General features: G+C 41.9%; 52 protein-coding genes, 1 pseudogene and 3 riboswitches. Of the genes and pseudogenes, 41 read left to right on the forward strand and 12 right to left on the reverse strand.

Annotated features, from left to right (window positions below):
* The first annotated feature begins 171 nt into the window (after positions 1-171).
* The 3 genes and pseudogenes from BTO28_RS13375 to BTO28_RS17575 all read left to right on the forward strand — a co-directional run.
* Positions 172-1,335, forward strand: coding sequence for a Gfo/Idh/MocA family protein (locus BTO28_RS13375; protein WP_076767096.1), 1,164 nt, complete (start codon positions 172-174; stop codon positions 1,333-1,335).
* 149 nt (positions 1,336-1,484) lie between these two features.
* On the forward strand, positions 1,485-2,756 hold the full coding sequence (locus tag BTO28_RS13380; RefSeq protein ID WP_076767098.1) for an MFS transporter: 1,272 nt from the start codon (positions 1,485-1,487) through the stop codon (positions 2,754-2,756).
* A gap of 110 nt (positions 2,757-2,866) precedes the next feature.
* Positions 2,867-3,222 (forward strand): annotated as a pseudogene (locus BTO28_RS17575) (IS3 family transposase); the annotation flags it as partial.
* A 93-nt stretch (positions 3,223-3,315) separates the two neighbouring features.
* On the opposite strand, the gene BTO28_RS13390 reads toward BTO28_RS17575, so the two are convergent.
* Entirely contained in the window at positions 3,316-5,013 is a 1,698-nt protein-coding gene (locus BTO28_RS13390) for an AAA family ATPase (protein WP_076767102.1), read from the reverse strand.
* A 149-nt stretch (positions 5,014-5,162) separates the two neighbouring features.
* On the opposite strand from BTO28_RS13390, the gene BTO28_RS13395 reads away from it, so the two are divergent.
* The 6 genes from BTO28_RS13395 (at position 5,163) to BTO28_RS13420 (ending at position 9,450) form a co-directional block, all read left to right on the forward strand.
* A complete protein-coding gene (locus BTO28_RS13395; RefSeq protein WP_076767104.1) occupies positions 5,163-5,600 on the forward strand; it encodes a peptidylprolyl isomerase in 438 nt (145 codons plus the stop codon).
* 68 nt (positions 5,601-5,668) lie between these two features.
* Entirely contained in the window at positions 5,669-5,980 is a 312-nt protein-coding gene (locus BTO28_RS13400; protein WP_076767106.1) for a metal-sensitive transcriptional regulator, read from the forward strand.
* 1 nt (position 5,981) lies between these two features.
* A riboswitch (TPP riboswitch) is annotated at positions 5,982-6,083 on the forward strand.
* A 112-nt stretch (positions 6,084-6,195) separates the two neighbouring features.
* Entirely contained in the window at positions 6,196-7,002 is an 807-nt protein-coding gene (gene thiM, locus BTO28_RS13405) for a hydroxyethylthiazole kinase (RefSeq protein ID WP_076767108.1), read from the forward strand.
* The gene (thiD, locus tag BTO28_RS13410; protein ID WP_076767109.1) at positions 6,999-7,802 is read left to right on the forward strand and encodes a bifunctional hydroxymethylpyrimidine kinase/phosphomethylpyrimidine kinase; all 804 of its coding nucleotides are present in this window, start codon (positions 6,999-7,001) and stop codon (positions 7,800-7,802) included. Before thiM ends, thiD begins: the two co-directional genes overlap by 4 nt.
* Positions 7,802-8,440, forward strand: a complete 639-nt coding sequence (thiE, locus tag BTO28_RS13415) for a thiamine phosphate synthase (RefSeq protein WP_076767194.1) — start codon at positions 7,802-7,804, stop codon at positions 8,438-8,440. Before thiD ends, thiE begins: the two co-directional genes overlap by 1 nt.
* 104 nt (positions 8,441-8,544) lie before the next feature.
* Positions 8,545-9,450, forward strand: a complete 906-nt coding sequence (locus BTO28_RS13420) for a diacylglycerol/lipid kinase family protein (protein WP_083711612.1) — start codon at positions 8,545-8,547, stop codon at positions 9,448-9,450.
* A 32-nt stretch (positions 9,451-9,482) separates the two neighbouring features.
* On the opposite strand, the gene BTO28_RS13425 is transcribed toward BTO28_RS13420, so the two are convergent.
* Positions 9,483-9,758 (reverse strand): hypothetical protein, encoded by a 276-nt coding sequence (locus BTO28_RS13425; RefSeq protein ID WP_076767113.1) that lies wholly within the window; start codon positions 9,756-9,758, stop codon positions 9,483-9,485.
* 301 nt (positions 9,759-10,059) lie between these two features.
* A riboswitch (SAM riboswitch) is annotated at positions 10,060-10,165 on the forward strand.
* Positions 10,166-10,338: 173 nt separating this feature from the next.
* Between BTO28_RS13425 and BTO28_RS13430 the strand changes: the two genes are divergently transcribed.
* Together BTO28_RS13430 and metC are read left to right on the forward strand one after the other, a co-directional pair.
* The gene (locus BTO28_RS13430) at positions 10,339-11,439 is read left to right on the forward strand and encodes a methionine biosynthesis PLP-dependent protein (RefSeq protein WP_076767115.1); all 1,101 of its coding nucleotides are present in this window, start codon (positions 10,339-10,341) and stop codon (positions 11,437-11,439) included.
* 4 nt (positions 11,440-11,443) lie between these two features.
* Positions 11,444-12,595 carry a cystathionine beta-lyase gene (gene metC, locus BTO28_RS13435; RefSeq protein ID WP_076767117.1) on the forward strand — a complete coding sequence of 384 codons (1,152 nt, stop codon included), beginning with the start codon at positions 11,444-11,446 and terminating at the stop codon, positions 12,593-12,595.
* Between the two features lie 43 nt (positions 12,596-12,638).
* Here the strand turns inward: metC and BTO28_RS13440 are convergent, their stop codons facing one another.
* The 3 genes from BTO28_RS13440 to BTO28_RS13445 all read right to left on the reverse strand — a co-directional run bounded on the left by BTO28_RS13440 (position 12,639) and on the right by BTO28_RS13445 (position 14,463).
* Positions 12,639-12,890: a GlsB/YeaQ/YmgE family stress response membrane protein gene (locus BTO28_RS13440; RefSeq protein ID WP_076767119.1), complete on the reverse strand. Its 252-nt coding sequence runs from the start codon at positions 12,888-12,890 to the stop codon at positions 12,639-12,641.
* Positions 12,891-13,014: 124 nt separating this feature from the next.
* Positions 13,015-13,146: a hypothetical protein gene (locus BTO28_RS17720; RefSeq protein ID WP_269843874.1), complete on the reverse strand. Its 132-nt coding sequence runs from the start codon at positions 13,144-13,146 to the stop codon at positions 13,015-13,017.
* Between the two features lie 99 nt (positions 13,147-13,245).
* Positions 13,246-14,463: a NupC/NupG family nucleoside CNT transporter gene (locus tag BTO28_RS13445; RefSeq protein WP_076767121.1), complete on the reverse strand. Its 1,218-nt coding sequence runs from the start codon at positions 14,461-14,463 to the stop codon at positions 13,246-13,248.
* Between the two features lie 171 nt (positions 14,464-14,634).
* Between BTO28_RS13445 and BTO28_RS13450 the strand changes: the two genes are divergently transcribed.
* The 3 genes from BTO28_RS13450 to BTO28_RS17185 all read left to right on the forward strand — a co-directional run bounded on the left by BTO28_RS13450 (position 14,635) and on the right by BTO28_RS17185 (position 17,594).
* On the forward strand, positions 14,635-16,206 hold the full coding sequence (locus BTO28_RS13450) for a peptide chain release factor 3 (RefSeq protein WP_076767122.1): 1,572 nt from the start codon (positions 14,635-14,637) through the stop codon (positions 16,204-16,206).
* Between the two features lie 126 nt (positions 16,207-16,332).
* Positions 16,333-16,495, forward strand: a riboswitch (yybP-ykoY riboswitch).
* Between the two features lie 51 nt (positions 16,496-16,546).
* Positions 16,547-17,335 carry a TerC family protein gene (locus tag BTO28_RS13455; protein WP_076767124.1) on the forward strand — a complete coding sequence of 263 codons (789 nt, stop codon included), beginning with the start codon at positions 16,547-16,549 and terminating at the stop codon, positions 17,333-17,335.
* A gap of 97 nt (positions 17,336-17,432) precedes the next feature.
* Positions 17,433-17,594, forward strand: coding sequence for a hypothetical protein (locus tag BTO28_RS17185; RefSeq protein ID WP_158068827.1), 162 nt, complete (start codon positions 17,433-17,435; stop codon positions 17,592-17,594).
* Between the two features lie 138 nt (positions 17,595-17,732).
* Here the strand turns inward: BTO28_RS17185 and BTO28_RS13460 are convergent, their stop codons facing one another.
* Both BTO28_RS13460 and BTO28_RS13465 read right to left on the reverse strand, forming a co-directional pair.
* Positions 17,733-19,493: a B12-binding domain-containing radical SAM protein gene (locus BTO28_RS13460; protein ID WP_076767126.1), complete on the reverse strand. Its 1,761-nt coding sequence runs from the start codon at positions 19,491-19,493 to the stop codon at positions 17,733-17,735.
* Positions 19,490-20,491: an acyltransferase family protein gene (locus tag BTO28_RS13465; protein ID WP_076767128.1), complete on the reverse strand. Its 1,002-nt coding sequence runs from the start codon at positions 20,489-20,491 to the stop codon at positions 19,490-19,492. The genes BTO28_RS13460 and BTO28_RS13465 overlap by 4 nt, the downstream gene beginning before the upstream one ends.
* 67 nt (positions 20,492-20,558) lie before the next feature.
* On the opposite strand from BTO28_RS13465, the gene BTO28_RS13470 reads away from it, so the two are divergent.
* The gene (locus tag BTO28_RS13470) at positions 20,559-21,026 is read left to right on the forward strand and encodes a methylated-DNA--[protein]-cysteine S-methyltransferase (protein ID WP_076767130.1); all 468 of its coding nucleotides are present in this window, start codon (positions 20,559-20,561) and stop codon (positions 21,024-21,026) included.
* On the opposite strand, the gene BTO28_RS13475 is transcribed toward BTO28_RS13470, so the two are convergent.
* On the reverse strand, positions 21,005-22,519 hold the full coding sequence (locus BTO28_RS13475) for an ATP-binding protein (RefSeq protein WP_076767196.1): 1,515 nt from the start codon (positions 22,517-22,519) through the stop codon (positions 21,005-21,007). The two genes, BTO28_RS13470 and BTO28_RS13475, sit on opposite strands and share 22 nt — an antisense overlap.
* Positions 22,520-22,676: 157 nt before the next feature.
* Between BTO28_RS13475 and BTO28_RS13480 the strand changes: the two genes are divergently transcribed.
* The 3 genes from BTO28_RS13480 (at position 22,677) to BTO28_RS13490 (ending at position 26,043) form a co-directional block, all read left to right on the forward strand.
* Positions 22,677-23,114 carry a MarR family winged helix-turn-helix transcriptional regulator gene (locus BTO28_RS13480; protein WP_076767132.1) on the forward strand — a complete coding sequence of 146 codons (438 nt, stop codon included), beginning with the start codon at positions 22,677-22,679 and terminating at the stop codon, positions 23,112-23,114.
* A 68-nt stretch (positions 23,115-23,182) separates the two neighbouring features.
* A complete protein-coding gene (locus tag BTO28_RS13485) occupies positions 23,183-23,791 on the forward strand; it encodes a CPBP family intramembrane glutamic endopeptidase (RefSeq protein WP_076767134.1) in 609 nt (202 codons plus the stop codon).
* Between the two features lie 116 nt (positions 23,792-23,907).
* Positions 23,908-26,043: an ATP-dependent Clp protease ATP-binding subunit gene (locus BTO28_RS13490; RefSeq protein ID WP_076767136.1), complete on the forward strand. Its 2,136-nt coding sequence runs from the start codon at positions 23,908-23,910 to the stop codon at positions 26,041-26,043.
* A gap of 36 nt (positions 26,044-26,079) precedes the next feature.
* On the opposite strand, the gene BTO28_RS13495 is transcribed toward BTO28_RS13490, so the two are convergent.
* Positions 26,080-26,259 carry a YkvS family protein gene (locus BTO28_RS13495; RefSeq protein WP_076767138.1) on the reverse strand — a complete coding sequence of 60 codons (180 nt, stop codon included), beginning with the start codon at positions 26,257-26,259 and terminating at the stop codon, positions 26,080-26,082.
* Between the two features lie 172 nt (positions 26,260-26,431).
* On the opposite strand from BTO28_RS13495, the gene BTO28_RS13500 reads away from it, so the two are divergent.
* The gene (locus BTO28_RS13500) at positions 26,432-26,626 is read left to right on the forward strand and encodes a hypothetical protein (protein WP_076767140.1); all 195 of its coding nucleotides are present in this window, start codon (positions 26,432-26,434) and stop codon (positions 26,624-26,626) included.
* A 14-nt stretch (positions 26,627-26,640) separates the two neighbouring features.
* Entirely contained in the window at positions 26,641-27,378 is a 738-nt protein-coding gene (locus BTO28_RS13505; protein WP_076767142.1) for an SDR family oxidoreductase, read from the forward strand.
* Here BTO28_RS13505 and BTO28_RS13510 read toward each other — a convergent pair.
* Positions 27,375-27,752, reverse strand: coding sequence for a PilZ domain-containing protein (locus BTO28_RS13510; protein ID WP_076767144.1), 378 nt, complete (start codon positions 27,750-27,752; stop codon positions 27,375-27,377). The genes BTO28_RS13505 and BTO28_RS13510 overlap by 4 nt on opposite strands.
* 143 nt (positions 27,753-27,895) lie before the next feature.
* Between BTO28_RS13510 and BTO28_RS13515 the strand changes: the two genes are divergently transcribed.
* From BTO28_RS13515 to BTO28_RS13525, 3 genes are all read left to right on the forward strand, one after another.
* Positions 27,896-28,162 (forward strand): phosphocarrier protein HPr, encoded by a 267-nt coding sequence (locus BTO28_RS13515; protein WP_076767146.1) that lies wholly within the window; start codon positions 27,896-27,898, stop codon positions 28,160-28,162.
* Positions 28,162-29,883: a phosphoenolpyruvate--protein phosphotransferase gene (ptsP, locus tag BTO28_RS13520; RefSeq protein ID WP_076767149.1), complete on the forward strand. Its 1,722-nt coding sequence runs from the start codon at positions 28,162-28,164 to the stop codon at positions 29,881-29,883. Before BTO28_RS13515 ends, ptsP begins: the two co-directional genes overlap by 1 nt.
* A 182-nt stretch (positions 29,884-30,065) precedes the next feature.
* Positions 30,066-30,944 (forward strand): NAD(P)-dependent oxidoreductase, encoded by an 879-nt coding sequence (locus BTO28_RS13525; protein WP_076767198.1) that lies wholly within the window; start codon positions 30,066-30,068, stop codon positions 30,942-30,944.
* A gap of 17 nt (positions 30,945-30,961) precedes the next feature.
* Here the strand turns inward: BTO28_RS13525 and BTO28_RS13530 are convergent, their stop codons facing one another.
* Positions 30,962-32,119: an aminotransferase A gene (locus BTO28_RS13530; RefSeq protein ID WP_076767152.1), complete on the reverse strand. Its 1,158-nt coding sequence runs from the start codon at positions 32,117-32,119 to the stop codon at positions 30,962-30,964.
* A gap of 145 nt (positions 32,120-32,264) precedes the next feature.
* Here BTO28_RS13530 and BTO28_RS13535 point away from each other — a divergent pair, with 145 nt between their 5' ends.
* Entirely contained in the window at positions 32,265-33,167 is a 903-nt protein-coding gene (locus tag BTO28_RS13535) for a chemotaxis protein (RefSeq protein WP_076767154.1), read from the forward strand.
* Between the two features lie 42 nt (positions 33,168-33,209).
* On the opposite strand, the gene BTO28_RS13540 is transcribed toward BTO28_RS13535, so the two are convergent.
* Complete coding sequence (locus BTO28_RS13540; protein ID WP_076767156.1) at positions 33,210-33,698, reverse strand: YkyB family protein; 489 nt, start codon at positions 33,696-33,698, stop codon at positions 33,210-33,212.
* 106 nt (positions 33,699-33,804) lie between these two features.
* On the opposite strand from BTO28_RS13540, the gene BTO28_RS13545 reads away from it, so the two are divergent.
* From BTO28_RS13545 to BTO28_RS13625, 17 genes are all read left to right on the forward strand, one after another.
* Positions 33,805-35,331, forward strand: coding sequence for a Ppx/GppA family phosphatase (locus BTO28_RS13545; RefSeq protein ID WP_076767158.1), 1,527 nt, complete (start codon positions 33,805-33,807; stop codon positions 35,329-35,331).
* 22 nt (positions 35,332-35,353) lie between these two features.
* Entirely contained in the window at positions 35,354-37,456 is a 2,103-nt protein-coding gene (locus BTO28_RS13550; RefSeq protein ID WP_076767161.1) for an RNA degradosome polyphosphate kinase, read from the forward strand.
* Positions 37,457-37,552: 96 nt separating this feature from the next.
* Positions 37,553-38,317, forward strand: coding sequence for a 2,4-dienoyl-CoA reductase (gene fadH, locus BTO28_RS13555; RefSeq protein ID WP_076767162.1), 765 nt, complete (start codon positions 37,553-37,555; stop codon positions 38,315-38,317).
* Positions 38,318-38,438: 121 nt separating this feature from the next.
* Positions 38,439-39,848 (forward strand): PTS system trehalose-specific EIIBC component, encoded by a 1,410-nt coding sequence (gene treP, locus BTO28_RS13560; protein WP_076767164.1) that lies wholly within the window; start codon positions 38,439-38,441, stop codon positions 39,846-39,848.
* Positions 39,849-39,887: 39 nt separating this feature from the next.
* Positions 39,888-41,549, forward strand: coding sequence for an alpha,alpha-phosphotrehalase (gene treC / locus BTO28_RS13565; RefSeq protein ID WP_076767166.1), 1,662 nt, complete (start codon positions 39,888-39,890; stop codon positions 41,547-41,549).
* A 48-nt stretch (positions 41,550-41,597) separates the two neighbouring features.
* Complete coding sequence (gene treR / locus BTO28_RS13570) at positions 41,598-42,317, forward strand: trehalose operon repressor (RefSeq protein ID WP_076767168.1); 720 nt, start codon at positions 41,598-41,600, stop codon at positions 42,315-42,317.
* Positions 42,318-42,417: 100 nt separating this feature from the next.
* Positions 42,418-43,623 carry an EAL domain-containing protein gene (locus tag BTO28_RS13575; protein ID WP_076767170.1) on the forward strand — a complete coding sequence of 402 codons (1,206 nt, stop codon included), beginning with the start codon at positions 42,418-42,420 and terminating at the stop codon, positions 43,621-43,623.
* A 55-nt stretch (positions 43,624-43,678) separates the two neighbouring features.
* Positions 43,679-43,906, forward strand: coding sequence for a hypothetical protein (locus tag BTO28_RS13580; protein WP_076767172.1), 228 nt, complete (start codon positions 43,679-43,681; stop codon positions 43,904-43,906).
* 128 nt (positions 43,907-44,034) lie between these two features.
* Entirely contained in the window at positions 44,035-44,295 is a 261-nt protein-coding gene (locus BTO28_RS13585) for a YkuJ family protein (protein ID WP_076767174.1), read from the forward strand.
* Between the two features lie 132 nt (positions 44,296-44,427).
* The gene (cbpB, locus tag BTO28_RS13590) at positions 44,428-44,868 is read left to right on the forward strand and encodes a cyclic-di-AMP-binding protein CbpB (protein ID WP_076767176.1); all 441 of its coding nucleotides are present in this window, start codon (positions 44,428-44,430) and stop codon (positions 44,866-44,868) included.
* Between the two features lie 52 nt (positions 44,869-44,920).
* Positions 44,921-46,372: an MDR family MFS transporter gene (locus BTO28_RS13595; protein ID WP_076767179.1), complete on the forward strand. Its 1,452-nt coding sequence runs from the start codon at positions 44,921-44,923 to the stop codon at positions 46,370-46,372.
* A 4-nt stretch (positions 46,373-46,376) separates the two neighbouring features.
* Positions 46,377-47,270, forward strand: coding sequence for a LysR family transcriptional regulator (locus tag BTO28_RS13600; RefSeq protein ID WP_076767181.1), 894 nt, complete (start codon positions 46,377-46,379; stop codon positions 47,268-47,270).
* Positions 47,271-47,339: 69 nt separating this feature from the next.
* Positions 47,340-48,050 carry a 2,3,4,5-tetrahydropyridine-2,6-dicarboxylate N-acetyltransferase gene (gene dapD / locus BTO28_RS13605; RefSeq protein WP_076767183.1) on the forward strand — a complete coding sequence of 237 codons (711 nt, stop codon included), beginning with the start codon at positions 47,340-47,342 and terminating at the stop codon, positions 48,048-48,050.
* A 66-nt stretch (positions 48,051-48,116) separates the two neighbouring features.
* Positions 48,117-49,235, forward strand: a complete 1,119-nt coding sequence (locus BTO28_RS13610; RefSeq protein ID WP_076767185.1) for an N-acetyldiaminopimelate deacetylase — start codon at positions 48,117-48,119, stop codon at positions 49,233-49,235.
* Positions 49,236-49,585: 350 nt separating this feature from the next.
* Positions 49,586-50,920, forward strand: coding sequence for a cytochrome ubiquinol oxidase subunit I (locus tag BTO28_RS13615; RefSeq protein WP_076767187.1), 1,335 nt, complete (start codon positions 49,586-49,588; stop codon positions 50,918-50,920).
* Positions 50,921-50,932: 12 nt separating this feature from the next.
* The gene (locus BTO28_RS13620; RefSeq protein ID WP_076767189.1) at positions 50,933-51,952 is read left to right on the forward strand and encodes a cytochrome d ubiquinol oxidase subunit II; all 1,020 of its coding nucleotides are present in this window, start codon (positions 50,933-50,935) and stop codon (positions 51,950-51,952) included.
* Positions 51,953-52,026: 74 nt separating this feature from the next.
* Positions 52,027-52,686 carry a potassium channel family protein gene (locus BTO28_RS13625; protein ID WP_076767191.1) on the forward strand — a complete coding sequence of 220 codons (660 nt, stop codon included), beginning with the start codon at positions 52,027-52,029 and terminating at the stop codon, positions 52,684-52,686.
* Positions 52,687-52,821 lie beyond the last annotated feature (135 nt).

Below are 52,821 nucleotides of genomic sequence, written 5' to 3' on the forward strand. Positions count from 1 at the left end.
GGATATCAAATTGCGGTCATTTCTGACGCGATTCTTGAATCTGCCGAAAAAGGCGAATGGATTAGCCTTTCAAAGATTTTAACGGAAGCAAAATAAACAAAAAATATGGATAGAGGCCGTGGAAAGCGGCCTCTATAAAATAACGAGATGGTTTGATTGGAGGGATAAAGAATGGAAAAAATAAAAGTAGGAATTATCGGTACTGGTTTTATTGGCCCTACACACATTGAAGCCATTAGAAGACTTGGGTTTGTGGAAGTGGTTGCCTTGGCGCAAAGCAATCAGGAGGCAGCTGAACAAAAAGCGGCTGAGCTAGGCATTCCAAAAGCTTATGGTGATTATCGTGATATGCTGCAAGACAGTGATATCCAGGTTGTACATAACTGTACCCCAAATCACCTTCACTTCGAAATGAATAAAGAAATTATTGCAGCAGGAAAGCATGTGTTATCAGAAAAACCATTAGCGACGTCCAGAGAAGAGTCTGCAGAATTATTGGCATTAGCAAGAGAACATAAGGTTGTGCATGGTGTTAATTTTAATTATCGTCAATTTCCAATTGTGAAACAGTTAGAGACGATGATTAAAAGCGGAGAGCTCGGGAAAATTAACTTAGTTCATGGTAGTTATTTGCAAGATTGGTTATTATTTGATACAGATTTTAATTGGAGATTAGCTCCTGAAGCTGGAGGGAAATCCCGAGCTGTAGCAGACATTGGCTCTCATTGGTGTGATACCGTTCAGTATGTAACTGGGAAGAGAATTGTCGAAGTTTTCGCTGATTTAGCAACCGTTATTCCTGTAAGAAAAAAATCGGCTTCGAACGCATCTACCTTTACTGAACAAAAAGGGCAGGAAGAGGCTTATGAATCTGTCCCAATTAACACGGAAGACTATGCTTCTGTACTTGTACGTTTTGAAGATGGAACTAAAGGTGTATTTACCGTTTCTCAAGTAAGTGCCGGCCGGAAAAATAGACTGAGTTTTGAAATTAATGGAAGTGAGCGCTCTGCGTTTTGGAATCAAGAAGAACCTGAGAAATTGTGGATTGGGCATCGAGATCGGCCGAATGAAATTCTTTTAGCGGATCCTGCTCTGTTTTCTTCAGAAGCAAGGTTATCGATCCATCATCCTGGCGGTCACAATGAAGGATGGCCAGATGGTCTGAAAAACGGCATGTTGCATTTCTATACATTTATACGAGACGGAAAAGATCCTTTACGAGATCAAGTCAATTTTGCTACTTTTTTGGATGGACATATATCCATGTGCATTACGGATGCCATTTTAGAAAGCCATGAACAACAAAAATGGGTGAAGGTAAATGTAAAGTAGAAGCATGGATGTACATAGTTCTTTTGAGTAGTGAAACAAATGTGGTGAGCATAACAAGTCATATATGTTTATGGAGTCGAGTGCACGTGCATCTTCAGATCATTGACATCGGTTATAGATACCATAAAACAAAATATGAGGTGATATAAATGAATGCGATTTCAGGAAAAGGACGGACAGGTCTTCCGGCTGCCGTTATTTGGGGATATGTCGCAACATTGATCTTTATGGTTGGTGACGGTCTCGAACATGGCTGGCTTTCTCCATATCTTATTGAACATGGACTAACCATTCAACAATCGGCTACACTATTTACTGCATATGGAGCAGTGCTAGCCATCGCCTCTTACTTTTCTGGCGTACTTACGGAAGCTTTCGGACCAAGAAAAGTAATGTTAGCGGGGCTGCTGCTCTGGTTAGTTGGTCAAGTTTTATTCATTGAATTCGGATTAAAAGATCAAAACTATGCATGGATGCTGCCGACTTATGCTCTTCGAGGCTTCGGATATCCATTGTTCTGTTATTCATTTCTAGTGTGGGTGACGTACCGCAGCCCGGAACGCATAATGGCTACAGCAGTAGGATTGTTTTGGGCAGCCTGGAGTGGTGGGCTCTACGTTGTCGGAAGTTACTTTCCGGCATACATGATTCCGAAAATCGGCTACGTTGGTTTGATGTGGAGCGCTGTTGTCTGGGTGGTTGTCGGTGGATTAGTTGGAATTTTGGTTGTCAAAGATGATGGAATTAAACGTCAAGGAAATTCTAAGGAAAAACTTAAAAGCTTATTGAGTGGTCTGACCATTTGTGTTGAAAAGCCGAAAGTTGCCATAGGAGGAATCGTCCGTATTATCAATTCAACCGGGATTGGTGCTCTGCCTATCTTTTTCCCTCTGTATTTGTCATCTGAATATGGGTTTACTACAGAACAATGGCTGCAAGTTTGGGGGACGATGTGGGTTGCGAATATCATATTTAATCTAATCATCCCATACATCAGTGACAGATGGCTAGGCTGGCGCAATACGGTTATGTGGGTTGGCAGTTTCGGTTGTGGGGTCATGACATTAGTAATGCTTTACACTCCCCAGTTCTTCGGTAATAACTTCTGGGCGATGATCACAGTGGGAATCTTTTTCGGTATCATTTTATGTGGTTTTGTGCCGCTGACAGCTCTTGTAACGTCAATGGCTCCCGATCAGAAAGGCTCTGCCATGGCTGTCGTAAGCTTTGGTGCCGGTATGTCTTACTTTATTGCACCGGCCATCGTAGGAGCATTCATCGGAATTATTGGAGTTCACGGCGTCATGTGGGTTTTTGCTGGCTTGTATTTCCTTGGAGCGGTATTAATGAAATTCATGACATTGCCGGATGAAGAAAAACAAAATGAAAGCAGTTACTTGATGGAAAAGCAAACAAGTTAAAAGCTGACTTCGTTAAGAAAACTAGATTTAAAGACAGACCTTGCAGTTTTGCTGCAAGGTCTTATTTTTAATTATACATTCAACTGGTTTACTGGGCTGTCATGTAAGGCTGGCAATGCCGGGTGAAAGTAAAGAAACGCAAACAGACGGGGCAGTCTGACATTATTGCCATTTCAATCGGGGACTGCCAGAATACTGATTTTGTTTTAGATACCCTGGCAAAGCCCCCAGTCTGCCCAAAGGATGTACCAGGGATCCGTTTATACATCCTATGATTACCAGAGGGAAGTCAAAAGAAAAAGGCATGATCATGAGCATGTCCCGTAAAGGAACGCCCGCTGATAATGCCCCCATCGAATCGTTTCATGCCTCGCTAAAGTCTGAAATGTTCTCCTTCGACAACACTACGACAGCCATCGTAGAGCAAATTGTCGAGGCGTATTCAAACGAAATAAACAGCCTGTAGCCGGTACAATATCGGCAACAGGCTATTTAAAAGGTGTTTTGATCCCTGTCTCAAAGACGGGGTAAATCCTAGGATCTTCCGTTTTTTTCTTTCTTACAATTGGTGAATAATTGCTTCAACTTCGATACCTTCCAATGTTTCCTGAGTCATTAACGCCTCCACGAGACGGTCAAAAGCGTCTCGATGCTCCTCGATAAGGGTTTCTGACCGTTTTAATGCCAGTTCGAACAAATCAATCATTTTTGTTTCTTTGTCCGCTTGTCGGAATGTAAGGGAGAAACGGTCCTGGAAAATACCAGTATCGACCATCCGTTCAAGTATTTGTTTCGCCTGCTGTACATCTCCGCTGACGCCGATTGAATGTTCACCGAGATAAAGGCGTTCGGCGACACCGCCTGATAAAATCATGGCCACTTGATCAATTAGTTCACTCGCTGTTGATAAATGTAATTCTTTCGGAACAGGGGCAACATAACCAAGTGCTTGACCACGCGGGATGATTGTTGCCTTCCGAACAGAACCAGGCTTTGTGAGCGCGGCGACGAGAGCATGTCCCGCTTCGTGAATCGCTACACGACGCTTTGTTAAAGGATCGGCGAGAGGGCGTGTCATCGTACCGAGAATCGTCCGGTCTAACGCGTAATCAAAATCTTTCTTTTCAATGGTGTCGCGGCCGCTTCGGATCGCACTTCGGCTTGCGGTTTCAAATAAAGCGGAAAGTTCGGCTCCTGAAAACCCGACTGTTGCTTCAGCTAAATCATGCAGCATCGCAGCGGCATTGTCCGTCAAATTTTTCCCGCGGGCATGAATGTCAATAATTTCTTTACGCCCTTTCGCATCCGGCAGCGTCACATGGAACGAAAAATCAATACGGCCGGGACGCAGGAATGCTTCGTCAAGCATATCTTTTCGATTGGTTGCGGCAATAAAGAGGAGCCCATCATTATCGTGGCCGCCGTCGAGCTGAACGAGTAATTCCGTCAGCGTTTTTTCCCCCTCTTCTCCACCATGCGTTTTTCGTCGACCAGCAAGTGCATCGACCTCATCTATAAAAATGACCGCTGGCTTTTGCTTTCGTGCTTCTTTAAACAAGCTGCGCACGCGTGATGCACCGACGCCGACAAATAATTCCGTAAAAGATGATCCGCTCGACGAGAAAAATGAAGCCCCAATTTCTCGTGCAATGGCCTGTGCCAGCAATGTTTTGCCGGTACCCGGCGGTCCATATAATAAAATACCACGCGGCGGTTCAATACCGAGACGTGTAGATAAGTCTTTTTCTTTTAAAATCGAAAGGGTCTGCAGGATATCTTCCTTCATTTCATCCGACAAGCCACCGACATCCTGAAGGGTGATGTCAGGAAGAGGACGGGCATGTGATAGGCTGTTCTTCATCGAATGGGCAACACCAATACCGCCTTTTTTTCGGTAAAAGTAAAAGCCCAAACCAACGAGAAGAGCAATTAATCCAATCGCAATCCAGTTCTCATAAGGTTCCGCTTTTTTATACTCATAGCGGATATTGTACGTCTCATTTAACCTGTCTACGACCATGCTGCCCGGTGATATATAAGAAGTAAATTCTCCATTTTGTGTGTAAATTTGAAGCGTGCCATCAGGGAATTCGATAAGCCTGACTTCATGGCCGTCTTCTTTTTGTATAATATCTTCCACAGAAGAAAAAGGTATAACCGTTGATTCATTTCCTTTCTGCACATACCAGAATACGCCAGCTGCCATCAATAAAAACACAGCAGCAGATTTCCAAAGTAATCCGGGACGTGTCAACATTTTTATCACACTCCCTTTCTAGAATACTTCTATTATATGAAAAAAAAAGCGAACTTGAAAGCGGAAAACATTTCTTCAAATCCCGCCAGTTTGAAAATGTGAGTCTGCATGGTATTATAGTAAAGATTATAAATAAAGGAGCGATAATTGTGGCAAAAAAAGGTTATATTCAAATGAAAGATGGCGCGAAAATTGAATTTGACTTGTTCCCAGAAGCGGCACCGGGCACAGTTGAAAATTTCGAAAAATTAGCAAACGAAGGCTTTTACAATGGTGTTGTGTTTCACCGCGTTATTCCAGGTTTCGTAAGTCAGGGCGGTGACCCAACAGGTACTGGAATGGGTGGTCCTGGTTACACAATTAAATGTGAGACAGAAGGGAATCCTCATACACACCAAGAAGGTTCTCTTTCAATGGCGCATGCCGGCAAAGACACAGGCGGAAGCCAGTTCTTTATTGTTCATGAGCCGCAGCCGCATTTAAACGGCGTTCATACTGTTTTCGGCCAGGTAACATCCGGAATCGAAGCGGTAAAATCAATGCAAAACGGCGACGTGATGGAGAAAGTGGAAGTGTTTGAAGCGTAAAGTGTTTGGACCGGCCACCCGCCGGTCTTTTTTGTGCTATAGTATGCATAAGGAGCGTGACGGTCTTGATGGAAGAACATGCGGCATGTGAAACCAATGAGCGGAAAAGTCATCATTCCGATGCTGTGAAAAAGAATCTAGTCACAAGATTGAATCGGATTGAAGGACAAATTCGCGGCATTAAAGGCATGATTGAAAAAGATGCGTACTGTGACGATGTGATTACGCAAATTGCCGCGACGCAGTCTGCTTTAAACAGCGTAGCCAAACTCCTTCTCGAAGGACATGTCAAAACGTGTGTCACCGAGCGCATTCAAGAAGGCGATGTTGAAGTCATTGATGAATTGATTGTTACCATCCAGAAACTCATGAAAAAATAAACAGGACTACTGGGGGTGCCCTGCGGCTGAGAGGGGACGTTGTTCCTAACCCTAAACACCTGATCTGGTTAATGCCGGCGTAGGGAAGTAGCAATCACTGATGATAACCCGGATCAGGCGTATTGCTGTTCCGGGTTTTTGTATGGAGGGAAATATCGTTTTAGCGATCCGTTTAAAAAAACAAATATATTAAAAAATCGAAGGGAAGATATAAGATGAACAATGAATTCGCAGCAGAGCTGCTTGAGCGCGTTCGAATTACGAAACCACTCGTACATAATTTAACGAATACTGTTGTCACAAACTTTACGGCAAATGGGCTGCTTGCACTTGGAGCTTCACCAGTAATGGCGGATGCTGTGGAGGAAGCGGAAGATATGGTCAAAATCGCTGGTGCGGTTTTATTAAATATTGGTACGTTAACTGCTCCAACCGTGGAAGCGATGATTTTAGCCGGCAAAGCAGCGAATAAGGCAGGAGTTCCAGTCATATTCGATCCAGTTGGCGCTGGTGCAACACCTTTTAGGACGGAAAGTGCAAAACGAATTTTATCGGAAGTACAAGTCGATGTTTTGCGCGGGAATGCTGGTGAAATTGCTGTTTTATGCGGACAGTCGATTCAAGTAAAAGGAGTGGACGGCGGAGGGAATGCCGATGTGCGGACGCTGGCGAAAGAAGCTGGGGAGATACTAGGTGTCACGTGTGTTATTACAGGCGCGGAAGATGTCGTGTATGGAGAGGAATCTCTTTCCATTCAAAATGGCGATCCGATTTTAACGACTGTAACAGGAACTGGCTGTCTGCTCGGTTCGGTCATTGCGGCATTTTGTGCAGTTGAAAAAAACTATGCTCTGGCAGCAGCAGCTGCACTCGCTTTTTACGGTACCGCAGCAGAACGTGCGGCTCATAAATCAGGATCAAACCGTCCGGGTACATTTGCGGTTGAATTCCTGAATGAACTGGCTCTTACAGGTAAAAATGAAGTGAGACAAAACGCGAGAATAGAGGTGCTGGAAAGATGACAGCGAAAAAAGCAATGACCATTGCCGGCTCCGACAGCGGTGGAGGAGCGGGCATTCAAGCAGATTTAAAAACATTCCAGGAACTCGGGGTGTTTGGGACATCGGCCATTACAGCTGTAACGGCACAAAATACTCTCGGTGTTCATGGCGTATACCCAATGAGCGCGGACGCTGTGGAAAAACAAATTGATGCAGTCATACAAGACATCGGTCTGGATGCACTAAAAACAGGAATGCTTTTTTCGACAGAAATTATTGAAGCGGTAGCATCAAAAATTAAAGAACATAATATTACAAACGTCATCGTCGATCCGGTCATGATCGCAAAAGGGGGAGCGCCTCTTCTCCAGGAGGAAGCAATGGGCGCATTAAAAACATCATTGCTGCCACTTGCACTAGTCGTAACTCCAAACATCCCGGAAGCGGAAGCTATATCCGGCGTGACGATAAAATCGGTAGAAGATAAAGAAAAGGCTGCAAAGGTGATTGCGTCATTCGGCGTAAAAAATGTGTTGATAAAAGGCGGTCATGATGAAGGGAATAAAACGATTGATCTACTGTATGACGGTGAGTCATTCTATACATTTACAGGTCAACGTATTGATACAAAGGATACGCACGGTACAGGTTGTACATTCTCTGCTGCCATGACGGCGGCAATCGCAAAAGGTGGTTCTGTTCGCGTTGCAGCTGAAACAGCAAAACAGTTTATTCAGGCGGCAATTGAAGATGGAATCAATATTGGAAATGGACACGGTCCGACCAATCATTGGGCCTACAAGAAGCGGGGAAAATGCTGATGAAAAAAGAACAGCTGGCCGTTTATTTCATTGCAGGTACGCCTAACTGCCGTACGTCAATAGATGAAACACTTCAAGCGGCGATTCATGGCGGAATTACGATGTTTCAATTTCGTGAAAAAGGCGAAGGCGCTTTGACCGGAGAAACGAAAAAACATCAGGCCCTTCGTTTGCAGTCAATGTGTAAACAGGCTGGTATCCCATTTATCGTTAATGATGACATTGATCTCGCCATTGAAATTGGTGCAGATGGTGTCCATATTGGTCAGGAAGACGAGCCGGCATCAGTCGTCCGTAAAAAAATCAAAGGAGGCATCGTGGGTGTATCGGTTCATACGATGGATGAATTTGAGAAAGCGATTATAGACGGGGCAGATTATGTCGGAACGGGACCGATATATTCGACAGCGACGAAAACCGATGCACGCCCGGTTGCCGGTACAACGCTCATAGCGAAAATGAAAGAGAAATATCCTCATTTCCCGATCGTAGGCATTGGCGGCATTACCATAGAAAATGCAGTGGACGTAATGAAAGCTGGTGCAGACGGAGTATCGGTCATTACAGCGATTAGTCATGCAAATAAACCAGATCAGGCTGCATCAAAATTAAAAAACGTTTTTTCAAAAACAAAATAAACTAGAAGCCGGTGTTTAACCTTATGCTCCGGCTTCTATTTTTTTGTGATAATATGGAGGAAAAGACATAGGACAAAGTGAACGGTACTGCCGAGAAATGAGTGATGAATATGTATCTCTTTATTGTCAATCCAGCCTCTGGGGATGGACGTGCAAAGTCTTTATGGCTGAAGGTGGAACAGCATCTGCAAAAGAAAAACGTAAAGTATGAAGTCCTTTTTGGTGGATCAGAAGCGTCAGCACGTGAATTTGTTTGGGGAAAGATGAAAGAAGAAAAAGTTAAAGCTGTGGCTGTTATTGGCGGTGATGGGACAGCAAATGCTATTTTGCAGGACCTCGTTCATTGTGAAACGGCATTAGCTATCCTGCCTGCTGGTTCAGGCAACGACATTGCCCGTATTTTTGGGCTTACTAATCATCCTGGTCAATTTGTGGAGAAGCTCCTTTCCTCCAAAACAAAAGCGGTGGATGTTTTAAAAGCCAACACGTGTTACGGTTTAACAGTTGCAGGAACCGGGCTTGACGCAGACATTGCGCAGCGTGTAAACCAAGCATTTTATAAGAAATGGCTGAACAAAATCGGAGCTGGTTCATTTGCTTATACAGTCGGTACTGTTTTATCTGCTTTATTATTTAAACCGTTTAAAAGTATCATCACAATTGATGGAGACCAGTACATTTCAGATGAAACGTGGCTTCTTGCATTCGGCAATACATCATCCTATGGGGGTGGACTTGTTATTTGTCCGTATGCCCATCCTGTTGATGGCGTGCTTGACGTAACAATGCTTCATACTGTGAAACGAGGAAAGGTTCTCTTTCAGCTATTCCCTATGTTAATGCGTGGAGAACCGATCAAAAAGAATGGAGTAATGTATAAAAAAGGAAAAAAGGTCTCTGTGGATACGGACAGACCCATTCCGGTCATGGTCGATGGAGAGGAGATCGGCACAACGCCTGTACAAATTACGGTTCATGAAAAAGCACTCCAGCTTGTGTTAACTACATAAAAAGACGCTTTCGAAAACGAAGGCGTCTTTTATTATTTTACGACCTGGAATACAATGTGACGGTTCATGACCGGTTTCAGCTTAAAAAGAACGTGAGTAGTCACTTCTTTCTTCATTACAGCTGATACGGCCCCAGAGAGGGTCAAAGACTGGATGAAAAATGTTGCGCGGCGTTCAATATAGCGGATTATTTGATCTTTATAAAAGAGTTCGCGCTTTGCGATTTTCTCCTTAATTTCTTGAGTAAGCTGTACAGCAAATTGTGTAACAGAAAATTCGACTCCTCCGTAAAATTCAGCTACTGTCATAGCTCATTCACTCCTTCCTCCATTTCCTTATTGTCAATACTTATATTTATATCTTAACATAAAGTTTACAAAACTTTAACAAAAACTTATGGATAATTTACAATTCCTTTTATTTATATGCTTTAAACATTTTTTTATGCATAAAACACAGGTTAAGATAACTCGCCATCGCTGTATTTGTATCTCTATCTTTTGTATAAATAATCTGAGAAAATGTAACTTGATACAATTTGGTATAATAAAAAGGTTGTCATTATGCACATTTTCCTGTACATTTAAAAAATAAGTCAAACTAAACATAACCTTATCAAGAGAAGCGGAGGGACTGGCCCAATGATGCTTCAGCAACCGGCCTGCGCGGCAAAGGTGCTAAATCCAGCGGACCCACACCGTCCGGTAGATGAGAAGAAGTGTAAAAACAAGCCTTCTTCCATGAAGGCTTGTTTTTTTGTCCATATTAATGGCAGCAGGAAAACGTTAAACGGAAGATGATATGCCCGAAACCTATGAGTGAATGGTCAAATATTTAACGGGAGACCTGCTGAACTGAAGTTTCACTTTATAAAAAGGAGCGATATTCATGACAAATATTGAAACGAAATTAGCACAAATCGGCAACCGGACAAACAATCCGACAGGTACGGTCAATCCGCCTGTTTACTTTTCAACAGCTTATCGCCACGAAGGAATTGGCATGTCAACAGGCTACGACTACGTGCGGACAGGCAATCCGACTCGTGAGGTTGTTGAAAAAGCAATAGCGGATCTTGAAGGGGCAGATGCAGGTTTTGCCTTTTCATCGGGTATGGCTGCCATTCATACACTTCTCTCGTTATTTGAGCCAGGCGATGAATTCCTCGTCTCAGCAGATTTGTACGGCGGGACGTACCGCTTGTTTGAAAAAGGATGGAAAAAATTCGGATTGAATTTTACATACGATAGTTTTGAAGATCTCAATGAAACAAAAACGCGCCTATCAGACAAGACGAAAGCCATTTTCTTAGAAACACCGACTAACCCGCTGATGAAAGAAACAGATATTGCATCCGTTGCGGCTTTTGCGAAGGAAAACGGTTTGACTTTAATCGTGGATAACACGTTCTACACGCCCGTTCTCCAGCGCCCGATCGAGGAGGGAGCGGACATTGTCCTGCACAGCGCGACGAAATACCTCGGTGGTCATAATGATGTGCTTGCGGGTCTTATCGCTGTCAAGGGAGAAGAGCTATCAGCAAAAGTGTTTGAATTTCAAAATGCAATCGGCGCTGTGTTGTCTCCGTTTGATTCCTGGCTGCTAGCACGCGGGATGAAAACACTGAGCCTTCGCATGAAACAGCATACAGAAAACGCACAAAAAATCGCAGCGTTTTTAGAAACACATGAAGATATTTTAGATGTCTTATATCCGGGTCAGGGCGGGATGCTTTCATTCCGTTTAAAATCAGAAAACTGGGTAAATCCATTTTTACAAAATATGCGGTTAATTTCTTTTGCCGAAAGTCTCGGGGGAGTGGAGAGCTTTATTACGTACCCAGCAACACAGACACACATGGATATCCCGGAAGATGTACGGATTGCAAATGGTGTCTGTAACAGGCTTCTTCGTTTTTCAATCGGTATTGAGCACGCAGAAGATTTAATTGCCGACTTATCGCAGGCATTTGAAAAAATGAAAGGGTGATTTGATGAGCGACTATACTTTTCAAACCAAATTGCTTCATAACGATCATAAATTTGATGCCAATACTGGGGCAGTTAGTGTACCAATTCAGCATGCTTCCACATTCCACCAATCCGATTTCGACTCGTTTGGCCAGTATGACTACAGCCGTTCAGGAAATCCGACAAGAGAAACGCTGGAAGCTGCTATTGCGGAGCTTGAAGGAGGCGTTCGTGGTTTTGCATTTGCATCCGGTATGGCGGCCATTTCAACAGCCTTTCTTCTATTATCTAAAGGAGACCACGTTGTTGTAACAGAAGACGTATACGGAGGTACATTCCGGATGGTGACAGCTGTGCTGACCCGCTTCGGTATTGAACATACGTTTGTCGATATGACCGATTTAAATGCGGTAGCTAAAGCCATTCAGCCAAATACAAAAGTCGTTTACATGGAAACACCGTCAAATCCACTGTTAAAAGTGACAGACATTGAGGGCATTGTTAAATTGGCGAAAGCGAATGACTGCCTCACATTTTTGGATAATACATTTATGACTCCGTATCTACAGCGGCCGATCGAACTAGGAGTGGACCTTGTTCTGCATAGTGCGACGAAATTTTTATCCGGTCATAGTGATGTTCTTGCCGGTCTTGCCGTTGCGAAAGATGAGGAGCTGGCATCAAAGTTTTACGCGCTGCAAAATTCATTCGGTGCTGTTTTAGGTGTACAGGACTGCTGGCTAGTTTTGCGGGGGTTAAAAACATTATCAGTCCGGATGGAGCAATCTCAAAAAGGTGCAGCGGAAATCGCCCATTATTTAGCATCGCACCCACGTGTGAAAAATGTATACTATCCTGGTCTCGCTTCTCATCCTGGAAACTCGATCCATTTCCGCCAGGCATCCGGTGGAGGGGCTGTGCTTTCTTTTGAACTGGAAAATGAAGAAGCAGTGCGCCAATTCAGCGCTAACGTGAAAATTCCGGTATTTGCCGTCAGCCTCGGCGCCGTAGAATCCATTCTATCTTATCCTCCAAAAATGTCTCATGCCGCAATGCCGGCAGAGGAACGGAATAAGAGGGGAATTACCGATGGACTGCTGCGGCTGTCGGTTGGTCTTGAATCACCTGATGATTTAATTCGTGACTTTGAACAGGCTTTTCAACAGTTTTCATAAAAAAACGTCATCCCATTGATTGGGATGACGTTTTTTTAATTATTTATGCATGACGCATTTTTTTAAGGATAAAGCTGACAATGGCAACGAGAATAACCGCACCGATTAAGGCTGGGATAATGGCCATGCCGGCGATTTCTGGACCCATATCGCCAAGCAAAGCCCCACCGATCCATGCACCAATAATACCTGCGATAATATTGCCGATAATTCCACCTGGAATATCTTTACCTAAAATAAGACCAGCCAACCAGCCGATGATTCCTCCGATAATTAGAAACATAATAAATCCCATTGTGTAATACCTCCTAAGATAGATAATTTGTAATGCCTTGATGGTTTATGTATTCCCGTTAGGGACAATATAAAACCAAAAAAGTCAGGAAAAATTTAATTTTGAATATTTTGATAATTATCCGTTAAAAAAAAACAGCCCGCAGGCTGCTTTTTTTAATATTTACGAATGGCAAATTCACATTCACCTTCCAGTGCTTTAATAAGGCGTCAAAGCCCGCTTGCTTCATCGATTGCACGTTCATCCAGCAGTTCATGAAATCTCCCCCCCTAAAACTTTACATGGAGAAGGATGAAGCTGCTCATTGCCCCTGGAAATTTTTCCAGTATCTCCTGAAAAGAGGGGGGCAAACAACTTAGATTAACATACCTGCGATTGCGGCACTGAGGAGAGACGCAAGAGCTCCTGCCAAAACGGATTTTAATCCAAGTCTTGCTATGTCATCCCGCCGATTTGGTGCTAAGTTGCCAAGCCCGCCGAGCAAAATAGCGAGTGAAGAAATGTTCGCAAATCCGCAGAGTGCAAAGCTTAAAATAGCAACGGTTTTTTCAGATAGATTAGGGATTTCCGGTCCGAAATTCGAATATGCGACAAACTCATTAATAACGAGTTTTTGACCAATGTAGTTTCCTGCCTGAATGGCTTCTTCCCACGGAACACCAATCGCAAATGCAAGCGGAGCGAACAGATAGCCAAGAATGAGTTCAAGTGATAGGTTGTCAAATTGAAAGAGGCCGCCGATTAACCCGAGTATCCCATTTAACAGAGCGACAATCGCAATGAATGCGAGAAGCATCGCCCCGATATTTAGCGCCAGCTGCAGTCCGACAGCAGCTCCTTTGGCTGCGGCATCAATAACGTTTGCGGCATCTTCATCTGATTCCATTTTAAACTCTTCGGGCTCTGGTTCATCTGTCGTTTCTGGAACAAACAATTTTGCCATGACTAGGCCGGCAGGTGCTGCCATAAAGCTTGCCGCAATTAAGTACTCAAGCGGTACACCGAGGAGCGAATACCCGACAAGAACAGAACCGGCCACGGATGCGAGGCCGCCGGTCATAACCGCAAATAATTCTGAATCGGTCATGCGATGAATATATGGCTTAATGACGAGCGGTGCTTCTGTCTGTCCGACAAAAATGTTTGCCGCTGCGGACATCGATTCCGCTTTTCGCGTCCCGAGAAGTTTGGACAGAACACCGCCAATGATTTTAATGAAAAACTGCATGATTTTTAAATAGTACAAAACAGAAATAAGGGCTGAGAAAAAAATAACGACAGGCAAGACGTTTAAGGCAAATACAAATGTAATATTTGACTCTTCCGTGAACAGGCCGCCGAATAAAAAATTAATCCCTTCATTGGCATAGCCGATAATAGCATTTACGACTTCCGTGAATTTCAGCAGCATTTGCCGACCGAAATCCCACTTTAACACAATAAATGCAAAGGCAAGCTGGAATGCAAGCCCGCCAAGCACCGTCCGCCAATTGATTCGTTTTCGATCTGTTGAAAAAAGAAAACCAATACCGAGAACGACAGCAATGCCGAAAAGTCCCCAAACATATGTCATTTTAAACACCTCATTAATTTTATTTACACATAGGCATCTGTCTAGTTTATAATTAAGTCCGTCGGCTTCACAACTTTTTTCAAAAAGACGTAAAATTAAAAAAATACTTACTATATATGTTATCTAAATCGACAGTATATAAACGCGTAGGAATAGAAAGGAAGAATCAGTATGACATCATTTAAAGAAGACGTATTATCCAGACGTACATTCGCTATTATCTCCCATCCGGATGCCGGAAAAACAACGATGACGGAAAAACTGCTTTTGTTCGGCGGTGCCATTCGTGATGCGGGAACAGTTAAAGGGAAAAAAACAGGGAAATTTGCGACATCAGATTGGATGGAAATCGAGAAGCAGCGTGGAATTTCCGTAACATCATCCGTTATGCAATTTGCATACAATGGGTTTAACGTAAACATTCTCGACACACCTGGACATCAGGATTTCAGTGAAGATACGTACCGGACATTGATGGCGGTCGACAGTGCAGTCATGATTGTGGATGCTGCAAAAGGGATTGAAGCGCAGACGCTGAAACTTTTTAAGGTGTGCCGAATGCGGGGCATCCCGATTTTTACATTTATTAATAAACTTGACCGACAAGGGAAGCTGCCGCTCGAGTTGTTAGAAGAACTGGAAGACGTACTTGGTATTCAATCGTACCCGATGAACTGGCCGATCGGAATGGGGAAAGAATTCTTTGGAATTTACGACCGTTTTAATAAACGTGTAGAGCAGTTTCGTACGGAAGAAGCAGACCGTTTTTTACCGCTTGATGAAGATGGTCATATCGCTTCTGATCACCCGATAAAACAGTCATCTCTTTATACGGAAGCAATGGAAGATATTTTGCTCCTTGAAGAAGCTGGGAATGAATTTTCGCGTGAAAAAATTAATTCAGGTGAATTGTCTCCCGTTTTCTTTGGCAGTGCATTGACAAATTTCGGCGTGCAGACATTTTTGGAAACATATTTACAATTTGCGCCGGCACCGCAGCCGCGAACAGCTGATACGGGTGAAGTCGATCCGCTCAGCGAACAGTTCTCCGGTTTTATTTTCAAAATCCAGGCAAATATGAACCCGGCTCATCGTGACCGCATTGCATTTTTGCGTATTTGCTCCGGAAAATTTGAACGTGGGATGGCCGTTACGCTTGCCCGAACAGGAAAAACGACGAAAGTGTCCCAGTCGACGCAATTTCTCGCGGATGATCGCAGTACTGTTAATGAAGCGGTAAGCGGAGATATAATTGGGTTATATGACACAGGGAATTATCAAATCGGTGACACGCTGACGGGTGGAAAACCAGTTTTTCAATATGAAAAATTGCCGCAATTTACACCGGAGTTATTCGTAAAAGTGTCGGCAAAAAACGTCATGAAGCAGAAAAGTTTTCACAAAGGGATCGAACAGCTCGTCCAAGAAGGTGCGATTCAAATGTACAAAACGGTCCGTACGGAAGAGTACATTCTAGGGGCAGTTGGCCAGCTGCAATTTGAAGTGTTCGAGCACCGAATGATGGGCGAGTACAATTCAGAAGTACGGATGGAGCCAATCGGGTCTAAAATTGCACGATGGGTGGAAAATGAAGAAGACATTAAAGATTCTATGTCGTCATCAAGAAGTACACTTGTGCGTGACAGAGCTGGTAAACTGGTCTTTTTATTCGAAAATGATTTTGCTCTTCGCTGGTTTCAGGATAAGCATGAAAACATCCGCCTGTACAATTTGATGGGATGAATTTCGTGCAATTTTGACGGTATTCGTCATGAAATTCACTTTTTATCGGCACTTTTTTTAAAAAGGTTTTACAGGGAGAAAATAAATCGGTATAATTATGTAGTGGAAAAACTGATTATTCTTTTGACGTAAGTCGAAGGGGAGTAGCGTTAGGTGTATACCTAAAACAAAGTCGTCATTTCATGGATAATTCATTCATCGGCTTTGTTGGCATGAAGATAAGACATGCTCAGCGAGACCTTTGCCTTTATAGGCATAGGTCTCGCTTTTTTTTGTTTTCTTCGTGCTTGTTTTAGTATCAGTTGAAACAGGAATACTATTACCGGAAGGAGAGGGAAGTATGGATACGGCATTATTAATTGAATACGCCTGGGTGCTTGGCGTCCTCATTATTCTTGAGGGAATATTAGCCGCAGATAATGCGGTTGTCATGGCGGTAATGGTTAAACATTTACCGAAAGATCAGCAGAAAAAAGCATTATTTTATGGATTATTAGGAGCGTTTGTATTCCGTGTACTCGCATTGTTCCTTATATCATTTCTTGTTAAAGTTTGGCAGGTACAGGCGATTGGTGCCCTTTATTTATTCTTTATTTGCTTCAGTCATCTTTATAAGAAATGGAAAGAAAAAGATGAGAGCATTGAAGGGCATGGTCTTGAAGAACCAAAAAAAGGCTCTTCATTCTGGATGACAGTGTTAAAAGTCGAAATAGCGGATATCGCATTTGCCATTGATTCAATGCTTGCCGCGGTGGCTCTTGCGGTGACATTACCGGAAACCGGATGGGGTCAAATTGGTGGAATCGACTCAGGACAATTCTTAGTAATGTTCTTAGGAGGATTCATCGGAGTGATTATCATGCGTTTTGCTGCGACATGGTTTGTCCGTTTATTGCAAAAGTATCCAACGCTTGAAACAGCAGCCTTTTTAATCGTCGGCTGGGTGGGTGTCAAACTTGCTGTCTTTACATTATCACATCCTTCACTTGCCATTCTCGATGAGCATTTCCCGGAATCGAAACCTTGGAAGATTGTGTTCTGGGGTGTGTTAATCGCGATTGCGCTGGGCGGTTATTTAGTTGCCAAAGCGAAAGGGCCACAAGACGATATAGAGCAGCCAGGTGTTTAATGAAAAAAGCTTCGAACGTAAAGTTCGGAGCTTTTTTATGTTTTAAAAATACGTGTAGAAAGGGAATGAAATAGAATTAAGCAATGAGGGAAGGGATATGGACTTAAAATCAGGGGATTTGTATCGGCCGGATACGTTTAAAAATGCTCCTTCTTATCCGCGTGTGGAGGAAAGCAAGAAATGCATGATTAGTGGTGCAGGTTTTCAGGTGCTTGCCGCGCATTTGAATGGAAAGATAAAGGTGCAAATGTCATATTGATCCGGAACTGTATAAGCGTAAAAGCTTATTTTGTGCCAGTGCGGTAGAAGAAAAAGAAACAATAGAAATGGAGTGGGGCATTACCGGAAGCTATTTAAAAAAAGGCAATGAACCGAACGGGCTCACTGCCTTAATAATTTAAGCTTTTTCATGCAAAAGCGGTACATTTTCTTCCTTTAAGAAAAATAATGACGAACCTGTCCCAGCAGGGTCAAACCAGGCAATGAGATAGCCGTTTAACTCTTCCCATTTCCCGTCTTCTTTGATCATATTGACCGGTTCAACCATGGTATGTTTATATAACTCTTTTTCGTGAAGGCCGAGCACCGCAAAATCATTTCCGGCTATGGACGGATTTTCAATCAGAGAACGGTATACAGCAGACCGCGTTGATTTATCGAGACGATCTTCCCACCACGGCTTACGCGGGCGGTATCGCTGACTGTTTAAATAATCAAATTTCATGATGCTTTCGGTAAGATAGTACTGATTTGGATATATATCATTTAAAAAAGCGGCAAGACGTTTGAATAAATCTTCGAGCTGGTGGCCAATTCTTCCCCATCCTTTTGTTTCCCAGAAAGAACCAAAATCCTGGAAAAAGTCAAAGGGTGTGTTGACTAAATGTTCTACAATGTATTCAATCGTTTCATCTGTTCGGTGATCATTCCAGTATTTCTCAAGGACATCTTCCGTCTGCTTAATACGGATAACATCTTCGAATGGCAAAACTCGGTTTGACAACATTTCATAAGGAGACTGATCCATATATTCATATCCATATTTCTCAGCACTCAGACGCAGCCCTGTGCCCCGCAATAATTTTAAGAAACCTAGCTGCAATTCTTCTGGACGCAATGCAAATACATCATTAAATGTATTGCGGAATGAATCATAATTTTCTTCAGGCAAGCCGGCTATTAAATCGAGATGCTGATCGATTTTGCCTCCGTTTTTAACCATTGTAACTGTCCGAACGAGCTTTTCCCAGTTTTGTTTCCGCATGACAAGTTCATTGACGTCATCATTGGTTGACTGTACGCCGATTTCAAAACGGAACAGTCCTGCAGGGGCATTTTTATTTAAAAAGTCAATGACTTCCGGACGCATGATGTCGCCGGTTATTTCAAATTGAAAGACGGTTCCGGGAACATGTTCATCAATTAAGAATTGGAACATCTCCATCGCATAGCTGCGGCTGATGTTAAATGTACGGTCAACAAATTTAATCGTTTTTGCTCCGTTTTTCATTAGAAAACGAATATCCTCTTTTACTTTTTCACGGTCAAAATAACGGACACCTGTTTCGATGGAAGAAAGGCAAAACTGGCAGCGGAATGGACAGCCCCGGCTCGTTTCAATGTACGTAATCCGTTTTGAAAGATTAGGAAGATCTTCTTCGAAATGGAACGGTGACGGAAGCTTGCGTAAATCAATTTTATTTGTCTGCGGGTGAATATGGTGCTTTCCATCCTGTTTGTACCCAATGCCGGCGACTTTTGAGAAGTCACGGCCGCCGGAAAGTTCATCGAGCAATGACCGGAACGTTTCTTCTCCTTCACCGATAACGATAAAATCGACATCGGTTAAACGATCAAGCCAGAATGGTACATCATATGTTACTTCAGGTCCGCCAAATACAATGGTGCAATCAGGAAGTACTTTTTTTAGCATGCCGGCAACGCGAATCGTTTCTTCAATGTTCCAAATGTAACAGCTAAAGCCAATGACATCCGGTTTTTTGCTGTACAAGTCAGTTACAATATTCATCGCAGGATCTTTGATCGTATACTCCGCGATATCGATATTATAGGCATCCTCACAATACGATTTTAAATACCGGATCGCAAGGTTCGTATGAATATATTTAGCATTTAATGTGCAAACAGTTATGTTCAAGTTATTCTATCTCCTTTTTTCATTAAAAAGCCTGGCCGCTTTTGTTCGAGTACTGGACAGAACAAAGAGGCTGTAATAGGCGAGGACAGGATGAATGTCAATATCGAAGCAGCTGCAAAAAGAGCGAACAGCGACGGCGGCAGTTCAAGTGAATCAACATGTCTTGATGACTGGACGAAAAAGCCGTGCAGTAAATATACATAGAGTGTATTTTGCCCCCATGTTGTAAAGAAAAATCGTTTATGCGTCACAATGGACAAAATAAACGCAATCATGACTACGTTCATTATATAAATGAGTGAACGCCATACGATACCGGACAGTGGATCTGCTTGTAATTCTTCATATGAGCGTGATCCAAATAGCCACTCAATTTGTATGTTTGTATGCTGATAAAAAAATAAAAACAATCCGATAGCGGTAAATAGTAGCACAATCCGCACTGGTAAAGTGAAAAGCGGTGCGAACCATTCTTTTTTCAAATGGTAGCCAATTAAAAAGAACGGAAAAAACACAAACGTTCGCCCGATACTGAGCATGTCAATTGATTCATCGATCAAGCCGATTAATAGCCCGGCAATAATCGCAATCACAATCGCAGCAGCGGGTTTCAGCCATTTTATTGTGGCAAAAAGCAGCACATTCCAGAAAAATAAACTGAGCAGGAACCAAAGAGACCATTCGGGAATAAGCAAGCTGACCGTTATTGATTCCTTATCTTCAATCCAGAAATAAAAGAAAGAATAAATGATCTGGAAAATGATAAGCGGCAAAAGCAGCTTCCCAGCCACTTTTTTTATATAGCCCGGCCGCATAATTCCTTTCGCAAAGTACCCGGAGACAAGAATAAACGCCGGCATGTGAAACAAGTAGATGCTCATATACAGGGCATAATTAAGCGGGCTGTCTGTGATATACGGCCGCAGTAAATGACCAAATACGACCAAGAATGTGAGCACAAACCGCACATTATCAAAATAAAAATCACGTTTTTTCATTAAAAGATCACCTGTATGATAGGATAAATATATGAAATTATTATACACGACAGAGAGAGGGAGCACGATGAAATTTGTTAAATTAGACAGCCCGATCGGTCCGTTGTCGATAGTTCGCAGTGAAAAAGGGATTTGTTCTGTAAACTTTTATCATATGATAGAGTCAACAGAATTAACATTAGATGAACAGGATGCACTTTTACAAAAGGCTGCTGTTCAACTCTCTCAATATTTCAATAGGGAACGTCACGTATTTGATTTGACTCTTGATATAAAAGGGACCCTATTTCAAGAAAATGTATGGCGTGCATTATGTTCGATTCCGTTCGGTAAAACGGTAAGCTACCAAGAAATTGCTGTCATGTGCGGCAACCATAAAGCAGTGCGGGCAGTCGGACAGGCAAACAAACGAAATCCAGTCCCCATTATCATTCCATGCCACCGCGTGATCGGCAAAAACAAATCGATGACCGGCTATAGCGGAAAAGAAATCGATAAAAAAATGCGCCTTCTTCAACTTGAAGGCGCACTGTGAGGCCATTTTATCGGCAATGAAATATGAACACGAGTACCGGAGCCAAAATCACTCTCGATCCATATATTTCCGTCGAATGATTCAACAATTCTGCGGCAAACAACAAGACCAAGACCAGTGCCGTGTTTTTTTGATGTGTAAAAAGGCTTAAATAACTGATCGGCCTCTTCTTGCTTAATGCCGCGTCCCGTATCTGATACTGTTAACAGGCATCGACGGTCATCTTGGATGATTGTCACAGTCAACTGGCCGCCATCTGGCATGGCTTCGAAGGCGTTTTTTGTCAAATTTAAAATAACCTGCTTTATTTGATCGACGTTAACATCGACCGGTATTTCTGTTTCCGGAAGTGCCATCTTGTATTCCACTGAATGCAAATTGGCTTCTGAATATATAAGCGGGTTTACATCGAGAATAATATCCCGAATATCGACAATGATCGGTTTTTGAGCTGTAGGCTTTCCAAGGATGAGAAACTCACTTACAATTTGATTGATGCGTCCTATTTCTTTATCAATAACTGAAAAGTAAAGACGGTCAGATTCATCATCATATTTTTCACCAAGAAGCTGTACGAGTCCTTTAATGCCTGTCAGAGGGTTTCTTATCTCATGGGCGGTACTTGCGGCAAGCGTCCCAATTAATTCGAGCTTTTGTGTTTCCTGCTGCATATAATCAATTCTTGTCTGTCGTTTTAACATGGAGTATTTTACAAGTAAAAACACTACATGCAAAATAATGAATGTGATAATTGTAAACAGGACAATAAAAGGCGCTGAAGTACGCATAAGTGTATCTTTTTCGTGAACAGTTACAAACCAGGGCACTTGCATAAGCGGGGTACGATACGAAAGGTGTTTTTTGCTCTGTTTGTCAATAGAACTGTCATTGACAGTGAAAATTTGTATGCCGCTTACATTTTCAAATGAAATCGATTCATCTGGCGTTAAAAGGGACATAATATTCTTCATATAGTCCAATCGAATATGTGCGACCAATATGGAAGACACGTTTTCATCATCTGAAATGACGGGTGTGGCAATAGCGACGACAGGCTGATTATTTACCAGCGTTTCGGGCTCATTTGCCACAGCTGCAGATTTTGTTGCCAAAGCTTCTTTTATATATGGTTTATCACGTAAATTGTACTGCTTTAATAAGTCGTTAGTTCCGCTTTGAACGTTTGCCTGGGCATCCAGAAGATATATACCGCCGTAGCGTGGATCTCTTTCTGCTGTTTTTTCCAGCAGCTTTTTTAGCTTCGCCAGATTAAGCGGCTCTTCTTCCACACTCGCTTCTAAAATATCAAGACTCACTTTCGTTTCATTAATAAATTGATCCATTTGATTACGATGAATACTTGCCACCCATTCAAGATGTTCGTTACGTTCATTGGCTGCACGTTCTATTAGCAGGTGATAAAAGATAAATGTAAAGATGATAGCCGGTATGATGACAATGCCTATATAAATAAATCGCTCATTTTGTTTCATAGTTAGCTCGCCTTTAATTTTTTTCATGAAAATAGTATAGCAGAGTTTTGTTCATTTCTCTTAAAAAGATGAAATTAACTGTAAAACACTTTTAAAAAAAGTGAAAAATGTGTAACGTATAGAATAATGATATGAAATAGACAGGCAGGGGATTATAATGAAAGACAGTAAAAAATCATTAAAATTATTTATCGTGCTTTCACGTGCCTATAAAGTGGTAAATGAGCAAGTGAATGGCTATATCCAAAAGACTGGACTGAATCCAACCGAGTTTGCGGTATTGGAACTGCTGTATCATAAAGGTCCACAGCCGCTTCAGCAAATTGGCGGAAAAATACTGCTGGCAAGCGGCAGCATTACGTATGTCGTTGATAAATTGGAAAAGAAAGAGCTTTTAAAGAGAGTTGCCTGCCCTGAGGATCGTCGTATTACGCATGCTGCTATAACACCGGCAGGAATTGAATTAATCGAGCGTATTTTTCCAGAACATGAACAAAATATTCATAGTTTGATCGATGTGCTTTCTGAAGAAGAGATTGATTCGGCAACAAATACATTACGAAAACTCGGTTTATCTGTAAAAGATTTGTCGTAATGCCTTTTTGATCATCACTCTCAGATATGGTAAAATGACGGCGGCAAGTAGAAAGGGGCTTTACACGAATGGCTTTAATAAAGGACTGGCGGCTTATTGCCGGAATCGCGGCAGCTCACATACTATTGTTTGTGACGTTTTCGGATCAGGACATTTTCTGGTACATCTACACAGCCGCCAATTTATTTTTTATCAGCATGTCCATTATAAGTGAACCGATCGATGATCAACAAAAAACAAACAGTTTTATGTTGTATGGCGTTATATCAGGCGCCATTCTTTATGCCTTATTTGCAGCAGGATTCTGGTTATTGAGTATTATGCCGCTTTCGGCTTCATCTCACGTTTCCACTATCTATAAACTGTTTAGCCCGCAATTTATCTGGCACTACATTGTGCTTGTCCTTATTTTTATCCCGGGGGAAGAGTTATTTTGGCGTGGGTTTATTCAAAAACGATTAGGAAAGTACATGAATGAATGGGCCGCTGTTTTTATCGCTTCTTCCTTATATGCTTCCGTTTTCGTTTATTCGGGTCAATGGATATGGATTGCGGCAGCCTTTTTTGCAGGTCTGTTCTGGGGTGTCCTTTATTTATGGAAAAAAAGCATCCCAATGCTTATTATCTCTCATCTTATCTTTGATTTGCTGCTTATCGTATTTTTACCGTTTGGGTGAAGTGTCTATCAGTAGGCACTTCTTTTTTTTTGAGCAAAAAGGTTGAAAGTCAAAGAAGGTCAAAGTATACTAATTATAGTCAAAGATAGTCAAAGTCAAAAAAGGAGATGGCATGGATGAATTGTCAAAAATGCAAACAAAATGAAGCGAATGTGCAAATGATTGTCCATGTCAATGGACAATCGAATCAATATTATTTGTGCAGTACCTGCTATAAAACGGAAAAAGAAGCTATTGGAGGAATAAACATGAATTTTCAATCGTTTGGTTTTCCATTTGAGGAGCTTATGAAAGGAATGAATATGCCGCAGCAAAACAAAGGCATGAGTGAGCCGCAAACACCTTCAAATTCCGGAAGCGGCGGTGGTCTGCTTGATGAATATGGGCGAAATATTTCAGGAATGGCACGCGCCGGCTTAATCGATCCGGTCATTGGAAGAGATAAAGAAGTGGCCCGCGTGATTGAAATTCTAAATAGACGCAATAAAAATAATCCGGTTTTAATTGGTGAACCGGGTGTCGGAAAAACAGCCATTGCGGAAGGGCTTGCGCTATACATCGCGGAAGGCCGTGTACCTTCTAAACTAAAATCAAAAGAAGTATACGTCCTTGACGTGGCATCTCTCGTTTCCGGAACGGGCATCCGCGGTCAATTTGAAGAGCGGATGAAACAGCTGATTGCGGAACTGAAGAAGAGAAAGAACGTACTTTTATTTATCGATGAGATACACCAGCTAGTTGGGGCTGGCTCCGCAGAAGGGTCAATGGATGCCGGGAATATTTTAAAACCGGCACTTGCGAGGGGAGAACTGCAATTAATTGGTGCAACAACATTAAAAGAGTATCGGCAAATTGAAAAAGACGCAGCGCTAGAACGGCGTTTTCAACCGGTTCAGGTGGCAGAACCGAATGTAGAAGAAACTGTTCGTATCTTAAAAGGACTTCAAAAACATTATGAAGATTTTCACAGTGTTTCTTATACGGACGATGCAATCGAAGCGTGTGCGGCTCTTTCCCATCGGTACATTCAAGATCGCTTTTTGCCGGATAAAGCAATTGATCTTCTTGATGAAGCCGGATCAAAGCTTAATTTAACCATTGATGAGGCAGACATAGTTTCGATTCAAGAACAGCTTGCTTTTATTGCGAAGAAAAAAGAGTCTGCTCTAAAGCGGGAAGCTTATGAAGAAGCAGCTGCACTCCGCGATGAAGAGGCAGCGTTAGAGAAGAAACTTGAAAATGGGGGACATCCTTCTGACACACCTGTTGTAACAGTCGGAGATATTCAATCGTTAATTGAAAATAAAACGGGAATCCCGGTTGGGAAATTGCAGCAGAACGAACAGCAAAAAATGAAAAATATTGAAAAGAATATGGCCGGTAAAGTCATCGGACAGCATGACGCAGTGAAAAAAGTGGCGAAAGCAGTCCGTCGCAGCCGAGCCGGATTAAAGGCGAAAAACCGTCCGATCGGATCATTCCTGTTTGTTGGTCCGACAGGTGTCGGGAAGACAGAACTGACAAAAACATTGGCGGAAGAATTATTTGGTTCAAAAGAATCCCTCATTCGTCTTGATATGAGCGAGTTTATGGAAAAGCACAGTGTGTCGAAGTTAATTGGTTCACCACCAGGCTATGTCGGCTTTGAAGAAGCGGGGCAGCTGACGGAGAAAGTACGCCGTAACCCGTATAGTATTATTTTGCTGGATGAAATTGAAAAAGCGCATCCGGACGTTCAGCACATGTTCCTGCAAATTATGGAGGATGGAAGATTGACAGACAGCCAGGGCCGGACTGTCAGCTTTAAAGAAACGGTGATCATTATGACAAGTAATGCAGGTGCCGGCATAAAAAGTATTGCAGTTGGATTTGAAAAAGGGAAGGCAGAAAGTGAGAATTCTATTCTTGATTCTCTTTCAGACTATTTTAAACCGGAATTTTTGAACCGCTTTGATTCGATCATTGAGTTTAATGCACTCGAAAAACATGATTTAGAGAAAATTGTTGAGTTGATGATTGATGAGTTGAATAAGATGCTTCGTGAACAAAATGTGACCATTGAAATAACAAGTGAAGTAAAAGAGAAATTAGCGCAACTCGGATATAATCCTCAATTTGGCGCAAGACCACTTCGCCGAGTGATTCAAGATTATATTGAAGACGGTATTGCCGATTTTATTCTTGACCACCCTGAGTCAACAGAATTAAAAGCTGTTCTTCAGAAAGACAGAATCGTCATTGTTTCAGCATAGAAAGAAAAGAGCGGAATAAAGAATCCGCTCTTTTTTTCATGCATTCACGATGATATAATTTTTATGGTTGACGACTGTTTTTTCTTCCAGTTCGAGTTCAGTGAAATCTTCCATAATCGTTAAATCAACGATGACAGAGTTTTCATTTACTTTTTCAACGATTCCGCGTAGACCGTCTTTAAATTCAATTATGTTGCCGACTTCTGCTTTTGTCATTCTGATTCGCTCCTTTTCGACAATTGACGATACCATTTCAGCTATTTATCTTTTATAATAAAGATAGACGGAAAAAAAGGTATTTATGTAGATTTTGCCTTATTTTTTGGAAATAGTAAAGGTTTTTACACTTTTTGTGACATTTTCAGGCTATTCCGGTGGGGGTGAATGTGTGACAATTGAACAAGCCAAACAATCTATGGATTCACTCAGAAATCGAGAATCAAATCTAATTCGCATTCAAAAAGAAGATTTTTTGACTTTTCGCCATGAATTAGTGAAACAGCCAGATTTCAAATATTTCCGGGGAATTGCCCGCCATGGCGGACATGTAGACTATGAATATATGAATGTACCCCGAAGTTAAAGGAGTGAAAGTAATTGTTTAGTGGGAAAACGGTAATCGTTACCGGTGGCGCGAACGGAATTGGGAAAGCCATTGCTGCTGCATTTGCCCGTGATGGGGCATACACAGTCATTTTGGATGTGAATGAGGAAGCCGGGAGCCTTGCAACTGAAAATTGGAACAGCCATGGTTGGAAAACAGCTTTTTACCAGGCAGATGCTGGAGACGAAGAGGAAATAAAAAAAGTGTTTCAAGACGTGGCAAAGCAGCGCAAACAAATTGATATTCTCATTAATAACGCGGGAGTTTCTTCATTTATGTCTATCTGGGACGTAACAAAGAAAGACTGGGACAAAATAATGACCACTAACGCAGCCAGCGTTTTTTTCTGTTCTCGCGAAGCTGCCCGATATATGCCATCGGGATCAGCTATCGTCAATTTGTGCTCGACGCGGCAAAGCATGTCTGAACCGAACACAGAATTATATGCGGCATCAAAAGGAGCTATTTTTTCATTAACGCATTCTCTTGCAGTGACACTCGGTGAAAAAGGCATACGCGTAAACAGCATCAGCCCTGGATGGATTGAAACGGGTGATGAGGATTCATTAAGACCGGAGGATCATCGCCAACACCCTGCCGGCCGGGTTGGAAAACCGGAAGATGTGGCAAAAGCCTGTTTATATCTTGCTGATCCACATAATTCATTTGTAACCGGTGAAAATATTGTCATCGATGGCGGCATGACAAGGAAAATGATATATCTGCCTTAACTTCGCTGCTTTTTTAAATGTTCTTTTGAATACGTTTTTAGAGCAGCTATAATTTGTTCTTTCATTGCATCGCTTTCGTCGCTTTGAATTCCATATTCAAACACTGCACCGGTTTTTCGTTTTCGAATGATTTGGCCAGTAAAGTGAATCAGCGTTCCGGATAGCTGGAATGAAAAGATAAGTATATAGTCATTGGATTGTTCAATATCAATTTTTGATGAGGTTTTTAACCCATTAGGGCTCAGATCGAGAATATCCGCTTTAAATGACTGAAGTTTTTCTTTTGAGCCATACGAATACTTATAGACTTCGCATATAGCTGGAATGGATTCGGAAAAAGTGTAACGAAATGCTTCCTGTCTTTTAAAATGCATGATGAAGAACTCCTTTTTTGTCTTTATTTGTATATTCTAAAAGAAATTTGCAGGAAGAGCAATAAGAGAAAGCTCGATAATTGAGTGGAAATAAAATTAATGCTATTCTCAATGAAGAATAATGATGAAGGAGAGATTGACTTATGTCTAAAAAACCATTTACTGTAACAGCAGATACAGGTATACATGCACGTCCTGCAACACTTCTCGTACAAACAGCCAGCAAATTTTCAAGTGATATCAACCTTGAATTTAATGGGAAAACAGTGAACATGAAATCCATTATGGGTGTTATGTCTCTTGGAATCGGAAAGGGAGCGGAAATTGTTATTTCTGCTGAAGGCAGTGACGAAACAACGGCGCTTGAAGCAATTGAGTCTTTATTAAAATCAGAAGGATTAGCAGGCTAATGACGGGAATTTTAAAAGGAATCGCCGCATCTGATGGAATTGCATTTGCAAAAGCATATCGATTAATGGAGCCGGATCTTACGGTTGAAAAACGGGCTGAATCGAATACAGAAGCTGAAGTGGAGCGTTTCCATGCCGCGATGAAAAAGTCGGAGTCGGAACTTGAAGTCATTAAAGAGAAAGCGCGCCGTGATCTTGGAGATGACAAAGCAGCGATATTTGAGGCTCACCTGCTCGTATTAAATGATCCAGAGCTTACAGGTCCGATTGAGGAAAAAATCAAAACGGATTCTGTCAATGCAGAGTTTGCATTACAGGAAACAGCTAATATGTTTATCGGTATGTTTGAAGCGATGGACAATGAATATATGAAAGAACGTGCGGCTGATATTAAAGACGTAACAAAACGTGTATTAGCTGCTCTTCTTAATGTTGAACTGCCTGCTCCGGCGCTTATTGCAGAAGAAGTAGTCGTTGTAGCAGAGGACTTAACACCTTCGATGACGGCACAGCTAAATCGTGAATTTGTAAAAGGGTTTACAACAGACATTGGCGGCCGTACATCTCACTCGGCGATCATGGCGCGTTCTCTTGAAATTCCAGCGGTAGTTGGAACGAAAAACGCGACAGCTGATATTCAAAATGGTGATTTGATCATCATCGACGGTTTAGAGGGTGAAGTGCACATTAACCCGACCGAGGAAGTTGCTGCTGAATACAAAAAGCGGCAAGAAGCATTTGCCCGTCAAAAAGCAGAATGGGCAAAACTGGTCAACGAACAAACGGTCACAGCAGATGGTCGCCACGTAGAACTGGCGGCAAATATTGGTACGCCTGAAGACCTGGTTGGAGTAAAAGCAAACGGCGGCGAGGGTGTGGGCCTTTATCGGACAGAATTTTTGTATATGGGTCGCGACAATCTTCCGACAGAAGAAGAGCAATTTGAAGCATATAAAGCGGTTTTGGAAGGAATGGAAGGCAAGCCGGTTGTCGTACGCACACTTGATATTGGCGGCGACAAAGAACTTCCATATTTGAATCTCCCGCATGAGATGAATCCGTTCCTCGGTTTCCGTGCGATTCGTCTTTGCCTGGAGGAGCAGGATATTTTCCGTACACAGCTTCGTGCTTTGCTTCGTGCAAGTGAATACGGTAATTTAAAAATTATGTTCCCGATGATCGCAACTGTGAATGAATTCCGTGAAGCGAAAGCGGTTCTTCTTGAAGAACGTGCGAAGCTGGAATCAGAAGGTATTTCTGTTGCGGAAAACATTGAACTCGGCATAATGGTGGAAATTCCATCAACAGCGGTTATAGCGGATCTTTTTGCGAAAGAAGTCGATTTCTTCAGCATTGGAACAAATGATTTAATTCAATATACAATGGCAGCAGACCGTATGAATGAGCGCGTATCTTATTTATATCAGCCGTATAACCCGGCTATTTTACGCCTTGTTAAAACGGTCATTGAAGCAGCTCATAAAGAAGGAAAATGGGCAGGAATGTGCGGCGAAATGGCCGGCGATGAGGTTGCGATTCCTTTACTTTTAGGTCTTGGTCTCGATGAATTTTCGATGAGTGCGACTTCAATTTTGAAAGCACGCGCACAATTGAAACATTTATCGAAAGCTGATATGGAGATTCTTGCTGCTAAAGCGGTAAATATGTCAACAGCTGAAGAAGTGGTTGAACTTGTTGCTGCTGCTCAAAAAAATATTTAAAAAGAAGTTTTAAAAAGAAAAAAACGGGGATAATAGTATCGTAACCAGTTTTTCATTCTCCATTTCTCTCACTTTTATCCGGACAGTATGCTGTCCGGACTTTTTTGTATGGAAATGTTTAAATAATTGAAAAAAAGAGTTATGATGGAAAAGATTAGAAAAAAGGGGGCGCTAAGATGGGAATACAAAAAGTTGGATTTATCGGCACGGGTGTGATGGGAAAACATATGGCCTCACATATTCAAAAAGCTGGCTATCCTTTATTCATCTATACACGGACGAGATCAAAAGCAAACGATTTACTTGAGGCAGGTGCTATGTGGTGCGAAACGCCTGCTGAGTTAGCTTCAAAAACAAATATTGTGTTTACAATTATTGGTGAACCAAAAGACGTTGAACAAGTATATATGGGGAAAGATGGGCTGTTTGAAGGCGGTCATCCGGGTCAGGTTATGATCGATATGACAACTTCTAAGCCGAGCCTCGCGAAAACGTTGTATCAAAAGGGGAAAGAAAAAGGGATTGCTGTTTTAGATGCGCCAGTTTCAGGGGGCGATATTGGTGCGAAATTAGGAAAGCTGTCGATTATGGTCGGCGGAGATCAAAAGATTTATGATGAAGTGAAGCCTTTGTTTGACACATTCGGTGAAAATATTGTTTACCAAGGGGAAGCAGGAACTGGACAGCATACAAAGATGTCGAACCAGATTGCCATCGCATCGAATATGATTGGCGTATGTGAAGCAGTCGCCTACACGAAAACGGCCGGACTTGATCCTGAAAAGGTGCTGGAAAGCATTGCACTCGGTGCAGCAGGCAGCTGGTCGCTTTCAAATCTTGCCCCGCGCATGATGAAGAAAGATTACGCACCTGGCTTTTTTATTAAACATTTTATTAAAGATATGAGAATTGCACTTGAAGAAGCGGAACGGATGAATTTAGACCTGCCGGGATTGTCGATGGCAAAAGAAATGTATGAAGAACTGGCAGAGCAGGGAGAGGAGGAAAGCGGTACGCAGGCGCTCTTTAAACGTTATAATAGTAAAGCAGGTTCTCTTTAATGAGAACCCGCTTCTTTTTATTTTTGAAGATCGATAACAAATTGTTCAATCCGTTCCAATCCAGTGCGAATATCTTCAATACTGCATGCATATGAAAGCCGGAACCAGCCTTCCCCGTTTGCAGAAAACGCGCTGCCAGGCACAACCGCTACTTTATATTCTTTCGCAAGTGTTAAGCAAAAATCAAATGAAGACCCTGTATAACTTTCAGGCATTTTGACGAAAAAATAAAACGCACCGTCAGGCTTTACCGTTTTGAGTCCAAGAGATTGTAATTTATCATACGCAAAATCACGGCGAATTTTGTACTCTTCACGCATAGGGATTGCATCATCAATTCCGCTTGTCAATGCAGCCACTGCAGCTTTTTGGGAAACAGATGACGCGCAGGAGACATTGTATTGATGCACTTTTAACATATGACGGGCAATATTTTCCGGTGCGAATAAAAGCCCAATGCGCCAGCCTGTCATCGCATGTGATTTAGACAATCCATTAATGACGATCGTTTGCTGCGGCAAAAAAGTGGCAATCGACACGTGCGGTCGCTCATATACAATTTCACTATAAATTTCATCAGCCAAAATAAATATTTCATGTTCTTTCGCAAGTTTGGCGATATCCTGAAGTTCGGTGTCAGTTAGGCTGACACCCGTCGGATTGGATGGGTATGGCAATATAATGGCTTTTGTTCGGCTGGTGAGTGATTGTTCGATTAAATCTGCTGTCATGCGGAAGTTATTTTCCGTTGTATCTACTATGACCGTTTTCGCTTCGCACATGTGAACAATCGGTTCGTAACCTGGATAAACCGGACCTGGCAACATTACTTCATCACCAGGCTGTAAAATCGTGCGCAGCGCAATGTCTATTGCCTGGCTTGCTCCTACTGTGACGATGACTTCCGATTCCGCTTTATACGACACATGATACTTTTTTTCGTAAAATGCTGCTGCGGCTCTTTTTAATTCCAGCAGCCCGGCGTTCGGTGTGTAGACGGTCGCATTTTGTTCTATTGCCTGGATGCCTGCCTTTTTTACATGATCGGGGGTATGAAAATCAGGCTGTCCGATCGTTAATGAAATCATGTTTTCAGTCGTTCCAACCAGGTTGAAAAACTTACGTATACCTGAGATTTCAATTTCTTTCACGCGTTCGTTTAAACGATGTTCCATTTTGTAATCCACCTTTTTTAAGTTCTAATGTTATTATAATGTAAATGAATAATGCCAATGTAAAAAAAAACTAAACTTTTCTTACATACACAATCTTTTATTTCATGATATAGTAAAATAAAAACATAAAGGGGACTAAAGACTTATGACAAGCGATTATGGTATTTTGCTAGAATCTGGGACAAATGAACTGGAGATTGTCGAATTTGAAGTACAGAATAATAAATACGGTATAAATGTGATGAAAGTAAAAGAAATTATCCAACCGATGCCGATCACATTTATTCCGCATGCACATGAACACATCGAAGGAATTATTCAACTCCGGGGTGAGGTTCTTCCGGTTATTGATATGGCGAAAGCACTTGGTATGCCCCCATCAGAAAACGGTTCACAGGATAAATATATTGTTACCGAATTTAACAAGCAAAAAGTTGTTTTCCATGTCCAAAACGTAACACGAATCCACCGCATATCATGGGATGACATTGAAAAACCATCGGAAATGTACCAAGGTGGAGACAATCAAATTATCGGCGTAATAAAAATTAATGGCACGATGGTTTTATTGATCGATTTTGAAAAAATTGTTGTCGATATTAATCCACATTCTGGAATTCATGTTGAACAAATTCGAAGCCTGGGCAAACGGGAGCGTTCTGAAAAACAAATTATTGTTGCCGAAGACTCTCCGCTGCTACGCAAATTAATTCATGACACATTAAATGAAGCGGGATATGAACGGGTTGAATTCTTTGAAAATGGCCAGCTTGCATACGACTATTTAGAATCTACTTTAGAGCAAGAAAATACATTTGAAAAAGTACAGCTCCTTGTGACGGACATCGAAATGCCGAAAATGGACGGGCACCATTTGACAAGACGTATTAAAGAGCATCCGATATTGAAAAAGATGCCGGTTATTATTTTCTCATCGCTAATTACTGATGAACTTCGTCATAAAGGAGCAGGCGTCGGTGCGGATGCACAGGTAAGCAAACCGGAAATTGCACAGCTCGTTGAATATATTGACGAACTAGCGCTTTAATAGACAAAAGGACGCTTGCCGGACGGAAGCGTCCTTTTCTATTTAATAAGATTGTCCGAGCGGTTTAAAAACAGGCTTTGTATATTTTTTACGGCCGGATGAATGGGGTTTTGATTGGTTTTCTTTCAAACCGGTATATGTCTCCAGCAACAATTTTGCTTTTGACAAACTCATTGAACAGCGTGGATTGCGGATTTGTTCATTAAGACGTCCTAAGTGGGGAAGCCGCTCGAAGTCTTCCTTGCTAGGAGGCATATGAAAAGTATAATGGCCGCACGAGACAAGGACATCTGACTGCTGTCGACTATGTTTAGGGTTTCGGGAAAAGTGAAGGCCTTTTTTTTCTGCTTTGCCTTCTTGTATCATTTTTATGAGGGCTTTCTTTTTCAGCGCGTACAAATATTTTGGGTTTGTGGCTGTTTTTGCGTGACGGTTTACCGTAAAGATCGCTTTAGCGAGGTTGTCGTCAGATGAAGGTTCGGTGAAAGGCTCGGATAATTTACTCACAATTGTGACTCCTTTCGCATTCATTTATTCTTATTATATACTGTTTGAATCCAATTTGAAAGCATTCTCAATGGTTTGCGTGGTATATTTATAAGGAAAATATGAATTAAAAAAGAAAGCAGGAACGCAGATGGATCACAGCAGGACAGCCATAATTGATATCGGGTCAAACACAGTCCGCCTCGTTTTATACAAAGAACAGGGAGCGGGAATTGAAGAATTCAGAAATGTAAAAGCGCCGCTCAGACTGCGCCGTTTTCTTGATGAAAACAGTAAAATGAGCGGTGAAGGGGTAAATTTATTACTTGAAGCACTAAGGAATTTTCGGGAAGTGCTTGATTATTATGATGTAACAGAAGTGGAATGCACGGCAACTGCGGCACTTCGCCAGGCGGTAAACCGGCATGAAATTATTCAGCGTGTAAGGGAAGAAACGGGTTTTCTTATTCGGCTGTTGTCCGGTGAAGAAGAAGCATATTATGGATTATCAGCAGTGCTGAAAACGATGCCTGTCGAAAACGGCTTGACAATCGATATCGGCGGGGGAAGTACGGAAATTACGTTATTTGAAAACAGAAAATTGAAATACTCGCACAGCTTTCCGTTCGGTGTTGTCTCACTGAAAGAACAGTTTATCGCAGAAGACCGGATGAAGCCGAAAGAGCAAAAGAAAATGGCTGAGTATATTCGACAAGAATTTGCCCAGTTTTCATGGTTAAATCAAGCACCGGACGGGATCATTGTGGCGATTGGCGGAAGTGCACGGAACCTTGCAAATATACAGCAGTTAAAAGAAAATTATCCGCCTCTTGGTGTTCATGGATATGAATTAACAGTGGAAGCACTTAACAGGCTGCGTGATGAATTATCACTTTTATCTTATCAAGAATTTGTAAAAGTGGATGGCCTTTCAAACGAACGGGCAGACTTAATTTTGCCGGCAATTGAAGTGTTCTATCAACTAGCCAATCATACGGGAACAACTGGATATTTCGTCAGTTCACGGGGACTGAGGGACGGTATTATGCTGGAACGCATGAAAAGTGGTCGCTGGGACACAGCATGGGATGTAAAGCGAAACGGTGTAACACGCCTTATAGAAGTGTACGGGCACGATCCAGAACATCATCACCAAATGATGAAATTGACGGAAATGATGCTGACAGGCTTTGAAAAAGAGAGCGTGTTGAATATGACGAAGCAGGAACGTTTTATGATTGAGCAGGCAGCGGCGCTTTTTTATCTCGGTGAATATATTTCATCGAACTCGAAAAGCAGGCATACGTTTTATTTATTAATTAACTCACTGTTTGACGGGTTTACACACCGTGAAAAAGCGTACCTATCCTTGACAGCATCATTTACGAACAACTCGAAATTAAAGCAGTATTTAGAAGGGTTTGACGGGTGGTTTTCAAAAGAGGAAATTCAGAAAATGCGTGAATATGGCGCCCTTTTAAAATTATGTTTCAGCTTAAATAATTCTAAACGCAGCGTTGTTCAGGATCTTAACGTTAAAAAGAAAGACACGGGTCTTCTTATTACCGTTTATTGCGAAGGGAATGAAATGGCGGAACGGTATCAAAGCGAGAAGCAAAAAAGGCATTTGGAAAAAGCTTTGCAGACAAACATTAACCTACAGTTTAAACAAAAATGACAAGTGAAAATGGGGGATTCCGATGAATGGACAAACATTTACCGATTTAGCGAATCCAAGATATTATAATAACCGTGAGCTGAGCTGGCTGCATTTTAATAAACGTGTATTACAGGAATCATCAGATCTAAACAATCCTCTTCTTGAGCGGATGAAATTTTTGGCCATTTTCAGCTCGAATATGGATGAATTTTTTATGGTACGCGTTGCGGGTTTAAAAGATCAAGTGAAAGCGGGTTTTAATAAACCGGAAAATAAAGCGGGGTTGACGCCGAAGCAGCAGCTGAAAGCGATCAGTGAAAAAGCACACGAACTTGTACATACGCAATACCGTGTACTGACAGAAGAAATATTGCCTGCCCTTGAAGAAGAGGGGTTTTCCTTATTGAAACCTTATGCATTAAATGAGGATCAGAAGGCTTTTTTACAGGAGTATTTTGATAATGAAATTTTTCCTGTCTTAACTCCAATGGCCATCGATGCGTACCGTCCATTTCCAATGCTTTTGAACAGGTCATTAAATTTAGTCGTCATGCTTGAAAACGACGAAGTAGATGCGGAAATGGAACGGGTGGCGATTGTGCAGGTGCCAAGCGTGCTTGACCGTGCGATTGAAGTGCCCTCGGATGCAAAAGGAGGAGCATTTGTCCTTTTAGAAGATGTGCTGGATTATTTTATTGATCGCATTTTTCAAGGATACACGGTGAAAAATGTGAACATGTTCCGAATTACACGTAATGCAGATATGGAGATCCATGAAGAAGGCGCGCGTGATTTGCTTTTTGAAATTGAAAAAGAGCTTAAAAAAAGGAAGTGGGGAGCGGCGGTTCGTCTCGAAATTAAATCACAGGATCTTGATCAGCATGTTCTTGACTATTTGCTCGATGAACTTGAAATTCATTATAAAGATGTGTATAAAATTGACGGTCCGATTGATTTAACGTTTTTATTCCCATTCACAAAAAAACTAAGCTTATTGCGTGAAGATTTAACGTATGAAACGTTCATTCCGCAGCTCCCGGAAGACTTATCTTCGCGTGAGGACTTGTTTGAAAAAACGCTGCAGGAGGATGTTCTGTTCCATCATCCTTATGAGTCGTTTGAACCGGTTGTCGATTTTATTTCCCAAGCGGCGGACGATCCGACTGCGCTTGCGATAAAAATGACATTGTACCGTGTAAGCGGTGACTCTCCGATTATAGAATCATTAAAGAGAGCCGCGGAAAAAGGAAAACAAGTGACGGTTCTAGTGGAATTAAAAGCGCGTTTTGATGAAGAAAATAACGTGCAGTGGGCAAAAGAACTTGAAAAAGCAGGCTGCCATGTAATTTATGGCATGCACAATTTAAAAACGCACAGTAAAATTACACTTGTCGTCAGAAAGTGTGCCGGTCAAATTGAGCGGTTCGTTCACCTTGGAACCGGTAATTACAATGATGCTACAGCGAAACTATATACTGACCATGGCTTAATTACGTCTAAAAAGGAATTTGGCATCGATGCAACGAACTTCTTTAACTATTTGAGCGGCTACATGGATAAGCCGAAATACAATCATCTGGTCGTCGCTCCATTTGATATTCAGGATGCGTTTATTAAATTGATCGATGAGGAAATAGAAATTCATAAAAAGTACGGCAACGGCCGCATTATTGCAAAAATGAATTCTCTCACAGACAAACGCCTGATCATGAAGTTGTATGAAGCATCAAATGCGGGTGTACAAATAGACTGTATTATTAGGGGTATTTGCTGTATGATACCGGGCATTCCAGGCGTCAGCGAAAACATTCGAGTGATCAGTATCGTTGGCCGCTTTCTGGAACATAGCCGCATTTATTATTTTCACCATAATGGTGAGCGTAAAATTTATTTATCCTCGGCTGATATGATGACGAGAAATATGATTAAACGAGTCGAGATTTTATTCCCGATCATAGAAGATCATTTAAAAGAACGTTTGACCAATGTCCTTCAATTGCAGCTATCAGATAATGCAAAAGCTCGTTACCAGGATAATGAAGGAAATTATCATTATGTCTCACGCAGCAAAGGTGATGAGTTTATTGACAGCCAGCGTGTGTCATTAAATAATGCCTATCGTGTACAAGAAGACGAAGAATAAAAACGCGGGCGCCCGTAAAACAATCGTTTTCGGGTGCCTTTATATGGTACTATAATGAGTGAATAATCATTCATTTTACAAAGGGGGGATGAAAAATTGAAAGGGAAAACAGTCATAGTCACTGGCGGTTCAAGCGGAATGGGTAAATGTATGGCGAAACGTTTTTATGATGAGGGAGCAAATGTGGTGATTTGCGGACGAAACACGGAGCGGCTTGCAGAAGCGAAAAGTGATCTAGCAGATGGAAGCGAACGTTTTATGACAGTATCAATGGACGTTCGCAATCCAGACGAAGTGGATCTGCTAATAAAAAAGAGTCATGAAGCATTTGGCCAAATTGATTTTTTCGTTAATAACGCGGCAGGAAATTTTATATGTCCAGCAGAAAAATTGTCGCCAAATGGTTGGAGATCTGTTATCGATATTGTGCTGAACGGTACGTTTTATTGTTCTCGTGCAGTTGGTACGTACTGGATTGAACACGGCATAAAAGGTTCCATTATTAACATGGTCGCCACATATGCATGGAATGCAGGTGCAGGAGTGGCCCATTCCGCAGCCGCAAAAGCAGGTGTCCTTTCACTGACAAGAACATTGGCGGTTGAATGGGGCCATCAATACGGAATTCGCGTCAATGCAATTGCCCCTGGTCCAATAGAGCGCACAGGGGGAGCAGGAAAATTATGGGAATCCCAAGAAGCAGCAAAACGCACAATTAACAGTGTCCCGCTTCATAGGCTCGGTACGCCGGAAGAAATTGCCGGCCTCGCCTCCTATTTATTTTCAGGAGAAGCTGGGTATATTAATGGTGAATGCATCACGATGGATGGCGGACAGTGGCTCAACCGTTTTCCATTCTAATAAAAAGCAGCATTTAGCTGCTTTTTTTAGTGCAATCGCTTACTCGTTTTATTGACACCATGTATATACAGGTGTTAAAGTTTGATTAAGATGTATATACAAGTTTAGGAGGGAAGTTGGTTTGGGATCGTATTCAAAACAAGCGAAAGAGATTGTTGATGCTGTCGGCGGCAAAGAGAACATCGAAGCAGCAACCCATTGTGTGACGAGACTGAGATTTGCATTAAAAGATGAAAGCAAAGTAGATAGTTCTAAATTAGATCAAATTGATGTCGTGAAGGGAACGTTTTCCGCCAATGGACAGTATCAAGTCGTCATTGGCCAGGGAACAGTTAATAAAGTGTATCAGGATCTTGTAGAGGAAACTGGAGTTGGCGAATCATCTAAAGAGGATGTAAAAAAAGCATCTGAATCAAATTTAAACCCGCTCCAGCGGGCAATTAAAACACTTGCAGATATTTTTATTCCGATTTTGCCAGCAATTGTGACAGCCGGTTTGCTTCTTGGATTAAATAATATCTTAACGGGACAGGGCATTTTCTTTGAGGAATCGATTATTGAACGATATCCACAGTGGTCAGACATTGCCAACGTGATTAACCTGATTGCAAATACAGCGTTTACGTTTTTGCCAGCATTAATTGGATGGTCGGCAGTGAAACGATTTGGAGGCAGTCCGCTTCTCGGAATTGTGCTTGGTTTAATCCTTGTACATCCGGATCTTTTAAATGCATGGTCATACGGGGCAGCTAAGGATGCGGGAGAAGTGCCGACGTGGAATATTCTCGGATTAACAGTAGAAAAAATCGGCTATCAAGGCCAAGTTCTTCCGGTATTATTTGCTTCGTACGTACTAGCGAAAATTGAAATCTTTTTAACAAAACGAGTACCAGAAGGTTTTCAATTGCTTGTTGTTGCGCCAGTTGCACTTCTCGTTACAGGATTTGCAGCATTTATTTTAATCGGGCCGGTTATGTTTACGGTTGGAAATACGATCACGGATGCGGTTATTTTTATATTTGATAAAGTGCCGCTTATCGGAGGATTCATTTATGGCGGCTTTTACAGCTTGCTTGTTATCACAGGGATGCACCATACGTTTCTTGCGGTTGATTTACAGCTCGTCGGCTCAAAGTTAGGCGGTACATTCTTGTGGCCAATGCTTGCACTTTCAAATATTGCACAAGGTGCCGCGGCGATGACGATTGGCTGGCTGTCAAAAGATGAAAAGTTAAAAGGCTTGTCGTTCACATCAGCTATATCCGCGTTTCTTGGCATTACGGAACCTGCGATGTTTGGGGTTAATTTACGATTCCGTTACGCATTCGTTGCAGCAATGATCAGTTCGGCCATTGCCGGGATGCTCATTTCCGCAAACGGCGTACTAGCAAGTGCGATTGGCGTTGGTGGTCTTCCGGCTTTTCTTGTTATTAGCAATGGCATAACGGCCTTTTTAGTTGGTATGGCTATTGTCATTATATTGCCGATTGTGCTGACATTTATCTTTTCGAAATTTGTGAAACAAAAATAAAGGGCTAAATTGCCCTTTTTCTAGTAGGAGGAGACAGTTATGAGTGAACAATGGTGGAAAAAGAGTGTTGTGTATCAAATTTATCCGAAAAGTTTTAACGATACGTCAGGAAACGGAGTAGGAGATATTGCTGGCATTATCGAGAAGCTCGATTATTTACATGATCTAGGTGTTGATGTACTGTGGCTGACACCGATATATGAATCGCCGCAAAAAGACAATGGATATGATATCAGCGATTACTATACTATTAATCCTGATTACGGGACAATGAGCGATGTGGAAAAGCTGCTGTCAGAAGCGCATAAACGTAATATGAAAATTGTGATGGATCTCGTCGTGAATCATACATCCACTGAACATAAATGGTTTCAAGAGTCCCGTAATGCAGATTCACCATACCGCGATTATTACATTTGGAAAGACGGGATAAATGACGGTCCCCCAAACAACTGGGAGTCGAAGTTTGGCGGTTCTGCCTGGGCATATGATGAACAAAGCGGCCAATATTATTTGCATTTATTTGATAAAACGCAGGCTGATTTAAACTGGGAGAATCCAAATGTACGGCGTGATCTCTATGAAATGATGCACTTCTGGCTGAAAAAAGGGATTGATGGCTTCCGTCTTGATGTCATTAATCTTATTTCAAAAAATCAGCAATTTCCGGATGACTATGAAGGGGATGGACGACGTTTTTATACCGATGGTCCGCGCATTCATGAATTCTTACAGGAAATGAACAGAGAAGTATTTTCTCATTATGAGTTATTGACCGTCGGAGAAATGTCATCTACATCGATTGAACATTGCATCCGCTACTCACATCCTGACTCAAATGAGCTCGCCATGACATTTAATTTTCATCATTTAAAAGCGGATTATCCGAATGGGGAAAAGTGGGTTGCAGCACCGTTTGACTTCCAGTGGCTGAAGCAGGTGATGTCAACGTGGCAGGTGGAAATGAATCAAGAAGGCGGATGGAATGCATTGTTCTGGTGCAATCATGACCAGCCTCGTATTGTCAGCAGGTATGGAAATGACGGGGTGTACCGGGAAAAATCTGCGAAAATGCTTGCCAATGTCATTCATTTTATGAAAGGAACGCCATACATTTACCAAGGGGAAGAAATAGGGATGACAAATCCGTATTTTGAACGGATTGAACAGTATCGCGATGTTGAATCTCTGAACATGTACACTATATTAAAGGAACGCGGAATGTCTGAGGATGATGTGATGAAGATCTTAAAGCAGAAATCACGTGACAACAGCCGGACGCCTGTACAATGGGATGGCTCTAGCAATGCCGGATTTACAAGCGGGACGCCGTGGATTGAAGCAGCCGCTAATTTTAAAGAAATAAATGCAGAAGTTGTTCAAAGAGAAGAAGAATCCATTTTCCATCACTATAAAAAATTAATTACGCTACGCAAAACGGAGCCGACTTTGAGGGAAGGAAGTTATGAACTTATTATGCCTGACCACCCGCATCTATTTGCCTACATTCGGGAGGACCAAAAGGAAAAGTGGGTCATTGTGAACAACTTCTTTGAGGAACATGTTCCGTTTACAGTGCCTGATGAGTGGAAAGCGTGTAAGTCAGAGCGTGTGATCACCAATGATGAAAATTCACCCGATCATTTGTCGGACTGGACATTAACACCTTATGAAAGTACAGTATACCGTCTGTTTAAATAATCCATAGTATGCTATAGTTGGGTGAATGACTTCATGCAGGTGAGATAGATGAAAATAAACAAGTACAAGCACATTTATGAAGAATTAGCGGCGAAAATGAAAGACGGTATATTTCAGCCTGGAGAATTAATTCCGTCAGAGAATGAGCTAGCCCAGCAGTATGAAACATCACGTGAGACGATTCGAAAAGCATTAACGCTTCTTTCTCAAAACGGCTATATTCAAAAGCTGCGAGGGAAAGGATCCGTTGTGCTGGATACGAGCAGGGCTATTTTTCCAGTTTCTGGTCTAGTAAGCTTTAAAGAGCTTGCAGAACAAATGAAGGGGCCGGTTACAACGAGAGTGGAAGAATTTGGACTGATCAAACCGGAGCCATTTCTGCAGCATCAGCTTCAGTGTAATGCAAAAGATGACACCTGGAAAGTAACTCGGACACGTGCATTTGATGATGAACGGGTCATTCTTGACAAGGATTTTCTATTGAAAAAGTTTATCCCCGATCTGACCGAGGAAATTTGTAAGGACTCAATATACTCGTATATTGAGCAGGAACTAGGCCTTACCATCAGTTTTGCTAAAAAAGAAATCGTTGTAGAGTCATGTACAGAAGAAGACAAGCAGTATCTTGATTTGAACGGTTTTTTACATGTAGTTGTTGTGAAAAATTATGTGTATCTTGACGATGCGAGTTTATTTCAATATACAGAATCAAGGCACAGGCTTGATAAATTTCGATTTGTTGATTTTGCCCGCCGCCAAACGACGTGAACCCGATGCAATTTTGCACCGGGTTTTTCCACTTGAAAGCATTTTCGTGTAAAGTCATGTATAATAATAAATTGATGGAGTAAAGGGGGGGGCTCTCTTGATGGATGCACTGGAAATAATGAGTAATCTCGACCGGATCGTACCGTATTATCAGCCGATATTCAGTGCTGATGAACATAAAATTGTTGGATATGAAGTTCTTGGCCGATACATGGAAGGGGAGACGGCAAACAGCCTCGGCAATTTTTTTCATGATGAAGACATTCCAGAAGAGTATCGGCGTGAGGTGGAAGATATTATTTTAACAAAAGCGCTGGATGCCTTCTCAGCTGAAAAACATGACTCCTTATTATTTATAAATCGCCAGGCATCAGGACTTCTCGAAGACTATGGAGAATCGTTTCTTGCGACAATAGAGAGTTATGCGGATAAAGGTGTTATGTTTAACCAAATTGTGCTTGAAATTTCTGAAGCGGATTACAGTCCGGCACTCGATAATGTATTGCGCTATTATAAAACGCTTGGCATTCAGCTTGCTGTCGACCATATTGGCGAGGTTGATGGTGATATTCGTCATTTTGCCGGATCATCGCCGGATATTTTAAAAGTGAGTTTAAGGGCACTTCGAAAAGATGCTGGTGATCAAACATATAAGAATATCATCTATTCATTATCAATGTTTGCACGAAAAATCGGAGCGTCTCTTTTATTTGAAACAGTGGAAGTTGAATATCAGCTGCAGTATGCCTGGAAAAATGGGGGCCGCTATTATCAAGGGTTTTACCTCGCCAAACCATCGGCTGATTTTGCGGAACCAAACCAGCTAAAGGACATGCTGCGCCGGAAATGCGGTCAATTTATTTTGTATGAAAAAAAAGCGCTTGGCAGTGTGTATAATTTGGTTGATATAATTGAAACAGACCTTGATGTTATTTTGGCGAGAGCAAAATTATTGCCAAAAGAAAAACTTCTTGAAGAAATCGGGAGACATTTTAACCATATGTGTTTCCGGCTTTATATTTGTGATGAGAATGGATTTGAACTGACGCCAAACTATTTTAAAAAGGATGGAGAGTGGATATTTCAACCGGAATATGTTAATAAAAACTGGAGCTGGCGACCGTATTTTCTGGAAAATATTTTAAGAATGAGAAAGAATGGCGGCGGACTTATTTCTGATTTATACAGCGATATTGAAACTGGTGAAACGATCAGAACATTTTCCTATCCAGTCGGAGACAATGAATATTTATTTTTCGACATTTCATATGATTTTTTGTATGATCAAGAAGGACTTTTATATTAATGTATAAGAAAGAAGAGAAAAGGATAGACTGGCAGGCATCACGAGTATAAAGAAGGTGGCTGTTATCACATTTTTCACAATCGCTGCAATCGTGTTGCTTGCGTTGTCTATTATTGGAACACTAGTGGTAATGCGCCGGACTGCAGCCGGCAAAGAAAAAGATGAATTGTCTGGCCCTGTTCGCCGTCATCCATATGCTCTTAATCCGGTCATCTGGATGTACATAGCAGCCGGGGTGGCTTTTTTGGCTATTATATTAATTGTTTGGTTTGGTGGACGCTAATTTTATAGCGTCTCTTTTTGATTGAAATTAATTGGAATTGATACAAAAATGTTGGATTAAAAAATCGATGTATGGTATATTTCTTGTGCTTACTAAAAGGATTTCGAAATGAAAGGGGTCGACAATATATGTCACAATTAGTCGGGATTGTACAGCGTTTAAAGTCATTGCAGGAGGGCGGAGAGCAGGGAGAAGTTCAGCAGCGCCTTTTTGAATTGAATGGAAAAACCCTTTGTCAGGTTAAATATTTCCCCAATAAGGATACATTTGAGCTTGAAGTATATGATAAGGACGGTAAGGGAAGCAAATATCCGTTTGATGATATCGATATGACCGCAATTGAAATTTTTGAGCTGCTGCAGGAAGCAAAGCAGCAGGAACAAGTATAATTCGTTTGCCATTTAAGAGCCGCCTTTTTAAAAATGAAAAAGAACGGCTCGTCTGACTGGCAAATTTCTTTTCAAATTTGCTATAATTGATGATGGGTTAAGCGCTTACAATAGTTGAAAAGGAGAATCAAAATGATTTCCTTCAGAAACAAAGATGTATTGCAGACAAACATAATGGATTATATTATTCCTAGTGAAAAAGTTGCTTTCGTACAGCGGGGCAACAGTCTTGAACATGCATTGCTTGTTTTGACAAAAAGTGGTTATACGGCGATTCCTGTTCTGGATGCGAAATATCATCTTGAGGGATTAATCAGCATCCCTATGATAACAGAGGCAATCCTCGGACTTGAACGAGTTGAATTTGAACGGCTCGAGCATATGAAAGTTGAAGAAGTGATGGCAGTGGATAAGCCGAGACTGACGGTTCACGATCATTTCAGGAAAGCGCTCGGGCAATTAATTAATCATCCTTTTTTATGTGTGACGGATGAACAAGGTCATTTTGAAGGGATTTTAACGAGACGGGTCATTTTAAAACAGCTGAATCATTACGTTGATCAGCTGAATTGAGGAAGATCCGCCCAAGAGGCGGGTCTTTTTCTATTGAAAGAGGGTTATGATAATGAGTGAAAGACAAACAAACCGGCCCCTGGTGCTGGCAGCTGTTATGCTGACGATGTTTATGGGGGCGATTGAGGCGACGATAGTAGCCACAGCAATGCCAGATATTGTCGCTGACCTTGGTGGTTTTTCGTTATATAGCTGGGTGTTCTCAGCTTACCTGCTTATGAACGCTGCAACGGTATTAATTTACGGAAAACTCTCCGATATATTTGGAAGACGCCCTGTGTTATTTGCCGGGATTTTTATTTTTTTAATCGGCTCTATTTTATGTGGATTTGCTGTTTCTTTGGAGCAGCTTATCGTATACCGGTTTATTCAAGGTATCGGTGCAGGAGCGATTATGCCGGTTGCGACTACAATTGTTGGCGATATTTATACAAAAGAAGAGCGTGCGAAAGTGCAGGGGTATTTAGCCAGCGTATGGGGAATTTCTGCTGTGTCAGGTCCAGCGATTGGCGGATTGCTTGTTGAATTTGTTTCATGGCGCTGGGTATTCTGGATTAATGTCCCGCTTGGGATTATTTCGGTAATTATCTTATTCCTTTATTTACATGAAAAAGTAGAGAAAAAGAAACCGGAAATTGATTATATTGGTACGATTTTGTTTTTAATCAGCGTTTCGGCTTTTATGTATCTTCTTGTTGAAGCGGGCAAGACGGCTTATACAGTTCCTCTTCTTGCCGCAGGGATTATTTCGCTCGTTTTCTTCGTTATTCATGAACGGAGGACACCTGCACCGATGATTCCCTTTCATTTATGGAAAGTGCGGCCAATTTTAATTGCGAATGTAGTTTCATTAACGACCGGGGTAATGTTAATCGGGATTTCAACCTTTTTGCCGACATATGTACAGGGCGTAATGGGTGAAAGTGCTACCGTGGCTGGCTTCACGCTAACAGCGATGTCGATTGGCTGGCCGCTTGCCTCTTCATTGTCAGGACGTCTCCTTTTGTCAGCAGGCTACCGGACGACGACGCTCATTGGCGGGGCGGCTCTTCTAGCAGGCGGGCTTATGTTTGTATTTATGGATCCATCTTTTGGTCCATGGTGGGCGGCGGCTTCTTCCTTCGTCACAGGAGTAGGTATGGGTCTTACTTCTACCGCTTTTATCGTATCTATACAAAATTCGGTAGACTGGCATGAAAGAGGCGCGGCTACTGCTTCAAACATGTTCATGCGTAATATTGGCAATACGATCGGTGCCGCATTGCTTGGCGGTGTGCTGAACAGCCGGCTGGCTGCCTATCTACAGAACGAGCCAGATGCTCCTGCCAGTTTGTCAGTTGATTCAATAAACCAGCTGTTGGGAGAAGGAGAAGGGATGACCGGGAAAGCCCGCTTAATTTTAAGTGAGGGCTTAACGTCATCGCTGCACGCGGTATACTGGGTAGTATTCTTTTTTGCAGTGGTATCATTTGTGTTGCTGCTGTTTTTAAAGAAAGGGGATTAGTGCAATGTCCTCCTTTTCAGAATTCCGCTTGTTAACAGTGCTTGCAGAAGAAATGAATATGAGAAAAGCAGCGGAACGGCTTTTCGTTACGCAGCCAGCCCTTTCACAGCGGCTCCAAACAATTGAAAAAGAGTGGGAAGTCAGAATTTTTAACCGATCAACGAAAGGATTGTCGTTGACACCAGCCGGTGAACTCATCGTCGCATATGCAAAAGAAACACTTGAAAAAAAAGAGCGGCTGCTTGAAGAACTGCAATTGCTTGAACCGCAAGTGCATGGGACGCTGAAAATTGCCTGCGCGACGATTGTTGGGCAAAACTGGCTGCCGAAAGTTTTGAAGCTTTTTGTCGAACGGTATCCGCATGCTAAAATTCAGCTTGTAACCGGCTGGAGTAGTGAAATATTAAAGGCACTTTATGAAGGCGATGTTCATATTGGAATTATTCGGGGAACACCCGAGTGGAAAGGGCGTAAAATTCATTTGTTTGAAGACCCTCTATTTTTAGTCGATAAAGATATTCAAGATGTAGAAGAACTGTTGTCGACAGAAAAACCATTCATTCAATTTAAGAGTGATTCCAATTATGATCAAGAAATCCAAGAATGGTGGCACAATCGTTTTCAAATGGCACCGAAGCGCTCCATCGTTGTTGATCAAATTGAAACGTGCCGACAAATGGCATTTAATGGCCTTGGCTACGCAATATTGCCTGCTATTACGTTATCCAATCAGGAAAATGATCTTTATATGACGCCTATTTTGGACAGGGATGGGGAACCGATTAGCCGCGATACATGGCTTCTTGGCTATGATGCAGCGTTTGAATTGCGTCAAGTTCAGGCCTTTGTGGAAACGGTGGACCGGTTTATGGAATATTCGAATGAAAATCGCTTGTGAAAATGGCTTCACTTTGATAAGGTAAAATCAGAAAAAATTTTTTTTGAGTCTCAGGAGGAATACATAGTTATGAAAATGATGGATGCACATGAAATTATCGCTTTTATCGGGAATAGCACAAAATCAACGCCGGTAAAAGTTTATGTAAATGGTGATGTTGAAGGGATCAGCTTTGGAGCTTCAGCAAAAGTATTCGGTGAAGGTAAATCTGTTGTCGTGTTCGGTGAGTGGGCGGATGTATCTGAAGCACTTGAACAAAACAAAGATAAGATTACGGATTATGTCGTTGAAAACGACCGCCGCAATTCAGCGATTCCACTTCTTGATATGAAAAACATTAAAGCGCGTATTGAGCCGGGTGTTGTGATCCGTGATCAAGTAGAAATTGGTGATAACGCGGTTATTATGATGGGCGCGTCCATTAATATCGGAGCGGTTATTGGAGAAGGAACGATGATTGATATGAACGCTGTTCTTGGCGGACGCGCAACAGTTGGTAAAAACTGCCACGTAGGAGCGGGCGCCGTTCTTGCAGGTGTAATCGAGCCGCCTTCTGCTTCACCGGTAGTTTTGGAAGATAACGTATTAATAGGCGCAAATGCGGTTGTTCTAGAAGGATGCCGTATTGGCGAAGGTTCAGTTGTTGCTGCGGGAGCCATTGTAACAGAAGATATACCGCCGTTTTCGGTTGCCGTCGGTGCACCGGCTCGCGTTATTAAACAAATTGATGATAAAACAAAATCAAAAACAGAAATTATGCAAGAACTCCGCAAACTGTAATAGCGGTGATGAAGAACGCGTGGGCAGTTGCTCACGCGTTCTTTTTGAAAAAAGGGGGAATACCTAATGAACCGATTTGTCGACATTCGTCGTGATCTCCATCAAATTCCGGAGCTTGGCTTTGAAGAAGTAAAAACACAGCAATACTTATTAAATTATTTATCTGAATTGCCTCAAGACCGTCTTACACTAAAAAAATGGCACACAGGGATTATTGTTAAAATAAGAGGACTTAACCCCAAGAGAACAATAGGCTGGCGAACTGATATTGACGGCTTGCCAATTACAGAAAATACGAACCTTCCGTTTTCGTCCAAGCATGAAGGCAGGATGCACGCTTGCGGGCACGATTTTCATATGAGTATTGCTCTCGGCGTCGCAACACATTTTGCAGCTAATCCGATTAATGATGATTTAGTTTTTATTTTTCAGCCGGCGGAAGAAGGACCGGGGGGCGCAGAACCAATGATGGCATCTGAAGAGCTGCGTGAATGGATGCCTGATGAAATCTATGCTCTGCATATAGCGCCAGAACATCCTGCGGGCACGATTGCGACAAAGCCCGGGTTGTTATTTGCGAATACTTCTGAGCTATTTATTGATTTCAAAGGAAAAGGCGGGCATGCAGCGTACCCGCATGAAACAAGGGACATGATTGTTGCTGCTTCTTACTTTGTCACACAGCTTCAGTCAATTGTATCGAGAAATGTCGATCCGCTTGACAGTGCGGTCGTTACAATCGGTAAAATGACAGGAGGAACCGTCCAAAACGTAATTGCGGATCATGCGCGTCTCGAAGGAACGATCCGCACACTGTCACCGGAAGCGATGAACAAAGTAAAATCACGTGTTCAGTCCCTATTAAAAGGGATTGAGGCATCGTTTGAATGTGAAGCGGAAATTGACTGCGGAAGCGGATATTATCAAGTGTTTAACAATCCGGAAGTGACCGAGAGGTTTATTCAATTTGCAAAAGAACAGCCGGACATCCAGTTTGTTCAATCACGGGAAGCGATGACGGGAGAAGATTTTGGATTTATGTTAAAAGAAATTCCAGGGATGATGTTCTGGCTCGGGGTTGGTTCTGAATACGGGCTTCATCACGCAAAACTAAATCCAAACGAAACGGCGATAGAAACGGCGATTTCGTTCATCAGCCGATATTTTACGGCACTGGGCAACTGATCTTTTTTTTAGTTAAGTGCTTATTGTTTTCTCATTTATCTCAATCATGTTAAAATAATTTCCATTGTTTACCTGCTTATGATGTATTTGATAAAGAAGGCCAGCTTCATCACTTCCAATCGGGCGGAAGTGGAATGAAAATACTTGAAAACGGGTAAACCATGTACTTGATCAAACTGAAAAAGCAGAATAAAGATAAGAGCCAGCTGATGCTGGTTTTTTTAAATAAAAGTTTGTGAAGTTTGTCACAAAATATTCATGAGGCATTAATAGTAAAGTTCATCATTTAGGTTTACAATACATGTAACGTGATATTATCACTTTAAATCAATGACAGGGAGGGCGTATAAATGGAACTGGATAGCGTCATGCTCAGTCGAATGCTGACAACGATGACATTAATGTTTCATATTATTTTTGCAACGATCGGTGTCGGTGTTCCGATTATGATTGCCATCGCTGAATTTATTGGAATAAAGAAAAATGATCCGTATTATTTACTTCTGGCAAGACGCTGGGCTCGCGGATATACCATTACAGTTGCCGTAGGTGTAGTCACTGGTACAGCGATTGGCTTGCAGCTTTCACTGTTGTGGCCAAGTTTTATGGAAGTGGCCGGACAGGTGATTGCCTTGCCATTGTTTATGGAAACATTCGCTTTTTTCTTTGAAGCGATTTTCCTTGGGATTTACTTGTATACGTGGGACCGTTTTAAAGGAAAATGGACACACTGGCTGTTAACAATCCCGGTTATGATTGGTTCATCAGCGTCCGCATTGTTTATTACGACAGTAAACGCCTTTATGAATACACCTCAAGGTTTTGATATGAAAAATGGGGAAATGATTAATATTGACCCGATTGCGGCAATGTTCAATCCGGCTACGCCATCAAAAGTCTTGCATGTTGTCATGACCTCTTATATGACCTCTGCTGCCATATTAGCAGCGATTGCCGCTTTTGCGATCTTAAAAGGGCGTAAAGGAACATATGAGCGAAAGGCACTTCGCTTAACTGTAACCTGTACATTAATTTTCTCAATCATCGTATCAGTGACAGGAGATATATCAGCGAAATTCCTCGCCGAAGTCCAACCGGAAAAATTGGCTGCGGCTGAATGGCATTTTGAAACGGAAAAAGAGGCTGACTTAATCTTCTTTGGTACATTGAATGAAAATGGAGAAATTGAAAATGAAATAAGGATTCCTAAATTTTTAAGCTTCCTTGCCGGTAATTCGTTTGATACGGTAGTGGTTGGGTTAGAAGAGTTTCCTGAGGATGAACGTCCGCCGCTTTGGATTCATTATATGTTCGACATTATGGTCACGATTGGCATGTTTGTCATGGCGGTCGCAGCACTTTTTGTCATAATGAGGAGAGTGAAAAAGTGGAATGAATTAAATAAGCCTCTTCTATGGGCCATTGTCGCATCAGGACCGCTGTCCATGGTCGCGATAGAAGCAGGATGGATACTCGCGGAAGTGGGGCGCCAGCCGTGGATTTTACGTGGATATATGAAAGTGGCGGAGGCGGCGACGAGAAGTGATGATGTCGGGATTACGTTTGTAATGTTCGCATTGTTATATTTAATTCTTGGAATTATGGCCGTTTTTGTATTGATTAAAATGTTCAAAAATTCACCGGCGGAAGTGGAATTGGAACAACGCTTTCCTACTCAGAAATAAGGAGGGAAATTCATGAATCTGGAACTTCTCGGCATTACGGTGCTATGGACGTTTTTATACGGTTATTTAATTGTCGCGTCCATTGATTTTGGAGCCGGCTTCTTCGCTTACTATGCAAGGCTGAAGAAAAAAGACCATATTATCAATGATCTTATTTCCCGTTACTTATCACCTGTATGGGAAGTAACAAATGTGTTCTTTGTGTTCTTTTTCGTCGGAATTGTTGGTTTTTTTCCGGCAACGGCTTACTACTATGGAACGGCGCTTTTGTTGCCTGGCAGTGTCGCAATCATTTTAATTGCAATACGGGGCTCGTTTTACGCGTTTAACAATTATGGGTCACGCGACAGTATTTTTTACTTATTTTTATACGGAGCAACAGGTCTTTTAATACCCGCTTCGTTATCAACTGCACTGACGATTTCAGAAGGCGGCTTTCTAGCAGTCACAGATGATAAAGTAACATTTCTTGCAAAAGAATTATTTACGAGTCCGTACTCATGGAGCGTTGTCTTTTTATCCATCGTGTCTGTATTGTTTATCAGTGCAACGTTTTTAACGTATTATGCAGATCGTGCAGATGACAGACAGGCTCGACGGACGCTCCGGCAGTTTGCATTGTTTTGGAGCATGCCGACGATTGTCGCGAGTTTGCTCGTCTTCATGGGGCTGCAAATGCATAATCCAAGGCATTACAATCAAGCTGTAACGGAATATTGGTGGATGTTTGGATTGTCGCTACTCTGTTTTGGTGTTGCTTCATGGTTTATATATGTTGGTAGGCGTTATGGTACCGCCTTTATTATGGTGATGCTGCAGTTTTTCTTTGCCTTTTTTGGTTATGGGGCATCTCATTTGCCGTATATTTTGTACCCTTACATTACGCTTCATGAAAGTGTAACGAATGAAACGATGGCTACTGCACTGGTAATCGTATTTATTCTAGGTATCCTTCTCTTGATACCATCTCTCGTCCTGTTGATGAAGCTTTTCTTGTTTGATGCTGATTATGTTAAGGGAAAAAAGAAATAAGAGAATTTTTAGTGTATTCATGGTAAACTGTCATAGCAAGAAACATTTTCAAGCTTGACAGCGGAGGAATGAATATGAAAAAGGAATTTGTCGTCATTGGACTCGGCCGTTTCGGCAGCAGTATATGCAGAGAGTTGAGCGAGCAGGGAATGGAAGTGATGGCAATCGATATGGATGAAGACCGTGTGAATGAATTCGCGTCGATTGCTTCCCATGCTGTGGTAGCTGATACGACAGACGAATCTGTATTGAAAAGTCTCGGGATTCGAAACTTTGACCATGTCATTGTAGCGATTGGTGATGACATTCAATCAAGTATTTTAACGACATTAATGTTAAAAGAAGTCGGCGTGAAAAAAGTGACTGCAAAAGCCCAAAATGATTACCATGAAAAAGTATTATTAAAAATCGGTGCAGATCAGGTCGTCCATCCAGAGCGAGACATGGGACGCCGGATTGCGAATAATATCGTTTCAAATAATGTACTCGATTATCTGGAACTTTCAGATGAGCATTCGATAGTTGAGATCGTAGCCAATGAATCGCTTGCCGGGAACACCATTATCGACCTTGATATTCGTGCGCGGTATGGCATTAACATTGTCGCGATAAAGCGGGGGAAAGAAATTATCGTTTCGCCGCAGGCAGACGAGCTTATTATGGTGAATGACATCTTAATTGTCATTGGAGCAGATAAAGATATCGACCGTTTTGAGAAAAAAATGAATGATTAAATTGAAAAAACCCCGCATTAGTTGGAGTGACCCCTAAAAGTTAGACACGGTTATTTCATTAGGCAGCTTGGGTAAAATGAGTTCGGTATTGCACGAGGGCACTGAAAAAGTCCATATAGTAAAAAAGCCAGGTAT

The sequence above is a fragment of the Domibacillus epiphyticus genome, assembly GCF_001975785.1.
Lineage (GTDB): Bacteria > Bacillota > Bacilli > Bacillales > Domibacillaceae > Domibacillus > Domibacillus epiphyticus.

What these genes read in the sequence shown, in the direction of transcription:
- BTO28_RS13375 (WP_076767096.1), top strand. Translation starts at nt 172, where the DNA reads ATGGAAAAAATAAAAGTAGGAATTATCGGTACTGGTTTTATTGGCCCT.
- BTO28_RS13380 (WP_076767098.1), top strand. Translation starts at nt 1,485, where the DNA reads ATGAATGCGATTTCAGGAAAAGGACGGACAGGTCTTCCGGCTGCCGTT.
- BTO28_RS13390 (WP_076767102.1), bottom strand. Translation starts at nt 5,013, where the DNA reads ATGTTGACACGTCCCGGATTACTTTGGAAATCTGCTGCTGTGTTTTTA.
- BTO28_RS13400 (WP_076767106.1), top strand. Translation starts at nt 5,669, where the DNA reads ATGGAAGAACATGCGGCATGTGAAACCAATGAGCGGAAAAGTCATCAT.
- thiM (WP_076767108.1), top strand. Translation starts at nt 6,196, where the DNA reads ATGAACAATGAATTCGCAGCAGAGCTGCTTGAGCGCGTTCGAATTACG.
- thiD (WP_076767109.1), top strand. Translation starts at nt 6,999, where the DNA reads ATGACAGCGAAAAAAGCAATGACCATTGCCGGCTCCGACAGCGGTGGA.
- thiE (WP_076767194.1), top strand. Translation starts at nt 7,802, where the DNA reads ATGAAAAAAGAACAGCTGGCCGTTTATTTCATTGCAGGTACGCCTAAC.
- BTO28_RS13420 (WP_083711612.1), top strand. Translation starts at nt 8,545, where the DNA reads ATGAATATGTATCTCTTTATTGTCAATCCAGCCTCTGGGGATGGACGT.
- BTO28_RS13425 (WP_076767113.1), bottom strand. Translation starts at nt 9,758, where the DNA reads ATGACAGTAGCTGAATTTTACGGAGGAGTCGAATTTTCTGTTACACAA.
- BTO28_RS13430 (WP_076767115.1), top strand. Translation starts at nt 10,339, where the DNA reads ATGACAAATATTGAAACGAAATTAGCACAAATCGGCAACCGGACAAAC.
- metC (WP_076767117.1), top strand. Translation starts at nt 11,444, where the DNA reads ATGAGCGACTATACTTTTCAAACCAAATTGCTTCATAACGATCATAAA.
- BTO28_RS13440 (WP_076767119.1), bottom strand. Translation starts at nt 12,890, where the DNA reads ATGGGATTTATTATGTTTCTAATTATCGGAGGAATCATCGGCTGGTTG.
- BTO28_RS17720 (WP_269843874.1), bottom strand. Translation starts at nt 13,146, where the DNA reads ATGAACTGCTGGATGAACGTGCAATCGATGAAGCAAGCGGGCTTTGAC.
- BTO28_RS13445 (WP_076767121.1), bottom strand. Translation starts at nt 14,463, where the DNA reads ATGACATATGTTTGGGGACTTTTCGGCATTGCTGTCGTTCTCGGTATT.
- BTO28_RS13450 (WP_076767122.1), top strand. Translation starts at nt 14,635, where the DNA reads ATGACATCATTTAAAGAAGACGTATTATCCAGACGTACATTCGCTATT.
- BTO28_RS13455 (WP_076767124.1), top strand. Translation starts at nt 16,547, where the DNA reads ATGGATACGGCATTATTAATTGAATACGCCTGGGTGCTTGGCGTCCTC.
- BTO28_RS17185 (WP_158068827.1), top strand. Translation starts at nt 17,433, where the DNA reads ATGGACTTAAAATCAGGGGATTTGTATCGGCCGGATACGTTTAAAAAT.
- BTO28_RS13465 (WP_076767128.1), bottom strand. Translation starts at nt 20,491, where the DNA reads ATGAAAAAACGTGATTTTTATTTTGATAATGTGCGGTTTGTGCTCACA.
- BTO28_RS13470 (WP_076767130.1), top strand. Translation starts at nt 20,559, where the DNA reads ATGAAATTTGTTAAATTAGACAGCCCGATCGGTCCGTTGTCGATAGTT.
- BTO28_RS13475 (WP_076767196.1), bottom strand. Translation starts at nt 22,519, where the DNA reads ATGAAACAAAATGAGCGATTTATTTATATAGGCATTGTCATCATACCG.
- BTO28_RS13480 (WP_076767132.1), top strand. Translation starts at nt 22,677, where the DNA reads ATGAAAGACAGTAAAAAATCATTAAAATTATTTATCGTGCTTTCACGT.
- BTO28_RS13485 (WP_076767134.1), top strand. Translation starts at nt 23,183, where the DNA reads ATGGCTTTAATAAAGGACTGGCGGCTTATTGCCGGAATCGCGGCAGCT.
- BTO28_RS13490 (WP_076767136.1), top strand. Translation starts at nt 23,908, where the DNA reads ATGAATTGTCAAAAATGCAAACAAAATGAAGCGAATGTGCAAATGATT.
- BTO28_RS13495 (WP_076767138.1), bottom strand. Translation starts at nt 26,259, where the DNA reads ATGACAAAAGCAGAAGTCGGCAACATAATTGAATTTAAAGACGGTCTA.
- BTO28_RS13510 (WP_076767144.1), bottom strand. Translation starts at nt 27,752, where the DNA reads ATGCATTTTAAAAGACAGGAAGCATTTCGTTACACTTTTTCCGAATCC.
- BTO28_RS13515 (WP_076767146.1), top strand. Translation starts at nt 27,896, where the DNA reads ATGTCTAAAAAACCATTTACTGTAACAGCAGATACAGGTATACATGCA.
- ptsP (WP_076767149.1), top strand. Translation starts at nt 28,162, where the DNA reads ATGACGGGAATTTTAAAAGGAATCGCCGCATCTGATGGAATTGCATTT.
- BTO28_RS13530 (WP_076767152.1), bottom strand. Translation starts at nt 32,119, where the DNA reads ATGGAACATCGTTTAAACGAACGCGTGAAAGAAATTGAAATCTCAGGT.
- BTO28_RS13535 (WP_076767154.1), top strand. Translation starts at nt 32,265, where the DNA reads ATGACAAGCGATTATGGTATTTTGCTAGAATCTGGGACAAATGAACTG.
- BTO28_RS13540 (WP_076767156.1), bottom strand. Translation starts at nt 33,698, where the DNA reads ATGAATGCGAAAGGAGTCACAATTGTGAGTAAATTATCCGAGCCTTTC.
- BTO28_RS13545 (WP_076767158.1), top strand. Translation starts at nt 33,805, where the DNA reads ATGGATCACAGCAGGACAGCCATAATTGATATCGGGTCAAACACAGTC.
- BTO28_RS13550 (WP_076767161.1), top strand. Translation starts at nt 35,354, where the DNA reads ATGAATGGACAAACATTTACCGATTTAGCGAATCCAAGATATTATAAT.
- treC (WP_076767166.1), top strand. Translation starts at nt 39,888, where the DNA reads ATGAGTGAACAATGGTGGAAAAAGAGTGTTGTGTATCAAATTTATCCG.
- treR (WP_076767168.1), top strand. Translation starts at nt 41,598, where the DNA reads ATGAAAATAAACAAGTACAAGCACATTTATGAAGAATTAGCGGCGAAA.
- BTO28_RS13575 (WP_076767170.1), top strand. Translation starts at nt 42,418, where the DNA reads ATGGATGCACTGGAAATAATGAGTAATCTCGACCGGATCGTACCGTAT.
- BTO28_RS13585 (WP_076767174.1), top strand. Translation starts at nt 44,035, where the DNA reads ATGTCACAATTAGTCGGGATTGTACAGCGTTTAAAGTCATTGCAGGAG.
- cbpB (WP_076767176.1), top strand. Translation starts at nt 44,428, where the DNA reads ATGATTTCCTTCAGAAACAAAGATGTATTGCAGACAAACATAATGGAT.
- BTO28_RS13595 (WP_076767179.1), top strand. Translation starts at nt 44,921, where the DNA reads ATGAGTGAAAGACAAACAAACCGGCCCCTGGTGCTGGCAGCTGTTATG.
- BTO28_RS13600 (WP_076767181.1), top strand. Translation starts at nt 46,377, where the DNA reads ATGTCCTCCTTTTCAGAATTCCGCTTGTTAACAGTGCTTGCAGAAGAA.
- dapD (WP_076767183.1), top strand. Translation starts at nt 47,340, where the DNA reads ATGAAAATGATGGATGCACATGAAATTATCGCTTTTATCGGGAATAGC.
- BTO28_RS13610 (WP_076767185.1), top strand. Translation starts at nt 48,117, where the DNA reads ATGAACCGATTTGTCGACATTCGTCGTGATCTCCATCAAATTCCGGAG.
- BTO28_RS13615 (WP_076767187.1), top strand. Translation starts at nt 49,586, where the DNA reads ATGGAACTGGATAGCGTCATGCTCAGTCGAATGCTGACAACGATGACA.
- BTO28_RS13620 (WP_076767189.1), top strand. Translation starts at nt 50,933, where the DNA reads ATGAATCTGGAACTTCTCGGCATTACGGTGCTATGGACGTTTTTATAC.
- BTO28_RS13625 (WP_076767191.1), top strand. Translation starts at nt 52,027, where the DNA reads ATGAAAAAGGAATTTGTCGTCATTGGACTCGGCCGTTTCGGCAGCAGT.